This window comes from Agrobacterium sp. D14 (genome assembly GCF_001526505.1).
Taxonomy (GTDB): domain Bacteria; phylum Pseudomonadota; class Alphaproteobacteria; order Rhizobiales; family Rhizobiaceae; genus Agrobacterium; species Agrobacterium leguminum.
Window position 1 is genome coordinate 1 of sequence record NZ_ASXX01000021.1, and the last position, 57,671, is coordinate 57,671.

Annotated in this window: 44 protein-coding genes and 1 pseudogene (1 of these 45 running past the window's edge); 16 read left to right on the top strand and 29 right to left on the bottom strand. The window is 60.4% G+C overall.

What is annotated here, in order from left to right:
- Positions 1 to 28: 28 nt before the first annotated feature.
- Entirely contained in the window at positions 29 to 1,936 is a 1,908-nt protein-coding gene (locus tag L901_RS13905; protein WP_059757697.1) for a DUF882 domain-containing protein, read from the bottom strand.
- Between the two features lie 175 nt (positions 1,937 to 2,111).
- Positions 2,112 to 3,659 (bottom strand): sigma-54 dependent transcriptional regulator, encoded by a 1,548-nt coding sequence (locus tag L901_RS13910; protein ID WP_003520377.1) that lies wholly within the window; start codon positions 3,657 to 3,659, stop codon positions 2,112 to 2,114.
- A gap of 169 nt (positions 3,660 to 3,828) precedes the next feature.
- On the opposite strand from L901_RS13910, the gene L901_RS13915 reads away from it, so the two are divergent.
- Positions 3,829 to 5,679 (top strand): M3 family oligoendopeptidase, encoded by a 1,851-nt coding sequence (locus L901_RS13915; protein WP_059757700.1) that lies wholly within the window; start codon positions 3,829 to 3,831, stop codon positions 5,677 to 5,679.
- Positions 5,680 to 5,778: 99 nt separating this feature from the next.
- Positions 5,779 to 6,414, top strand: a complete 636-nt coding sequence (locus tag L901_RS13920; protein WP_059757703.1) for an aminotransferase class IV family protein — start codon at positions 5,779 to 5,781, stop codon at positions 6,412 to 6,414.
- Here the strand turns inward: L901_RS13920 and L901_RS13925 are convergent.
- Positions 6,411 to 7,319, bottom strand: coding sequence for a GGDEF domain-containing protein (locus tag L901_RS13925; RefSeq protein WP_059757706.1), 909 nt, complete (start codon positions 7,317 to 7,319; stop codon positions 6,411 to 6,413). The two genes, L901_RS13920 and L901_RS13925, sit on opposite strands and share 4 nt — an antisense overlap.
- Before the next feature lie 258 nt (positions 7,320 to 7,577).
- On the opposite strand from L901_RS13925, the gene L901_RS13930 reads away from it, so the two are divergent.
- The 6 genes from L901_RS13930 to L901_RS13955 all read left to right on the top strand — a co-directional run bounded on the left by L901_RS13930 (position 7,578) and on the right by L901_RS13955 (position 14,667).
- Positions 7,578 to 9,023, top strand: coding sequence for a homospermidine synthase (locus L901_RS13930; RefSeq protein ID WP_059757709.1), 1,446 nt, complete (start codon positions 7,578 to 7,580; stop codon positions 9,021 to 9,023).
- 149 nt (positions 9,024 to 9,172) lie between these two features.
- Positions 9,173 to 9,547: an outer membrane lipoprotein Omp10 gene (gene omp10 / locus L901_RS13935; protein WP_003497694.1), complete on the top strand. Its 375-nt coding sequence runs from the start codon at positions 9,173 to 9,175 to the stop codon at positions 9,545 to 9,547.
- Positions 9,548 to 9,763: 216 nt separating this feature from the next.
- On the top strand, positions 9,764 to 11,704 hold the full coding sequence (locus tag L901_RS13940; protein ID WP_059757712.1) for a 5'-nucleotidase C-terminal domain-containing protein: 1,941 nt from the start codon (positions 9,764 to 9,766) through the stop codon (positions 11,702 to 11,704).
- Between the two features lie 354 nt (positions 11,705 to 12,058).
- Positions 12,059 to 13,093 carry a ferrochelatase gene (gene hemH / locus L901_RS13945; protein ID WP_059757715.1) on the top strand — a complete coding sequence of 345 codons (1,035 nt, stop codon included), beginning with the start codon at positions 12,059 to 12,061 and terminating at the stop codon, positions 13,091 to 13,093.
- Between the two features lie 57 nt (positions 13,094 to 13,150).
- A complete protein-coding gene (locus tag L901_RS13950) occupies positions 13,151 to 14,200 on the top strand; it encodes an SPFH domain-containing protein (protein WP_059757718.1) in 1,050 nt (349 codons plus the stop codon).
- Positions 14,201 to 14,202: 2 nt separating this feature from the next.
- On the top strand, positions 14,203 to 14,667 hold the full coding sequence (locus L901_RS13955; RefSeq protein WP_059758119.1) for an NfeD family protein: 465 nt from the start codon (positions 14,203 to 14,205) through the stop codon (positions 14,665 to 14,667).
- A 38-nt stretch (positions 14,668 to 14,705) separates the two neighbouring features.
- Here L901_RS13955 and L901_RS13960 read toward each other — a convergent pair whose 3' ends face one another.
- Both L901_RS13960 and L901_RS13965 read right to left on the bottom strand, forming a co-directional pair.
- Positions 14,706 to 15,701 carry an SIS domain-containing protein gene (locus tag L901_RS13960; protein WP_059757721.1) on the bottom strand — a complete coding sequence of 332 codons (996 nt, stop codon included), beginning with the start codon at positions 15,699 to 15,701 and terminating at the stop codon, positions 14,706 to 14,708.
- Between the two features lie 112 nt (positions 15,702 to 15,813).
- Positions 15,814 to 16,179 carry a PAS domain-containing protein gene (locus L901_RS13965; RefSeq protein ID WP_020809352.1) on the bottom strand — a complete coding sequence of 122 codons (366 nt, stop codon included), beginning with the start codon at positions 16,177 to 16,179 and terminating at the stop codon, positions 15,814 to 15,816.
- 419 nt (positions 16,180 to 16,598) lie between these two features.
- Here L901_RS13965 and uppP point away from each other — a divergent pair, with 419 nt between their 5' ends.
- Positions 16,599 to 18,098, top strand: coding sequence for a polysaccharide biosynthesis protein UppP (gene uppP / locus L901_RS13970; protein ID WP_059757723.1), 1,500 nt, complete (start codon positions 16,599 to 16,601; stop codon positions 18,096 to 18,098).
- 59 nt (positions 18,099 to 18,157) lie between these two features.
- Here uppP and galU read toward each other — a convergent pair whose 3' ends face one another.
- Positions 18,158 to 19,045 (bottom strand): UTP--glucose-1-phosphate uridylyltransferase GalU, encoded by an 888-nt coding sequence (galU, locus tag L901_RS13975; RefSeq protein ID WP_003519549.1) that lies wholly within the window; start codon positions 19,043 to 19,045, stop codon positions 18,158 to 18,160.
- 195 nt (positions 19,046 to 19,240) lie between these two features.
- On the opposite strand from galU, the gene L901_RS13980 reads away from it, so the two are divergent.
- The 4 genes from L901_RS13980 (at position 19,241) to L901_RS13995 (ending at position 24,038) form a co-directional block, all read left to right on the top strand.
- Positions 19,241 to 20,464: a lytic murein transglycosylase gene (locus tag L901_RS13980; protein ID WP_003519550.1), complete on the top strand. Its 1,224-nt coding sequence runs from the start codon at positions 19,241 to 19,243 to the stop codon at positions 20,462 to 20,464.
- Between the two features lie 63 nt (positions 20,465 to 20,527).
- Complete coding sequence (locus L901_RS13985) at positions 20,528 to 21,763, top strand: SGNH family hydrolase (RefSeq protein ID WP_059758122.1); 1,236 nt, start codon at positions 20,528 to 20,530, stop codon at positions 21,761 to 21,763.
- A gap of 248 nt (positions 21,764 to 22,011) precedes the next feature.
- On the top strand, positions 22,012 to 22,686 hold the full coding sequence (locus L901_RS13990; protein ID WP_059757726.1) for a response regulator transcription factor: 675 nt from the start codon (positions 22,012 to 22,014) through the stop codon (positions 22,684 to 22,686).
- Positions 22,683 to 24,038, top strand: coding sequence for a HAMP domain-containing sensor histidine kinase (locus tag L901_RS13995; RefSeq protein ID WP_059757729.1), 1,356 nt, complete (start codon positions 22,683 to 22,685; stop codon positions 24,036 to 24,038). The genes L901_RS13990 and L901_RS13995 overlap by 4 nt, the downstream gene beginning before the upstream one ends.
- Before the next feature lie 84 nt (positions 24,039 to 24,122).
- Here the strand turns inward: L901_RS13995 and L901_RS14000 are convergent, their stop codons facing one another.
- The 3 genes from L901_RS14000 to gltB are packed head-to-tail and all read right to left on the bottom strand — an operon-like array spanning position 24,123 to position 30,505.
- Entirely contained in the window at positions 24,123 to 25,577 is a 1,455-nt protein-coding gene (locus tag L901_RS14000) for a glutamate synthase subunit beta (protein ID WP_003519554.1), read from the bottom strand.
- Positions 25,578 to 25,592: 15 nt separating this feature from the next.
- Positions 25,593 to 25,751: a hypothetical protein gene (locus L901_RS27085; RefSeq protein WP_003519555.1), complete on the bottom strand. Its 159-nt coding sequence runs from the start codon at positions 25,749 to 25,751 to the stop codon at positions 25,593 to 25,595.
- Positions 25,752 to 25,759: 8 nt separating this feature from the next.
- Complete coding sequence (gene gltB / locus L901_RS14005; protein ID WP_020809055.1) at positions 25,760 to 30,505, bottom strand: glutamate synthase large subunit; 4,746 nt, start codon at positions 30,503 to 30,505, stop codon at positions 25,760 to 25,762.
- A gap of 371 nt (positions 30,506 to 30,876) precedes the next feature.
- Here gltB and L901_RS14010 point away from each other — a divergent pair, with 371 nt between their 5' ends.
- Positions 30,877 to 31,929, top strand: coding sequence for a low specificity L-threonine aldolase (locus L901_RS14010; RefSeq protein ID WP_020809054.1), 1,053 nt, complete (start codon positions 30,877 to 30,879; stop codon positions 31,927 to 31,929).
- A 30-nt stretch (positions 31,930 to 31,959) separates the two neighbouring features.
- On the opposite strand, the gene L901_RS14015 is transcribed toward L901_RS14010, so the two are convergent.
- From L901_RS14015 to L901_RS14050, 9 genes and pseudogenes are all read right to left on the bottom strand, one after another.
- Positions 31,960 to 32,649, bottom strand: coding sequence for a response regulator transcription factor (locus L901_RS14015; protein ID WP_059757733.1), 690 nt, complete (start codon positions 32,647 to 32,649; stop codon positions 31,960 to 31,962).
- A gap of 48 nt (positions 32,650 to 32,697) precedes the next feature.
- Positions 32,698 to 35,399 (bottom strand): annotated as a pseudogene (locus L901_RS14020) (DUF4118 domain-containing protein).
- 54 nt (positions 35,400 to 35,453) lie between these two features.
- Positions 35,454 to 36,020: a potassium-transporting ATPase subunit KdpC gene (kdpC, locus tag L901_RS14025; protein ID WP_059757736.1), complete on the bottom strand. Its 567-nt coding sequence runs from the start codon at positions 36,018 to 36,020 to the stop codon at positions 35,454 to 35,456.
- A 12-nt stretch (positions 36,021 to 36,032) separates the two neighbouring features.
- Entirely contained in the window at positions 36,033 to 38,117 is a 2,085-nt protein-coding gene (gene kdpB / locus L901_RS14030) for a potassium-transporting ATPase subunit KdpB (RefSeq protein WP_059757739.1), read from the bottom strand.
- Between the two features lie 44 nt (positions 38,118 to 38,161).
- Positions 38,162 to 38,323, bottom strand: a complete 162-nt coding sequence (locus L901_RS27420) for a hypothetical protein (RefSeq protein ID WP_183044098.1) — start codon at positions 38,321 to 38,323, stop codon at positions 38,162 to 38,164.
- Positions 38,324 to 38,332: 9 nt separating this feature from the next.
- Positions 38,333 to 40,036, bottom strand: coding sequence for a potassium-transporting ATPase subunit KdpA (gene kdpA / locus L901_RS14035; protein WP_059757742.1), 1,704 nt, complete (start codon positions 40,034 to 40,036; stop codon positions 38,333 to 38,335).
- 33 nt (positions 40,037 to 40,069) lie between these two features.
- A complete protein-coding gene (gene kdpF, locus L901_RS14040; RefSeq protein WP_003506089.1) occupies positions 40,070 to 40,159 on the bottom strand; it encodes a K(+)-transporting ATPase subunit F in 90 nt (29 codons plus the stop codon).
- Positions 40,160 to 40,535: 376 nt separating this feature from the next.
- Positions 40,536 to 41,489 carry an asparaginase gene (locus L901_RS14045; RefSeq protein ID WP_059757745.1) on the bottom strand — a complete coding sequence of 318 codons (954 nt, stop codon included), beginning with the start codon at positions 41,487 to 41,489 and terminating at the stop codon, positions 40,536 to 40,538.
- Positions 41,486 to 42,937 (bottom strand): amino acid permease, encoded by a 1,452-nt coding sequence (locus tag L901_RS14050; protein ID WP_003519567.1) that lies wholly within the window; start codon positions 42,935 to 42,937, stop codon positions 41,486 to 41,488. The genes L901_RS14045 and L901_RS14050 overlap by 4 nt, the downstream gene beginning before the upstream one ends.
- 273 nt (positions 42,938 to 43,210) lie before the next feature.
- Here L901_RS14050 and L901_RS14055 point away from each other — a divergent pair, with 273 nt between their 5' ends.
- The gene (locus tag L901_RS14055) at positions 43,211 to 44,638 is read left to right on the top strand and encodes an aspartate ammonia-lyase (protein WP_245289649.1); all 1,428 of its coding nucleotides are present in this window, start codon (positions 43,211 to 43,213) and stop codon (positions 44,636 to 44,638) included.
- On the opposite strand, the gene L901_RS14060 is transcribed toward L901_RS14055, so the two are convergent.
- From L901_RS14060 to L901_RS14075, 4 genes are all read right to left on the bottom strand, one after another.
- Positions 44,607 to 45,323, bottom strand: coding sequence for a FadR/GntR family transcriptional regulator (locus L901_RS14060; RefSeq protein ID WP_059757752.1), 717 nt, complete (start codon positions 45,321 to 45,323; stop codon positions 44,607 to 44,609). The genes L901_RS14055 and L901_RS14060 overlap by 32 nt on opposite strands.
- Positions 45,324 to 45,520: 197 nt before the next feature.
- Entirely contained in the window at positions 45,521 to 48,592 is a 3,072-nt protein-coding gene (locus tag L901_RS14065) for an efflux RND transporter permease subunit (RefSeq protein WP_059757755.1), read from the bottom strand.
- Complete coding sequence (locus L901_RS14070; RefSeq protein WP_059757757.1) at positions 48,589 to 49,674, bottom strand: efflux RND transporter periplasmic adaptor subunit; 1,086 nt, start codon at positions 49,672 to 49,674, stop codon at positions 48,589 to 48,591. The genes L901_RS14065 and L901_RS14070 overlap by 4 nt, the downstream gene beginning before the upstream one ends.
- Complete coding sequence (locus L901_RS14075) at positions 49,674 to 50,750, bottom strand: efflux RND transporter periplasmic adaptor subunit (protein WP_059757760.1); 1,077 nt, start codon at positions 50,748 to 50,750, stop codon at positions 49,674 to 49,676. The genes L901_RS14070 and L901_RS14075 overlap by 1 nt, the downstream gene beginning before the upstream one ends.
- 304 nt (positions 50,751 to 51,054) lie before the next feature.
- Between L901_RS14075 and L901_RS14080 the strand changes: the two genes are divergently transcribed.
- A complete protein-coding gene (locus L901_RS14080; RefSeq protein WP_059757763.1) occupies positions 51,055 to 51,669 on the top strand; it encodes a TetR/AcrR family transcriptional regulator in 615 nt (204 codons plus the stop codon).
- A gap of 23 nt (positions 51,670 to 51,692) precedes the next feature.
- On the opposite strand, the gene L901_RS14085 is transcribed toward L901_RS14080, so the two are convergent.
- The 7 genes from L901_RS14085 to L901_RS14115 form a co-directional block, all read right to left on the bottom strand.
- Complete coding sequence (locus L901_RS14085) at positions 51,693 to 53,147, bottom strand: NAD-dependent succinate-semialdehyde dehydrogenase (protein ID WP_059757766.1); 1,455 nt, start codon at positions 53,145 to 53,147, stop codon at positions 51,693 to 51,695.
- A gap of 10 nt (positions 53,148 to 53,157) precedes the next feature.
- A complete protein-coding gene (locus L901_RS14090; RefSeq protein ID WP_059757769.1) occupies positions 53,158 to 54,240 on the bottom strand; it encodes an ABC transporter ATP-binding protein in 1,083 nt (360 codons plus the stop codon).
- Entirely contained in the window at positions 54,237 to 55,037 is an 801-nt protein-coding gene (locus L901_RS14095) for an ABC transporter permease (protein WP_059757772.1), read from the bottom strand. The genes L901_RS14090 and L901_RS14095 overlap by 4 nt, the downstream gene beginning before the upstream one ends.
- A gap of 1 nt (position 55,038) precedes the next feature.
- Positions 55,039 to 55,866: an ABC transporter permease gene (locus L901_RS14100; RefSeq protein WP_371259718.1), complete on the bottom strand. Its 828-nt coding sequence runs from the start codon at positions 55,864 to 55,866 to the stop codon at positions 55,039 to 55,041.
- 108 nt (positions 55,867 to 55,974) lie between these two features.
- The gene (locus L901_RS14105; RefSeq protein WP_059757777.1) at positions 55,975 to 56,985 is read right to left on the bottom strand and encodes an ABC transporter substrate-binding protein; all 1,011 of its coding nucleotides are present in this window, start codon (positions 56,983 to 56,985) and stop codon (positions 55,975 to 55,977) included.
- A gap of 57 nt (positions 56,986 to 57,042) precedes the next feature.
- The gene (locus L901_RS14110; protein ID WP_020813480.1) at positions 57,043 to 57,357 is read right to left on the bottom strand and encodes an NIPSNAP family protein; all 315 of its coding nucleotides are present in this window, start codon (positions 57,355 to 57,357) and stop codon (positions 57,043 to 57,045) included.
- Positions 57,358 to 57,361: 4 nt separating this feature from the next.
- A protein-coding gene (locus L901_RS14115) for an aldehyde dehydrogenase (RefSeq protein WP_059757779.1) crosses the window boundary here: on the bottom strand, positions 57,362 to 57,671 show its end. The gene runs 1,157 nt beyond the window's last position; only the last 310 of its 1,467 coding nucleotides appear in the window; the start codon falls outside the window, past its right edge; it ends in the stop codon at positions 57,362 to 57,364.

Sequence of the window (57,671 nt, forward strand, 5' to 3'; positions counted from 1 at the left end):
GCCTCTCGGCCGTCTTATGAAAACAGGCTCAGTGCATCTTCACCGGCGTGCTGAAGCGGCTGGATTCGATGGCCACTGCACCGGGCTTGAAGCTCGCCGAGGTGGCGGAAGCCGACATGTCGTTGCTGAGCATGCGGTTGGCGACAACACGCGGCGCCTTCACCGAGCGCCCGGTCGTACCCTTGTTCTGGTTGAGCGCCCAATCCGAAATAAGATCCTGCGTCAGGCGTCCACCGCCCACCATGGCCTGCTGGGAAACGGCGGCATCCTGCCTGCTCGGGCGCGAACCCTTGGTCGGCATGCCGGCGCTGAGACCGCCATTGATGGCAGGCTTCAGGTCGAAAGCATCACCGAAGCCAGCCTGCGGTTCCGTCTTGGCCGTTTCGGCGGGTGCGACGGTAACCTTGTGGTTGACGGCGGCCGGGAATGGCGCGGCTGTCGGCATGGCAGCCGACTGGACCTGCGACCGGGCGGCCTGACCGCTCTGTTCAAGAGCCGCAACCACCGTCGGCGAAAGCGTATCTTCCTGCGCCTCGGCGAGATCGTCCTCACCTTCGGGATCGGCATTGGCCGCCGCCAGCAGGGCTTCCGCCACGGCCGGACGATTTGCGGGAACCGGAACAGAAGCGAGTTCGCCGGTCGCAGCCGGTGTCGCACCATCTGCGGACGCCGTCAGGATCGATCCTTCCGCATCACCTCTCATGCTACGCGGCCCAAGAAGTGTGGGCACCGGCACGGATACCTCAGCCAGATCGGCAAATTGCTGGCGCTCGGCCGGCGCAGAAGCCGGAGTCGGCGTGGTCGCTGCCTGCAGCGCATCCTGTGCGGCATTGCGGGCCGGCGAATAAAGCGCGGTCGCAAGGCCTGTATTGGCCGGCGGCTGGTTACCGAAGGCAGGTCGGGCCGTCGGCAGCGGCGCATCGTTCACGCCAGGAAGCGCCTGTGCCGAAGCAACTGCAATGGTGGGTTCAGGCTCGGGAGCCGCCTGCTGCGGCGCCGCCGGACGGGCGACGGCCGGGCGTTCTGCGGGCTCCGGCGCTGCGATGCTATCGGGATCTTCATCCTCGTCGCCGCCACCGCCAAAGAGGGCCTGCAGCAACGTCTTGCGCTTGCCGCCGCCAGATGAGGCAGGGCCGGCACCGGCACTGGAAGCAACCTGAATGGAGGAGGAGCTGACGCGCTTCTTGTAATCGGCGAGCGCCTGCTCATAACCGGGAAGCGGCTTGCCGTCGGAAGGAAGATGCAGCGTATTGCCGTTCGGGAAGATGCGGACGAGTTCCTGGCGACTCATGCGCGGCCAGGCGCGAACGCCGCCGACATCCATGTGCACGAAGGGAGAGCCCGACGTCGGATAAAAACCGACGCCACCGATCTGCATCTGCATACCGATTTCACGAAGGCGGGCGAGCTTCACACCGGGGATATAAAAATCCATGGCCTTGCCGAGCATGTGCTGGCTTTTTTCCGCGACACCCTTGGTGCGTGTCCGCAGCAGACCGTTGGTCTCTGGCGAGCGGAAGGCCGAAACGACGTTGATATAGTCGGTCGCGCCGCTGCGGCGATAAACTTCCCAGACGAGATCGAAAAGGCGCGGGTCCATGCGTGTCGGCTGGTTGCGCCGCCAGTCGCGCAGGAACCGGTTCAGTTCCTGCAGACCTTTCTGGTCATATTTTCCATTGCGCTTGAAGGTGATGACCGCCTTCTCGCGTGTATGGATATAATACAGTTTGAGGCTGCGCGTCTCGGCGGCGGCTTCCGTCGCCGAAACACCTACGAAAGGCATTGCGGCGAGCATCAGGCAGGCAAAGGTGACAGCGCGCGCCGACAGCTTCGTGCATATATCCTTGATCAAGCCGCGCGCAATCTTTGTCGAAAGCGCGTTATTCCGATGCAGATATGGCAATTCGATCCCCGCCTGGAAGACAATTTCTGTCACATTGCCTCAAATGAACGTCAAATACGGTGACACGATGGCAAAATTGCCACACACATACAACCTTCCTCTACATAGTGAATCAGCCACTAACAAGAGGTTTATAGACGGTAAGCGGATATCCTTGCTCAGAAGTTAACGAATTTACGATCTGCCTTCGAATGCGGGGTTTGTGCGCTCAGGCTGCATCTCGAAGGGGATCGTCGGGATCGATGCCATAATCCTTCAGCTTTCGGTAAAGAGTCGAACGGCCGATGCCGAGCTTTCTGGCGACCTGGCTCATCTGCCCGCGATAGAAGCGCAGGGCGAAACGGATGAGCTCCTCCTCGATCTCGGCCAGTTTGCGGATATTGCCCGATTCATCCATGCTGGAGATCAGGTTTCCGCCCCGGTAGATGGTGGTGGAAATATCCGACGGCTCCTCAATCACAGCGTGGTTTTCAGCGGCCGGTGGCGGGGCCGGTGAATAGGCCGCAAGCTTCAGCGACGCTCCCGATGGTGTGCGGATGACATCGTCCGCATCGTCGCCGGTCGAAAATTCCGGCAGCTGAAGCGCGATCTGCGGAAAATCGGAATCCGACAGTTCCTCGCCCTGTGAGAGTACCACGGCGCGGAAGACGGCGTTTTCGAGCTGGCGGATATTGCCCGGCCAGTCATAGGCCGTCAGCAGCGCCAGCGCGCTGGCGTTGAGGCCGACGGGATTGGGCAATTTCTGTTCCGCCGAAAAGCGCTCGGCGAAAACCCGCGCCAGATGGGGAATATCTTCCTTGCGGCGGCGCAGCGCCGGAATGGTGATCGGGAAGACATTGAGGCGATAATAAAGGTCTTCGCGGAAGCGGCCTTCCTTCACCTCTTCGATGAGGTTCTTGTTGGTGGCGGAGATCAGCCGCACATTCACCTTCTGTACCCGTGCGGAGCCGACGGTTTCGATTTCGCCCTGCTGGACCGCGCGGAGCAGCTTCACCTGCACGTCCAGCGGCAGATCGCCGATTTCATCGAGGAACAGCGTGCCGCCATCCGCCTCCATGAATTTGCCGACATGTTTTTCCGTCGCGCCTGTGAAGGCTCCCTTTTCGTGGCCGAAGAGGATGCTTTCCACGAGATTATGGGGAATGGCGCCGCAATTGACGGTGATGAACGGCTTGCTCGCCCTGTCTCCGGCCGACTGGATGGCGCGGGCGACCATTTCCTTGCCCACACCGGATTCGCCTTCCAGCACCACGGGAATGCTGGACTGGGCGGCGCGCTGCGCGAGTTCAATGACCCTCAGCATTGCGGGGCTTGCGGAAACGATATCGGTAAAATTCACTGCATTGCTCCGTCCGCGCCGGCCCGTGCGGGCCTTTGCCTCTCTCCTGTCGAGCTTGAGCGCATTGGAGATGGCAGCGCCGATCCTTTCCGGCGAAACCGGCTTGACGACAAAATCGAAAGCGCCGGCGCGCATGGCCTGCACAACGGTATCGATGCCGCCCTGCCCCGTCTGGACAATGACGGGAACATCGGTGCCGAGTTCGCCGATAGCTTTGAGAAAGGTAAGCCCGTCCATTTCAGGCATCATGAGGTCGAGGACAATGACATTGATCTCGCCGCTATATTGCTTGAGCAGTTCCAGCCCCGCCTTGCCGTTTTCGGCGAGCAAGGCGAGATGCCCATAACGTTCCACCGCATTTTTGAGCAGGCGGCGCTGGACGGGATCATCGTCTATCACGAGAACATGCGCGGTCATTTTTAGCTCCGGTTTCCGGTTTATGGACCTGCTTCATGCGGTCCCTTATTCCGCACTCTGGCATGGGAGACTTGAACATCCAGTTTTGAGAATTGCTTGCATTTTATCCATTGCCGCGGGAAACAAGGTCCCCATATGCTTCGCACGCATAATCAGAAGGACACGTTCGATGACCCTCAACCGCCCTACCCCGCAACCCGTCTTCTCCCTTGCCGAAACCGCCGGTCCGGCGCTTGGCGACCTGCCCGGCTGGAAGCTCTCGGACCTCTATCCGTCGGGCGATTCGCCGGAATACAAGGGCGATCTCGAGAAGGCGGCGTCGATGGCGGCGGCTTTCGAGAAGAAATGGAAGGGCAAGCTTGAGGCTGCCGCGAAGGCCACCGGCGAAAAGGGCATCGGCGCTGCGCTCAAGGAATATGAAGCGCTGGACGATCTCATCGGCCGCATCGGCTCCTTTGCCGGGCTCACCTATTTTTCCGATACCTCGAACCCGGCAAACGGCAAGCTTTACGGCGATGCCCAGGCGAAGCTGACGGATATTTCCTCCCATCTCCTGTTCTTCACCCTTGAGCTCAACCGTATCGACGACGCCACGATGGACGCCTGCATGGCGAATGACGCCGTAGCAGGTCACTACCGCCCATGGCTGGTGGATTTGCGCAAGGACAAGCCGCACCAGCTCGACGACCAGCTGGAACAGCTTTTCCTCGAAAAATCGATGACCAGCGCGGCGGCCTTCAACCGCCTGTTCGACGAGACGATGGCCGATCTGCGTTTCGACATTGACGGCGCGAGCCTGCCGCTGGAAGTGACGCTCAACATGCTGCAGGAGCCGGAGCCGGAAACCCGAAAGAAAGCGGCTCAGGCGCTGAGCGCCACCTTCAAGGACAATCTGCGCGTCTTCACGCTCATCACCAACACGCTTGCCAAAGACAAGGATATTTCCGACCGCTGGCGCAAATTCGAGGATATTGCCGATAGCCGTCATCTCGCCAATCGCGTCGAGCGCGAGGTGGTCGATGCCTTGGCGGCGGCGGTCAAGAAGGCCTATCCGCGCCTCTCGCATCGTTATTACGCCATGAAGGCGAAATGGCTCGGCATGGAGCAGATGAATTATTGGGACCGCAACGCGCCGCTTCCCGATACGTCGAACACGATCATTCCCTGGGATGAGGCAAAGGACACCGTGCTTTCCGCCTATGGCAACTTCGCCCCCGAGATGGCCGATATTGCCCGCCGTTTCTTCGATGAAGAATGGATCGACGCTCCGGCCCGCCCCGGCAAGGCGCCGGGCGCCTTCGCGCATCCGACCGTGCCCTCGGCCCATCCCTATGTGCTGGTCAACTATCTCGGCAAACCGCGTGACGTGATGACGCTCGCCCACGAACTCGGCCATGGCGTTCATCAGGTTCTGGCCGGCGAACAGGGCGCCTTGATGTGCGCGACGCCGCTGACGCTTGCCGAGACCGCCTCCGTCTTCGGGGAAATGCTGACCTTCCGCAAGCTGCTCGACGACACCAGGGATGTCAGGGAGCGCAAGGCCATGCTCGCCCGCAAGGTCGAGGACATGATCAACACGGTCGTACGCCAGATCGCTTTTTATGAATTCGAGCGCAAACTGCACACCGCCCGCAAACAGGGCGAACTGACCTCCGAGCAGATCGGCGAATTGTGGCTGTCCGTTCAGGCCGAGAGCCTGGGCCCGGCAATCCGGATTTCCGAAGGCTACGAGACATGGTGGACCTACATCCCCCATTTCATTCACTCGCCCTTTTATGTTTATGCCTATGCCTTCGGCGACTGCCTGGTGAACTCGCTCTATGCGGTTTACCAGAAGGCCGAAACGGGCTTTCAGGAGAAATATTTCGAGCTCCTGAAGGCGGGCGGCACCAAGCATCATTCGGAGCTTCTGAAACCCTTCGGCCTTGATGCGACCGATCCCTCCTTCTGGGACAAGGGGCTTTCGATGATCGAGGGGCTGATCGACGAGCTAGAAGCGCTGGATAATAAACAGGCTTAATCTCTTCCTCCGGCAGGGCTATCCTATTTCGGACAAGCTTTGCCGGTTGATATTGCCGGCGGAAGACACCGGCAACAATTCAGGCGACGAGCACAGGCAATGAAACGCAAACCCGCCGATCTGACCTTGAGGGAAACCCTGCGCTGGGAGCCGCAGACCGGCTTTCAGCGCATCGACCAGCATATGCGCCGATTGCTGCGCTCCGCCGACGCGCTCGGTTTTCGCGCGCCGGTCAATGCGGTTCAGGTTCTGGAAAAGAAGGTGGGCGGCGAAAAGCCGCTCTGCGTCAGGCTGGTCATGAACTACAAGGGCGAACTCGACATCGAAACCGCTGACTTCCAGCCCTTGCGACAGGATGCCGTCTGGCGGGTTCGCATCGCCCGGCAGACCAGGCTCGATTCCTCCGATACCTTCTATCGCCACAAGTCCTCACGCCGCGAGCCCTATGATGCCGCCCGGGCCGAATTTTCAGCCGGGGAGGCCGATGAGGTGCTGCTGCTCAACGAGCGCGGCGAGTTGTGCGAGGGATCGTCGACCAGCATTTTCGTCGAAATGCCGGATGGGCAATTGCTGACGCCGCCGCTCGACAGCGGCATTCTGCCGGGTGTGCTGCGCGCCGATCTGATCCGCGAACGCAGGGCGCGCGGGCAGGCGCTGAAACCGGAAGACATTGCCGGCCGGAAGCTCTTCGTCGGCAATTCGTTGCATGGGTTGGTTGCGGCGGAACTCGTCTAAACAGTCACCGCCAGAAGCCGGTCTCGGCCTTTTTCCTTGGCCGCATAAAGAGCCTGATCGGCCCGCATGAAAACATCGTCGGTGCTTTCGGGCGTGCGATAGACCGTCAACCCGGCCGAGCAGCTATAGGAAAAATCCGGGAATTCGGAGAGGGGCCTCGAAAGGCGCACCTTCTGCAGCAGCCGTTCGACGATCTCCCGGCCCTCGGCCACCGTGCTGCGTGGCAGGATGAGCATGAATTCCTCGCCGCCGATCCTGCCGAAACAATCCACCCGCCGGATGACGGAATGGGCGATGCCGACGAAATCGCGAAGCACCGCATCCCCGCATTTATGACCGAAACGATCATTGATCTGCTTGAAGAAATCGATATCGAGCGTGCAGAGGCAAAAAGGCGTTTCCAGCCCCTCGGCAACCCGCTCCACCTGCAAAGCCAGCTTGGCGAAGACGAAACGGCGATTTGCCGTTCCCGTCAATTCATCCGTCTGCGAGGCGCGGACTGCCAGATCCCGATCCTGCCGCAGCGTTCTGTAACCCTGGCGCAATTCGGTGACGTCGCTTGCAACGCACAGCATCCAGCCATCCTGCTGCACCGTTTCCGTCATCCAGAACCAGCGGCCGTCATGCATATCCATCTCAAAGGCGCGGTAAGGCAGTTTGCCGCGCCGGGACTGCGCTGACAGCAGCCATCCCTCGAAATCATTGTTGCGGACGACGACACCGGTGCGCAGCCGGTGGTTCAGCCGCATGATATCCGCCCAGGTCGGGAAATCGCCGGCGGCGAGCTGAAAGCTTTCCCGAAACGACGGATTGGCATGGCGCAACCGGTCCTCGGAATCGTAAAGCGCAATAAGAACGGGGGTAGCACTCTGAAGCGCTGCGACACGCTCGATAAGATTATTCAACAGGCAACTCCCCCGTGATGGCGAAAATTCCCCCGTCGTCATCCGGCCAAAGCCCCCAAGCCTTTGGACATAGAGAGGAAAAGAAGAACTTAATTATAAACGCACTCTCTAAAATGCGAAGAGGCAGAATGCGGTGGAAAGGGCGCGCGCACCCGCCTTGCCGTCGCCATCGTCATATGTCCGTCATCCACCTGCCCTTTATTGTGGCACGCTTTTGTGATCTAGCTTACTTATTGGCTGAAAAAGGAAAATTGACGAATGACGGATAAAAACCACCCGATTTACGGCGATATTGACGGCCCCATCATCATGATCGGCTTCGGCTCCATCGGGCGCGGCACTCTTCCGTTGATCGAACGTCATTTCAATTTCGACAGGGCCCGGCTTGTCGTCATCGACCCTCGCGAAGACATCGCCGCCTTTCTGGCCGAGAGGAACATCCGCCATATCCAGACGCATCTGACCAAGGAAAATTACCGCGAGATTCTCAAGCCGCTCCTCAAGGGCGTTCAGGGCCAGGGCTTCTGCGTCAATCTTTCGGTCGATGCCGCCTCCGTCGATCTGATGCGGATCTGTCGCAAGCATGGCATGCTTTACATTGACACGGTCGTCGAACCCTGGCCCGGGTTTTATTTCGACGCCGATGCCGACAATGCGGCCCGAACCAACTATTCGCTGCGCGAGACCATGTTGAAGGAAAAGGCGCGCAAGCCGGGCGGCACGACGGCGGTTTCCACCTGCGGCGCCAATCCGGGCATGGTGTCCTGGTTCGTGAAACAGGCACTCGTCAACCTCGCCAAAGATACCGGTCTCGACATCGAGGAACCGCAGCCGCATGACCGCGATGGCTGGGCAAAGCTGATGAAGCGGCTTGGCGTGAAGGGCGTTCACGTGGCCGAACGCGACACCCAGCGGGCGAAGGAACCCAAGCCCTTCGGCGCTTTCTGGAACACATGGTCGGTCGAGGGTTTTATCGCGGAAGGTTTTCAGCCGGCCGAACTCGGCTGGGGAACGCATGAAAACTGGATGCCGAAAAACGCGAAAAAGCAGAAAAAGGGAAGCAAGGCGGCGATCTATCTCGATCAGCCCGGCGCCAATACGCGGGTGCGGACATGGTGTCCGGGCCTGGGACCGCAATATGGATTTCTCGTCACGCATAACGAAGCGATTTCGATTTCCGACTATTTCACCGTCCGCAACGAAGATGGCGACGTGACCTATCGGCCGACCTGCCATTATGCCTACCATCCCTGCAATGACGCCATTCTTTCCCTGCACGAGCTTTTCGGCAATGGCGGCACCCCTCAGCCGATCCAGCATGTGCTCGGCGAAGACGAGCTTGTCGACGGCGCCGATGAACTCGGCGTTCTTCTTTATGGCCATGACAGGGATGCCTATTGGTATGGCTCGCGGTTGAGCCTGCAGGAAGCACGCTCCCTCGCCCCCAACCAGAATGCGACCGGATTGCAGGTTAGCTCCGCTGTGCTCGCGGGCATGGTCTGGGCCATTGAAAATCCGCAGGCCGGCATCGTCGAGGCGGATGAAATGGATTACCGCCGTTGCCTTGAGGTGCAGCGCCCCTATCTCGGACCCGTCGAGGGACATTATACCGACTGGAAGCCGACCGATGGCCGCCCCGGCCTGTTTCCCGACAATATCGATACGTCCGATCCCTGGCAGTTTCGCAACATCCTCGTGCGCTGACGGGACGGAGTCTCATATTTGTCACGCCGGGGCTTTCCTGCACGACATCAGGAACCGGGGAGAGCGAACAACGTTGCCTTGAAATAAGCAACGCTTCGCGGCATGGTCGAAGCACAGAAGGTTTCATCGAATCGCAGGAGAACAGGCTCATGAACTTCAAGACAAGCGCTGCTTTGCTTTCAGCCGCCATCGCGGTGTCTTCATGCGTCGCGCCGGGTCCCTCCCAGCAGACCTCGATGGCGCCTTCGCTTGCCCGCGGCCCGGCCGTCGACGGCCGCTGGATCGACCGCAACGGCATCGTATCGACGTTCCAGAACGGCGCCTTCTCCACCCGTTCGACCGACACCAACACGCTTCTGGCCTCCGGCACCTATGTGACGATTTCGCCGACGCTTTACGAAATCAACATGACCTCACTGGTGCGCAACACGCAGTCGCGCGTCAACTGCGCCCTCGTCTCCCCGTCACAATTGAACTGCACGACGGACACGAACAGCCAGTTCTCGCTGACGCGTCAAGGCTGATAACGTCACCTTTTCAAAGAGATGATCTTCTGGAACGCACGCCTCAGGCGTGCGTTTTTGTTTATTGTGCGCCTGTCATAATTTCGCTTGCGGCGATTGCCGCTAAATGGAAACATCGCGCTTTGAAAGACTGACATGATTTCAGATTAGAAAATGAGCACGGCCGGAGGATGATCGACCGGCCCGGGCTTCCGCTTTGAACAGGAGAGAGGGACCATGAAGAAAATTTTGGGACTGGGCATGCTGAGCGTTTCAGCGATAACGCTTTCGGCTGGAGCGGCTCTGGCCGATTACGAGCTCAACATTCTTCACATCAACGATTTTCACTCTCGTATCGAATCGATCAACAAGTTCGACTCGACCTGCTCGGCGGAAGAAGAAGGCAAAAACGAATGCTTCGGCGGCGCCGCCCGTCTTCTGACCGCAATCAATCAGACCCGTGATGCCCTGAAGGCTCAAGGCAAGAATGTCCTCCTGCTCAATGCCGGCGACAATTTCCAGGGATCGCTGTTCTACACCACCTACAAGGGCACGGTGGAAGCGGAAGTGCTGAACGCCATGAAGTTCGACGCCATGACCGTCGGCAACCATGAGTTCGACGACAGCGAGGACGGACTTGCCGGCTTCCTCGACAAGGTGCAGTTCCCCGTCGTGACCGCCAATGTGGTGGCCACCGCCGCCTCGAAAATCGGCGACCGCGTCAAGCCGTCCATCGTGCTCGAAGTCGGCGGACAGAAAATCGGCATCGTCGGCGCGGTCGCGAACGACACGGCGGAACTGGCAACGCCCGGTCCCAATATCACCATCGCCGAAGATGTCGCGAAAATCAGCGAGCAGGTGCAGAAGCTGAAGCAGGACGGCGTCGACAAGATCATCGCGCTGACCCATGTCGGCTATCCGCGCGATCTCGAATTCATCGCCAAAATCCCTGACGTCGACGTCGTGGTCGGCGGCCACACACATACGCTGCTTTCCAACACCGACCAGAAGGCCGAAGGCCCCTATCCGACCCTCGTCGACAATCCTGGCGGCTACAAGGTTCCGGTCGTTCAGGCCGGGCAGTACAGCAAATATCTGGGCGACCTCAAAGTGGTCTTCGACGACAGTGGCGTGGTCAAGGAAAGCAAGGGCGATCCAATCCTGATCGACTCCTCCTTCAAGCCCGATGAAGCCACGCTGAAGCGCATCGATGAGCTGAAGGCGCCGATCGAGGCTCTGAAATCGAAGGTCGTCGGCTCTTCGGAAGGCCCGATCGAGGGAGACCGCAAGGTTTGCCGCGTGAAGGAATGCTCCATGGGCAATCTGGTGGCCGATGCGACGCTTGCGCGCGTCAAGGATCAGGGCGTGACCATCGCTTTCGCCAATAGCGGCGGCCTGCGCTCCTCCATCGATGCCGGCGATGTCTCCATGGGCGAAGTGCTGACGGTTCTGCCGTTCCAGAACACCGTCGCGACCTTCCAGCTGAAGGGCGAGGATATTCGCGCCGCTCTCGAAAACGGCGTCAGCCAGATCGACGACGGCGCGGGTCGTTTCATGCAGGTCTCCGGCCTGAAATATTCCTTCGACCGCTCGAAGCCGGCCGGCGGCCGTGTCGTTTCGGTCGAGGTCAAGGAAGGCGACGCCTTCGTGCCTCTCGATCCCGCCAAGACCTATATTGTCGCGGCCAATAATTACGTGCGTACCGGCGGCGACGGCTTCAAGGTCTTTGCGACCAAGGCCATCAACGCCTATGACTTCGGCCCCAACCTCGAGGAAGCCGTTGCGGCCTATATCACCGCCAACAGCCCCTATAAGCCCTACACGGATGGCCGCATCAGCGAAGTGACGCCTGCCGGGTATGTCGCTCCGGCAAAGCCCGCGGCACCTGCGCCGGCCGCGACCGCACCTGCTCCGGCCGCTACACCCGCTCCCGCAGCACCTGCCGCTACTGCACCTGCTGCCACAGCACCGGCCGCCACGGCTCCGGCCACGACGACGCCCGCCGCAGCCGCTGCTGCCGCCAGCAAATATGTCGTTGAAAAGGGCGACTCGCTCTGGAAGATCGCAGCGGAGAAATATGGCGACGGCGCTCTCTGGAGCAGGATTGCCAAGGCAAACACGCTGAAGCATCCGAACCACATCGAGATCGGCGAGGAGCTGGAACTGCCGGCTCAATAAGCCGGACGGGAACAGACAGGGCAATTTGCCGCAGACAGGAAGCCGGCCCTCGGAGATCGGGGCCGGCTTCTTATTTTTCTTTTAAAAACAAATCTTTACAGATCAAATTTTGGCAAAGGACATCCTGAAGCGCCCCCCGCCGCGGAAATAGCCTCCGCCGGTGGTTCAATCCTGAAAAATTTCGTCTAGAACACGTGAACAAATTGACGGCACGAGCGTATAGCTCGGGCATTGCCGGTCCAACCCCGTCGCGGTTTGCGTTCGGCACGCATAAACAGAAGATGGAGCGTTTCCGCCCTTGTCCGAAACGGAACCGCTCCTCACGCAACCAGTCCGAGTTTCAGGGTGTCATTCATGGCGACAGAACTATCCGCACTCCCCGCAAACCATCCCCGCACGGCATTTGGCAAGGTCGGCGTCCTGCTCGTCAACCTCGGCACGCCTGACGGTACGGACTATTGGCCGATGCGCCGTTATCTGGCGGAATTCCTGAGCGACAAGCGGGTAATCGAATGGTCGCGTCTCTACTGGTATCCGATCCTTTACGGCATTGTCCTCAACAAGCGCCCGCAGAAAGTCGGCAAGGCCTATGAGGAAATCTGGAACCACGAGCGCAATGAAAGCTATCTGCGCACCTATACTCGCAGCCAGGGCGAGCTGCTGGCGGAAGCGCTGAAGGACCTGCCCAATGTCGCGGTCGACTGGGGCATGCGTTACGGCCAACCCTCCATCGCCTCGAAGATCGATGCGCTGAAGGAACAGGGTTGCGAAAAAATCCTGCTTTTCCCGCTTTACCCGCAATATGCCGCATCGACCACGGCAACCGTGAACGACAAGGCTTTCGAGCATCTGATGAAGCTGCGCTGGCAGCCCGCCATCCGCACCGTACCGCCCTATCACGACGATCCGGCCTATATCGAAGCGCTCGCCACCTCCGTCAAAAACCATCTAGCGACGCTGGACTGGGAGCCGGAAATGCTGATCACCTCTTTCCACGGCATTCCGCAATCCTATTTCAAAAAGGGCGATCCCTATTATTGTCACTGCCAGAAAACCGCCCGGCTGCTGCGCGAGGCGCTGGGGCGGACAGAGAAAAATTTCATGATCACCTTCCAGTCGCGTTTCGGACCGGAAGAATGGTTGCAGCCCTATACCGACAAGACCGTGGAAAAGCTGGCCTCGGAAGGCATCAAGCGCATCGCCGTGATGAATCCCGGCTTCGTTTCGGATTGTCTTGAGACACTGGAAGAAATCGCCGGTGAAGCGGGCGAGATTTTCCTGCATAATGGCGGAGAGAAATTTACCCATATTCCCTGCCTGAACGACAGCGCCGAGGGCATGAATGTTCTCGAAAAGGTTGTGCGGCGGGAGTTGCAAGGATGGGTGTAATCTTGCCATAACGATGCCGGGGTAAAACCCGGACGGTTCTGATCAGGAGGAAAAGTGATGATTGCATTGGGCGGCTTCGACATCGTCGTCATGGCAGCGGTGGTTCTCGTTATTCTGGTGCTGTTTGCCGGCATCAAGACCGTGCCCCAGGGGCATCGCTATACGGTTGAACGGTTCGGGCGCTACACCCGCACGCTCGAGCCGGGCCTGAACCTCATTGTGCCGTTCTTCGAAACCATCGGTTCGAAAATGAACGTGATGGAGCAGGTCCTGCATATACCGACACAGGAAGTCATTACCCGCGACAATGCCAGCGTCTCCGCCGACGCCGTCACCTTCTATCAGGTCCTCAATGCCGCGCAGGCCGCTTACCAGATCGCCAATCTGGAAATGGCCATCGAAAACCTTACCATGACCAATATCCGTTCGGTGATGGGCTCGATGGACCTCGACGAATTGCTGTCGAACCGCGACGCCATCAACGATCGCCTGCTGCGCGTGGTGGACGAGGCGGTGGGACCATGGGGCATCAAGGTCACCCGTATCGAGATCAAGGACATTGCGCCGCCGAAGGATCTCGTCGATTCCATGGCGCGGCAGATGAAGGCCGAGCGCGAAAAACGCGCGCAGGTGCTGGAAGCCGAAGGCGCCCGTAATGCCCAGATTCTGCGCGCGGAAGGCGCGAAGCAATCCGCCATTCTGGAGGCGGAAGGCCAGCGCGAAGCGGCGTTCCGCGATGCCGAGGCGCGCGAGCGTCTGGCCGAGGCTGAAGCCAACGCCACCCGCATGGTCTCGGAAGCCATCGCCGCCGGCAATGTCCACGCCATCAACTATTTCGTCGCCCAGAAATATACCGAGGCTCTGGCAGAGATCGGCACGGCGAAGAATTCCAAGATCGTGCTGATGCCGATGGAGGCTTCGGCGCTGATCGGCTCACTCGGCGGTATCGGCACGATTGCGAAAGAAGTCTTCGGCGACAGGGGCGATGCGCCGACTGCGCCTGCCCCCTCCACATCGTCCCGCTCCGTGCCGCCGACGCGGCCTTCCGGCCAGAGCATCAACGTCACGATCCCCGGTAATCCCTTCGGCTCTTCATCGGAGAAGTGATGATGCTGCAACGGCTTGCCACTGAGCTGGGACCATGGAGCTGGTGGATCGTCGCCTTCGTGCTTCTGGCCGCCGAACTCATCGCTCCCGGCGTGTTCCTGATCTGGATCGGCCTCGCCGCGTTGGTTATCGGCGCGGTCTCGCTGCTTTTGTGGGATGCGGCATTCTGGGCCTGGCAATTGCAGCTGGTGCTGTTTGCCGTGCTCTCCGTCGTCTTCGCCCTGCTCGGCCGGAAATATTTCGGCAGGAACCGGGCGGCAAGCGACGAACCCTTCCTCAACCAGCGTGAGGCAAGCCTGGTCGGCCGCACCGCGACCCTTCAGGAACCGATTGTCGAAGGGCGTGGCCGCATCAGGCTGGACGATACCTGGTGGCCGGTCAACGGCGAGGACCTGCCGGCCGGCACCCGGGTGAGGATCGCTTCCGCACGCGGACGCACGCTGACAATCGAGCCGTTGGACCGATAGGTTTTCAGGATCAGTTTTTTTCAGGATCGGCGGTGGCTTCAAGCCACGCCAATTCTCAAGAGATCGTGGAAATGCACCAGCCCGATGGGCCGGTTGTCGTCATCGATGACAATCAGCGCGCCAATGTGGAATTTTTCCAGCGTCGCCAGCGCGCTGGTCGCCAGCACCGATTTTTTGACGGTCTTCGGCGTGCGGGTCATGATATCATCGACCGTCATTTCGGCGAGGTTGCGCGACAGGTTGCGCGCCATATCGCCCTCGGTGACGATGCCGCACAGGCGGCCATCCTCGTCCAGAATGCCGACGCAGCCGAAATGCTTGCGGGAGAGAACCCCGACCGCTTCCGGCATGGCCGTTCCCTTGTTGACCAGCGGCACACGATCGCCGGTATGCATGATATCGCTAACCAGCGTCAGGCTCGCCCCCAGCTTGCCGCCGGGATGAAACACCTTGAAATCGCCCGCGGTGAAATTGCGCGCCTCCAGCAGTGCAACGGCAAGGGCATCGCCCAGCGCAAGCTGCATCAACGTAGAGGTCGTAGGCGCAAGGCCGAGCGGGCAGGCTTCCTGCTCATTGGGAACCAGCAGCACGATATCGGAAGCCTGCGCCAGCGATGAATTTTCCGAACAGGTGAGCGCGATCAGCGGAATGGAGAACCGGCGAGAATAATTGATGATGCTGCGCAGTTCCGCGCTTTCGCCGCCCTTGGAAATGGCCAGCACCACATCATCGCCGCCGATCATGCCCAGATCGCCGTGATTGGCCTCCGCCGCATGCACAAAAAAGGCAGGCGTTCCAGTGGAGGCGAAGGTGGCGGCAAGCTTCGCGCCTATGTGGCCGCTTTTCCCAACCCCGGTAATGATGAGACGGCCATTCGACTGGCCGATGGTCTCGATCGCCTTGCAGAAGGGGTCGGAAAGACCGTTCCTCAGAGCATCCTCAAGGGCGGCAAGGCCAGCCCGCTCCACCGAAATCGTCCGCACGGCGGATTCGATGGCATTGTCTTCGACCAGTTTGACGGCGCGCGTAATCATGGCCGACTGTTACTCTTTCAGCCGGAATAAGTCCACTCTCCAGCCGGCCAGCGCCGGGTTTTAGTAGATGTCGTCCGAAAATGTTCAACGGTGTTGGTACAACGACATGTCATCAATGACGTCGATCCGGCGGAGAAATCTCCTCCATCGTTCCAAGCCGCTTGAAAGGGATGTTTTCCTCGTCGACCAGATATCGCCCGAGCGTCCTTACCCATGAGACCGAGCCGTCGCTGCGGCGCACGGCATATTCCTGATTATAAAAACTCGCGGCCTTCAGGGTGATCAATGCCGTTTCGATCACACGGTTTCGATGATCCAGGTCCACTTTTTCAAGCATCTGAAAAATGCTGATGCCCTGCATCGCCTGCCGCAGTGGAATCCCGAAGAGTTCAGCACATACTTCGTCTAGATAGAAACGGTCATTGGTAATATCCCAACAATAAAAACCGACCTGCTTGGTGTTCAAAACGGGATTCATGAAACGACGCTGTCACACAAAATAAAATTCAATACCACTTGCTGAGCAATAGAAGATCAGCCCCTATAAACTATAGGGCGATTCCGTGCCGAATTGAAACGTTTTAATCTTCTCATATTAGGAATATTTTGCATTCTTGACCATTTCCCTCCAGTCATGGTGACGAGTGAAATCGGCCCACCGGGTCCGATGATCGGCGCCGTTGGCTTTGCGCCCCTGCCATAACACTGAAATCCCGGCGATCTTTATCAACTGTTAACCATAAAAAACCTATTGTTAAAGCGATGTTAAAACTTGCGTCGCCTGTCTGGTCCCTGGTTTCTTCACGTCATTTCATCGGCCTGTCACTCATAGGGCCTGAGGGGATGTCTTGGTGGCCCTTCGATCCGGCATCGGCCAAACTCGCCGGGTGAAAAGGAATGAACGTGAAGGGCACCGCCACACGTCTGCCGACGTCGCGGAAAGCAGCAACCCTGCTGCTCGCCTGCACGATTTTTTACCCGCAGGGAAACACCTTCGCGCAGACTGCAACAACAGCCATACCAGTCTTGCCGGGCAGCGCTTCTGCCGTCGACGGAGCAGCTTCACCCACACCGGCGACGGACAATGGCGTGAGCACTGGCACTGTCCCTGCCACAGCTACACCCACGCCCGCACCGCAACTCTGGCGTCCGTCCAACAATCCCGGCGATCCGATTTACGAACAGCAGGACGAAGCGGGCCAACCCTATGCCGAGGCCGAAAACCCCTATGAGCCGACGGTGGACGGTGGCGAAAATCCACGGATAGCGACCGAACCCGGGCAGACGCCCGGCATCCGGCTCGGCACATTCCTGCTGCGACCTTCGATCAGCCAGACGATCAATACGGAAAAGCAGACGAATACCGGCGGTCCTTCCAGACGCAATTATCTGACGACAGGCATACGCGGTACGCTCACCAGCGACTGGTCCCGTCACGCCTTGACGGTGACCGGCGACGGCGCCTGGGAGAGAAATTTCGGCAGCGACAAGGACGGCGAAGAGCCCCGGGCAAGGATAGAGGCCGATCTGCGCCTTGATCTCGGCGAAGAAACGACGGCCAATCTCAAGGCCGGTTATGAATTCAGCCGCGAAGACACGACGGACCCCAATGCTCTCACCGGCGCTGCCGTGCAGGGCGGCGAACACCGCTTCACCACCAGCGCATCGATAGAGCGGGATTTCGGCAAGCTTCGCGGCCTGGCGGCGCTCGATCTCTCACGCACGGTCTATACGGATGCGAAAGGCGTCGACGGCCGGCCGATCAGCCTCAGTGACCGCGACCAGAACGGCGCGAACCTGCGCGGACGTATCGGCTATGAATTGTCGCCGGCGCTCATCCCCTTCCTAGAACTGAATGCCGGGACAACCAAATATGACAGGCGTCTCGACAATTCGGGCTATGCCCGCTCCTCCAATGCCTATGGGGCGAAGGTCGGCGCGGAAGTCGATCTTGGCGAGAAGACCCGTGGCGAGGCCGCCATCGGCTATCTGCGCAAGCAATATGACGACGATCGCCTCGCCTCGATCGGCGCATTGACGCTGGATGGCGAACTCAACTGGTCACCCCAGCGGGGCACGAATGTCAATCTCGGGCTGCGTACGACGATAGAGGACTTTGCCGGCGGACCGCAGGGTGGCTGGATTTCCTATCGGCTGGATGCCGGCCTGACCCACGAATTGCGCAGCAACCTCGTTGCCCGCCTGACGGGGCAGATCGTACATCGCACATTCCCCTCTTCCGACACGGAAAATGCCGTGGAATATACCGCAGACGCCGGCCTGACCTGGGGGCTCAACCGCTATCTCGACCTGACGGCGGATGTCAGTTACCAGTGGACGCCGGTTTACGACAGCAGTGAGCTGCGCGTCGGCGCAGGACTTGTCCTCAAGCGATAGGCTTCGGCCAAAAAGAAATCCCGGCGCTATGGCCGGGATCCCGTTTCTGTTCTGGTGGATTATTTCAACCCGTCGATCAGAGCCTTGATCGGCTCTTCGATCGCAGGGCGAATATCGCCACGCTCCAGCGCGAAGGCGACGTTGGCAAGAATGAAACCATCCTTGGCGCCGCAATCGAAGGTCTGGCCACGGAAATGATAGCCGGAGAATTCCTGCGACTTGGCAAGCGTCAGCATGCCGTCCGTCAGCTGGATTTCGTTGCCGGCGCCACGCTCCTGATTTTCGAGAATGTCGAAAATCTCGGGCTGAAGAATATAACGGCCGTTGATGTAGAAATTCGACGGCGCCGTACCCTTGGCAGGCTTTTCGACCATTTCAGTGATCTTGAAACCTTCGCCCACGGCATCGCCCACGCCGACGATACCGTATTTATGCGTCTGGTCGGGAGCGCATTCCTGCACCGCGATGACGTTGCCCTGGGTCTGGTCGTAAAGTTCGACCATGCCCTTGAGGCAGCTTTTCTGCGAATGCATGATCATATCGGGCAAGAGCACGGCGAAAGGCTCGTCACCAACGATATCACGGGCGCACCAGACCGCATGGCCAAGACCGAGCGGCACCTGCTGGCGCGTGAAGCTCGCGGTGCCCGCCTTGGGCAGAAGGCCGGCCAGCAATGTCAGCTCGGCATTCTTGTTGCGCTCGCGCAGCATCTGTTCAAGTTCAAATTGAATATCAAAATAATCTTCGATCACCGCCTTGCCGCGGCCGGTGACAAATACAAAATGCTCAATGCCCGCTTCCGCCGCCTCATCGACGACGTATTGAATGACCGGCTTGTCGACGACAGTGAGCATTTCTTTCGGAACCGCCTTGGTTGCGGGCAGGAAACGCGTGCCGAGACCTGCGACCGGAAATACGGCCTTCCGAATTTTCTTCTGTTCTACCACATATCCCTCCTGAGAGATAAAACTTGATCACAATCCCCGCACGCTGTTGTTATTTCAAAAATAACAACGTTTTGTAAAGGGTGACGCTACCATCTATTAATGGTAAAGAATTTGTTGACGTTCTTTTGTTATCCATGATGACGCCCGATGCGTTTTCGCAATCGAAATGACATTCGAGAGAACGAAAGACAGACGATGACAAAGATGATCCTTTCAGATGTCCGCAAATTCGGCTGCATGGTGGTTGCAGGCCTGGCAATCTCGCTGGCGCCCGTTTCGGCCCGCGCCGATCAGGGATTCCGTCAGTGGATCAACCAGTTCTATGCAACAGCCGCGAAAGAAGGCATTAGCAAGGCGACCTATCAGAAGGCCTTCGCCGGTGTCAGCGAGCCGGATCCCGACGCGCTGCGCAAGGCCACCTTCCAGCCGGAATTCACCACGCAGATCTGGGATTATCTCGATTCCCGCGTCAATCCGTACACGGTGCGGATCGGCCGCGAGATGAAGATGAAGCACGCGACGACCCTCAACTGGATCGAGCGTAACTTCAACGTCGACAAGCACATCATTCTCGCCATCTGGTCGATGGAATCGAATTACGGCGCGGTTCTCGAAAAACCCGAACGTCTGCACAACATCCCGCAGGCGCTGGCAACGCTCGCCTATTCCGATCCCAAACGCGCCAAATTCGCGCGCACGCAATTGATCGCCGCTCTGAAGATTCTCCAGGCGGGCGATGTCACGCCGAAACAGCTGACAGGCTCCTGGGCAGGCGCGATGGGTCACACCCAGTTCATTCCCACCAGCTACCTGCTTTATGCGGTGGATGCGGATGGCAACGGCAAGCGCGACATCTGGCACTCCGTTCCGGACGCGCTGGCAACCGCGGCCAATCTTCTTTCCAAGAACGGCTGGGAGCCCGGCCGGACCTGGGGTTATGAAACCGCCGTTCCGCGTGGCGGCGCCCGTTATGAAGGGCAGACGAAGACCATTGCGGAATGGACGAAGCTCGGCTTTGCCCGCCCGAACGGCAAGAACTTCACGCGCGGCTCCGATCGCGCCATGCTGAAATTGCAGGGCGGAGCAAACGGGCCCGGCTTCCTGATGATGAAGAACTTCTTCACCATCAAGAAATACAACGCATCCGACAGCTATGCGCTCGCCGTCGGCCTGCTTGCGGATGAGATCGCCGGTTATGGCGGCATGCAGCAGAAATGGCCGCGCCCCGATGGGACGCTGGACATTCGCGAAAAATTCGAGCTGCAGACCCGTATGAAGGAACTCGGCTATTATGACGGCGAGGTGGATGGAAACTTCGGCTCCGGGTCGAAAGCCGCCATCAGCGCCATCCAGTCGCGCATGGGTATGGAAACCGACGGCCAGCCGTCGCAGCGGTTGCTGAGAGCCCTGCGCAATTGATAATGTGCCGGTGAATTCGGCGGCGGCGTGAACGCCGCCGATGCATCCGGAAAGGTTGATGTCATGAGTAGGAAACCTGCGGTGAAGAACGGAAGAACCGGTTGGCGTTTCTGCGCCGTCCTTCTTTCCGCTGTCCTTGCCGTGCCGCTCGTTCCTTCCGAAAGCTTCGCCCAGGAGCAACGGCGCACCCTGTTTGAAATGCTCTTCGGCAGACCGGTGGGCCGCGATGGCGGATCCGGGCGCGAATACCAGCCCCGCAACCGCCGCGACTTTCCGTCTGCTCCGCGCGAAAGATCGGTCACCCGCCCGCAACCCGCCAGAAAAGCACCCTCGGTGGTGCAGATGCGGACCGCAAAGCCGGAGCCGGCCGCCAAGCTTGAAAATGCGCGACGCGTTCTGGTCATCGGCGATTTTCTCGCCGGCGGCATGGGTGAGGAACTGGTCAATGCCTTCGCCAGTTCGCCTGCAATCGCCGTCGATGTGCGTGCCAATGGTTCTTCCGGCCTCGTCCGTACCGATTATTACGACTGGTTTACCAACCTGCCGCAATTCATCAGCGAGACCAAACCGGCCACCATCGTCATCATGATGGGATCGAACGATCGCCAGCAGATGCAGATCGGCGATATCAGGGAAAAATTCGGTACGGAGGTCTGGTTCAAGGAATATGAGCGGCGGATCGACGAGCTTCTGGCCCTTGCCGGACGTCAGAAGGTGCCGCTCTTGTGGGTTGGCCTGCCCGCCTTCCAATCGCCGTCGCTTTCGGCCGATCTTGTCGGTTTCAACCGGCTTTATCGCAGCCATGTCGAAAAATATGGCGGCGAATTCGTCGACGTCTGGGACGGTTTCGTCGATGAGGCGGGAAAATTCGTCATTACCGGCTACGACATGAACGGCCAGCAGGCGCGCCTGCGCGAGGCTGATGGCATCGGCATGACCCAGGCCGGCAAACGCAAGCTTGCATTTTACGTCGAAAAATTCGTGCGCAGGCACCTCGATAGCGCGGGGCCGGACCTCGTGAAACTGGACGGCAGCAATCTGCCGGCGCTTACCTCCCTGCCTGCACTCGGCATTGATGCCGGGCAGGTGCGCACCCAGCCTATCAGCCTCACCGACCCCAATCTCGACGGCGGCGACAAGCTGCTGGGCGATGCCCCTTTGGCCGCCGGACCGACACGCGTATCCGTGGTGGAATCGCCGCGCGAAAGGCTGACCAAGCGGGGCGAGATGGCCGATGCACCGGCAGGCCGCATCGATGACTATCGTGTGGCGCCCGATACCACACAGGCAAAACAATAAGCGCTTTCGCAGCGGCCTGACCGCCCCGCAGCGGGCGTAATGTTTAGGCAATCCGCACATGACAGGATAGGTACAGCTTTGCAGGAATGCGGGGTTGGCCATCCACCATCCCCGATCCCCTTTTTGCATGGCGACATCTATTTGACGGCGACGCCTCGCTTGTTCGTAGCGTCAGCGGCGCCGTGGTTTTTTTGCCTTTCGCCGCGCCCCTTTCCAGAAGGTACGCCTGACAATACCGAGATGAATTCATGCGCCTGCTGCTTGTTGAAGACGAACGCGAAATGGCAGCAGCCCTGTCCGCCGCGCTCCACCGGTTCGATATTATCGTGGATACGGTCGGCACGCTCGATCTTGCCCGTCACGCCATCATGGACGGCGTCCACGACCTTGTTGTGCTCGACCGGCAATTGCCCGATGGTGACGGCATCCAGCTTATCGAAGATTTGCGGCTCCTGCCCGTCACCCCGCCCGTCATCGTGCTCACCGCGCAGGGCGCGCTTGTGGATCGGGTGAATGGTCTGAACCTCGGTGCGGACGATTATCTGGCCAAGCCATTCGCGGTCGAGGAACTGCTTGCACGCATTCGCGCCCTGATGCGCCGGCCGGCCGGCGCCGTGACGATGACGGCAAAACTGGGCAGGCTGGAATTCTGCTTCGAAACCCGCGAAGTGCGTATCAAGGGTGAATTCCTTCCGCTGACCAGACGCGAACTGCTGATCCTCGAGGCCCTGTTGCGGCGACAGGGCAGAACGGTGCTGCGCTCATTGCTGGAGGAAGCCGTTTATAATTTCGACGATGAGATCCAGTCCAATGCACTCGATTCCCATATTTCCCGCTTGCGCCGCAAATTGGCGGCCGCGGATGCGGGCCTTGAGGTCCACGGCATTCGCGGCGTCGGTTACCTGCTGAGGGCAATCTCGTGAAGCTGGCCAGAAGAAAATCGCTCAAGCGCCGGCTCACCATTCAACTGCTGCTTTTCCAGATCGGCAGCCTGTTCTTCGTCACCGCCGCCATTGTCACCTATATGTCGAGCGGCGGCGCAGGCAGCGCGCTGCTCAGCCCGGAGGCGGCCCAGATAACCGCCAATGCGATCATACGGAATGAGGACAATCGGCTGGTTCTCAAAGAAACGCCCGAATTCATCAATCTGCGCAGCAATACCTCCGATTTCTGGTTCGTCGCGGTCAGCGAAAAAGGTGAGATCGTGCAGGGCGGGCAGGTGCCCGAGGCATTCAGCAACATGGATCAGCAGCTGAGCGACATCAGGGTCTCCGACGTGCGCGACGCGGCGCTGTCCTATTCCTACCTCGCCGTGGTGCGCATCGCCGTCGTTCGCCGTGCTTCGGGACCGGCGGGAGAATTCGTCATGATCGGCAAAGGCGGGCCGTTCAGCATGACCTTCCCTGTTTTGTTGTTCTCGAACATATTGATCATGCCTGTCCTCATTCTCATGTCCATCGTGACGGTCGTGACCATCCCCTGGATCATCCGCAGGGAATTTCGCGCCCTTTCCACCATTGCCCGAACGGCGGAAACCATCGATATCGACAGACGCGGATACCGATTGCCGGATGGCGATATTCCACGGGAGGTGCAGCCGCTCGTGCATGCCGTCAACGGCGCATTGAAGCGGCTGGACGATGGCTACGAACGGCACAAGCGCTTCATTCTCGATGCCGCCCATGAATTGCGAACCCCCGTCGCCATTCTCCAGACCCGGGTGGAAACGCTGCTGGACGGCCCGGCTCGCAGCAGAATATTGGCGGATGCCAGCCGTATCGCGGTGCTGGCCGAACAATTGCTCGATTTGCAGCGCCTTGGCGGGCAGAAGGCCCCTCTGGTCCCCCTTGATCTTGTCACCCTGTGCAGATCGGTCGTCGCCGATATGGCCCCGCTCGCCATATCACAGGGATATGCGTTGTCCTTCGAACCGGAGGAAGAGCCTATCCTCGCCCTTGCCGACGACGCTTCGTTGCAGCGCGCCCTGATGAACATCGTGCAAAACGCCATAGAACATGGCGGCAATCGCGGCACGATCACGATAAGGGTCGCAGCAAACCGGGTGATCGAGATAGCCGACGAAGGCAATGGTATTCCCGAGGAGGACCGGGAACTGGTTTTCGATGCCTTCCACCGCCTGCGACCGAAAGATCGCGGCACCGGGCTCGGGCTCAACCTCGTGCAGGAAATCGTCCGTTATCACGGCGGGGAGATTACCATCAGCGATGCTTCCACCGGTGGCGCCTGCTTTCGTATCGCCCTTCCCTATTGTTGAAGAAGAAGCCGTCATTTTCGCGACCAAAAGAAAAGGCCTGTTGCGTCTGCAACAGGCCTTTCCGGTTCGTATTACCTTCGGTGCTTAGCGCGGAAGAACGGTCGCACCCATCAGCGCTTCATCGATCGCACGCGCCGCCTGGCGGCCTTCGCGGATCGCCCAGACCACAAGCGACTGGCCACGGCGCACGTCGCCCGCCGCCCACAGCTTGTCGACCGAGGTTTTGTAGTCCGTTTCGTTGGCAATCACATTGGTGGAACCGCGACGGTCGGTGTTGAGCGTCAGCTTGCCGTCCATTTCCTTCAGCACGCTGTCCGTGAAGGGACCGGAAAAGCCGATGGCGATGAAGGCGAGATCGGCCTTGATGATGAATTCCGTGCCGGCAATCGGCTTGCGGCGGTCATCCACCTGGCAGCACTTCACGCCGGTCAGCACGCCGTCTTCGCCGACGAATTCGAGCGTTGCCACCTGGAACTCGCGGATGGCGCCTTCGGCCTGCGAGGACGAGGTGCGCATCTTGGTCGCCCAGAAGGGCCAGACCGCCAGCTTGTCTTCCTTTTCCGGCGGCATCGGGCGGATGTCGAGCTGCGTGACCTTCACCGCACCCTGACGGAAAGCCGTACCGACGCAGTCGGATGCGGTATCGCCGCCGCCGACAACGACGACATGCTTGCCGCCGGCAAGAATCGGATCGGCCGGCCAGCCGACGCTGTCGATATTTTCGCGGCCGACGCGGCGGTTCTGCTGCACGAGATAGGGCATGGCATCGTAGACGCCATGCAGATCGGCGCCGCCGATACCGGCCGGGCGCGGGGTTTCCGAGCCGCCGCAATAAAGCACGGCATCGTGGTCGGCCAGAAGCGCCTCAACCGTTACATCGACGCCGACATTGACGCCGCAATGGAAGGTGACGCCTTCACCCTTGATCTGCTCGACACGGCGGTCGATGAAGTTCTTCTCCATCTTGAAGTCCGGGATGCCGTAACGCAGCAGGCCGCCGGGCTTGGATTCGCGCTCATAGACATGAACCTCGTGGCCGGCGCGGCCGAGCTGCTGCGCAGCCGCCATGCCCGAGGGACCGGAACCGATGATGGCAACCTTCTTGCCGGTGTGGATCGTCGCTGGCTTCGGCACGATGAAGCCCAGCTCGTAGGCCTTGTCGGCAATCGCCTGCTCGACGGTCTTGATGGCGACCGGCGCATCCTCAAGGTTCAGCGTGCACGCCTCCTCACAAGGCGCGGGACAGACGCGACCGGTAAATTCCGGGAAGTTGTTGGTGGAGTGGAGGTTGCGGATCGCCTCTTCCCAATTGTTGTTATAGACCAGATCGTTCCAGTCGGGGATCTGGTTATGCACGGGACAGCCCGTCGGGCCATGACAATAGGGAATGCCGCAATCCATGCAGCGCGCCGCCTGCTTCTGTACCTCGGCATCCGACATCGGAATGGTGAATTCGCGGAAATGGCGAATACGATCCGATGCGGGCTGATACTTGCCCACCTGCCGGTCGATCTCCAGAAAACCTGTAACCTTGCCCACGTTTATATCCTCACATCAAAGCGGAGCGCCTGTCGGGCCCCAGTACCAGTAAGCGAAACCAAAAGCCGCCCCCAGCACGATGAACTCAAATCCGGTCTCGCCGCTCGTCCAGGTGATCGCCGTGGGAACGGCGACCGCGATCATCAGCGAGACCAGTTGGTGTAGTATCCTCACGCGGCGGATTACTCCGCCGCCACGCCCATGCGCATGCGCTCCATTTCCTCAAGCGCACGGCGGTATTCGACCGGCATGACCTTGCGGAATTTCGGACGGAACTCGCTCCAGCGGTCGAGTATATCCTTGGCGCGCGACGAGTTCGTGTAATGGAAGTGGTTCGAGATCAGCTGATAGAGACGCTCCTCGTCGTGACGCGTCATGTCCTCGGAAACGTCCACGCGTCCCTTGTGCATGAGGTCGCCGCCGTGATGGTGGAGCTTCTCCAGCATGTCGTCTTCTTCCGGAACCGGCTCCAACTCGACCATGGCCATGTTGCAGCGGGTGGCGAAATCACCCTTCTCGTCGAGAACATAAGCCACGCCGCCGGACATGCCGGCCGCGAAGTTGCGGCCCGTTTCACCGAGAACAACGACGATGCCGCCGGTCATATATTCGCAACCGTGGTCGCCGACACCTTCGACAACCGCGACCGCGCCGGAGTTGCGCACCGCGAAACGCTCGCCGGCCACGCCACGGAAATAACACTCGCCGGTGATCGCGCCGTAAAGAACGGTATTACCAACGATGATCGAGTTTTCCGCGACGATACGGGTGTTTTCCGGCGGGCGCACGATGATGCGGCCACCCGAAAGGCCCTTGCCGACATAGTCGTTGCCGTCACCCACCAGATCGAAGGTGATGCCACGGGCGAGGAAAGCGCCGAAGGACTGGCCCGCCGTCCCCTTGAGGGTGACGTGGATCGTGTCGTCCTTCAGGCCCTTGTGACCCCAGCGCTTGGCAAGCGCACCCGACAGCATGGCGCCGGCGGAACGGTCGACGTTCTTGATCGGCACTTCGAACACGACAGGTTCGCGGTTTTCGAGCGACGGCAGGGACTTCTCGATCAGCTTGCGGTCGAGAATGTCATCGATCGGATGCTTCTGGCGCTCGGTCCAGAAGGTCGCTTCCTTCGGAGCCTCGACCTTGTGGAAGATGCGGCTGAAATCCAACCCCTTGGCCTTCCAGTGCGCCAGCATCTCATCCTTCTCGAGCAGTTCGGAAGCGCCGATGATCTCGTCCAGCCTGGTAACGCCAAGCGAAGCGAGGATTTCGCGCACTTCTTCGGCCACGAAAAAGAAGTAGTTGATGACGTGTTCCGGCGTGCCCTTGAAGCGCTTGCGCAGAACCGGGTCCTGCGTCGCGACGCCGACCGGGCAGGTGTTGAGATGGCACTTGCGCATCATGATGCAGCCGGCTGCGATCAGCGGCGCGGTGGCGAAGCCGAATTCATCCGCACCGAGCAGCGCGCCGATGATGACGTCGCGGCCAGTCTTCAAACCGCCATCCACCTGCAGGGCAACGCGCGAGCGGAGACCGTTCAGCACCAGCGTCTGCTGGGTTTCGGCAAGACCGATTTCCCATGGGGAACCGGCATGCTTCAGTGAGGTGAGCGGCGAAGCGCCCGTGCCGCCATCGAAACCGGCAACGGTGATATGGTCGGCGCGCGCCTTGGCGACACCGGCCGCAACCGTGCCGACGCCGACTTCCGACACCAGCTTCACCGAAACATCGGCTTCCGGGTTGACGTTCTTCAGGTCGTAGATCAGCTGCGCCAGATCTTCGATCGAGTAGATATCGTGATGCGGCGGCGGCGAAATGAGGCCGACGCCCGGGGTGGAGTGACGGGTCTTGGCAACCGTCGCATCCACCTTGTGGCCGGGCAGCTGGCCGCCTTCGCCGGGCTTGGCACCCTGCGCCACCTTGATCTGCAGCATATCGGCATTGACGAGATATTCGGTCGTTACACCGAAGCGTCCCGAAGCGATCTGCTTGATGGCCGAGCGTTCCGGGTTCGGCTTGCCGTTCAACAGCGGCATGTAACGGTCGGATTCTTCGCCGCCCTCACCCGTGTTGGACTTGCCGCCGATACGGTTCATGGCAATCGCAAGCGTGGTATGCGCCTCGCGGCTGATCGAGCCGAAGGACATGGCGCCAGTCGAGAACCGCTTGACGATATCAGCCGCCGGCTCGACATCGTCGATGGAAACCGGCTTGCGGCCGAGCGCTTCCGCCGACTTGACCTTGAACAGGCCGCGAATGGTGTTCATGCGCAGCGCCGTCTCATTCACCATGCCGGCGAATTCGCGGTAGCGATCCTGGCTGTTGCCACGCACGGCGTGTTGCAGCGAGGCGACGGCATCCGGCGTCCAGGCGTGGCTTTCGCCGCGCATGCGATAGGCGTATTCGCCGCCGATATCGAGCGTGTTGGCAAGGATCGGATCCTTGCCGAAGGCAGCCGTGTGGCGCGTTACGGTTTCTTCGGCAATCTCCGTCAAGCCGACGCCTTCGATGGAGGTGGCGGTACCGAAGAAATACTTCTCGACGAATTCCGAAGAAAGGCCGATGGCGTCGAAGATCTGCGCGCCGCAATAGGACTGGTAGGTGGAAATGCCCATCTTGGACATGACCTTGAGGATGCCCTTACCCACAGCCTTGATGTAGCGATAGACCACTTCATCGTCGGAGACTTCCTTCGGGAAGGCGCCGTGCTTGTGCATGTCAAGCAGCGTGTCGAAGGCGAGATAGGGGTTGATCGCTTCGGCACCATAACCGGCCAGCAGACAGAAATGGTGGATTTCGCGCGGCTCACCGGTTTCGACGACGAGACCGACGGAGGTGCGCAGCCCCTTGCGGATCAAGTGATGGTGCACGGCGGCGGTCGCCAGAAGGGCGGGGATCGCAATACGGTCCGGGCCGAGCTGGCGGTCGGAGAGAACGATGATGTTGTAACCGCCGCGAACGGCCGATTCCGCGCGCTCGCACAGGCGGTCGAGCATTTCAGGCATGCCTTCGGCGCCGCGCTCCACATCATAGGTGAAGTCGAGCGTCTTGGTGTCGAAACGGTCTTCCGTGTGGCCGATGGAGCGGATCTTTTCCAGATCGCCATTGGTCAGGATCGGCTGGCGCACTTCCAGACGCTTGGCGCGGGCGGCACCTTCATGATCAAGAATGTTCGGGCGGGGACCGATGAAGGACACGAGGCTCATGACAAGCTCTTCGCGGATCGGATCGATCGGCGGGTTGGTGACCTGCGCGAAGTTCTGCTTGAAATAGGTGTAAAGCAGCTTCGACTTTTCCGACATGGCCGAGATCGGCGTATCGGTGCCCATGGAGCCGATGGCTTCCTGACCGGTGGTCGCCATCGGCGACATCAGGAGCTTGGTATCTTCGCTGGTGTAGCCGAAGGCCTGCTGACGGTCGAGCAGCGACACGTCACGGCGCAGCGCGCGCGGTTCTACCGGCTTCAGCTCTTCGAGGATGAGCTGCGTGCGGTCGAGCCAGGTGCGATAGGGGTGCTTGGCGGCAAGCTCGTGCTTCACTTCCTCGTCGGAAACGATGGAGCCCTTTTCCATGTCGATCAGCAGCATCTTGCCGGGCTGCAAGCGCCACTTCTTGACGATGCGCTCTTCCGGCACGGGCAGCGTGCCGGCTTCCGACGCCATGATGATGCGGTCGTCATCGGTGACGAGGTAACGCGCCGGACGCAGGCCATTGCGGTCGAGCGTCGCGCCGATCTGCTTGCCGTCAGTGAAGGCGACGGCGGCCGGGCCGTCCCACGGCTCCATCAGCGCTGCGTGATATTCGTAGAATGCCTTGCGTTCAGCAGACATGGACTGGTTGCCGGCCCAGGCTTCCGGGATCAGCATCATCACGGCATGGGCCATGGAGTAGCCGCCGCGCACGAGGAATTCGAGCGCGTTGTCGAAGCAGGCCGTATCCGACTGGCCTTCATAGGAGATCGGCCAGAGCTTGGAGATATCGTCGCCGAACAGCACGGAGGAAACCGACGCCTGACGCGCCGCCATCCAGTTGACGTTGCCACGCAGTGTGTTGATTTCGCCGTTATGGGCGACCATGCGGTAGGGGTGCGCCAGCTTCCAGGACGGGAAGGTGTTGGTCGAAAAACGCTGATGCACGAGGGCGACGGCGGATTCGAAACGCGGATCGGCCAGATCCTTGTAATAGGCGCCCACCTGATAGGCGAGGAACATGCCCTTGTAGACGATGGTCGAGGAGGAGAGTGAAACGGGATAGAAATCCTGCGTTTCCTTGCCGCCGCCCTCGTCATAGATACGGTTGGACAGTACCTTGCGGATCAGGAACAGCTTGCGCTCGAAATCGGCATTGCTTGCGGCATCGCGGCCGGCACCGATGAAGACCTGCACGTGGTGCGGTTCGGTCGCTGCGATATCCGGCGCCTTGGAGAGCGAGGAATTATCGACCGGCACATCGCGGAAGCCGAGGAACTGCTGCCCCTCTTCGCCGATGACGTCGACGATGACCTTCTTGTAATGCTCGATGCGGGAAGGATCGCGCGGCATGAAGATGTGGCCGACGGCATATTCACCGGCCTTCGGCAGGGTGACGCCCTGCGCCGCCATTTCCTCGCGGAAGAAGCGGTCGGGGATCTGCACGAGAATGCCCGCACCATCGCCCATCAGGGGATCGGCGCCGACGGCACCGCGATGCGTCAGGTTTTCGAGGATGAACAGGCCGTCCTTGACGATCTGGTGCGACTTGGCACCCTTCATATGGGCAACGAAGCCAACACCACAGGCATCATGTTCATTGGCCGGATCGTAAAGACCCTGCCTTTCCGGCAAACCGCCCGCGAAACGCGCTTTCGCAGAAACGGGTGCGGCCGCAGCCGCGGTGGGACAGTCTGTGGTCAGGGTGGCGGCGGCGATTTCCGCCTGCGGCTTGTTCGTCATTTTTGTCCCTCCTGCAAAATTACTTGCATGGTTTCATGCGAAGATCCGGCTCGACACGAATTTTCGCTTCCCGCAAAATCCGCATTCAATCCGGCTCGACCAAATTTAGGACAGCAAAGCTGTCTCAATTCACGAGGATTTTGGCAGAAACAGGCGAATTTAGCAAGGGCGTGAATCCAATTAGTGAAAGCCCCTTTTGCAGCGAAGTTTCGATACTGACCTATTGGGCGAAACTTTCTTATCGCAAAACCCGCAGAGCCATTGCTTTCATTGCCGGATTTGCCAATCGCAATCTTAGGTCATAGAACTTTGCCGTTCATCGCGCCACGCATTCCCAAACCAGAACCCCAGCCATCGGAAAGCCTTCAGAGATGTTTTTTGCTTCAGACAATTGGGCCGGCGCCCACCCTGCCGTCAACGAACGGCTTTCGCGGGAATCCACGCGCTTTGCCGCCGCCTACGGCACCAGCGAACTCGATCTCTCCATCGAAAAGCGCTTCAACGAGATTTTCGAGCGCGAGGTCGCGGTGTTTTTCGTCGCCACCGGCACGGCGGCCAATTCGCTTTCGCTGGCCAGCATCGCCCGCGCCGGCGGCCTGACCTTCTGTCACTCCGAAGCGCATGTGATCGAGGACGAATGCGGCGCGCCGGATTTCTTTTCCGGCATGCGCATGGTCGCCGTCGAGGGACCGAACGGCAAGATGTTGCCGGAGAATCTCATCGAGCGCATTGCGCGTTATCCGCAGGATGCCGTGCATCACGGCCGCGCCGCAGCCATCACCATGACGCAGGCGACCGAAGCCGGCACGGTCTACACGCTCGATGAAATCGACGCCATCGCCAAAATCGCAAAAGACAACGGCCTGCCACTGCATATGGATGGCGCACGTTTCGCCAATGCGCTGGCCGCCCTCGGCACCACGCCCGCCGAAATGACCTGGAAACGCGGCGTCGACGTCCTGTCTTTCGGCGGCACGAAAAATGGCTGCTGGTGCGCAGAAGCCATCGTCTTCTTCGATCCCTCACTCGCCCGGGATTTTTCCTTCCTGCGCAAGCGCACCGCCCAGCTTTTTTCCAAGTCGCGCTTCATCGCCGCGCAATTCGAGGCCTATCTGCAGGACGATCTGTGGCTTGGGCTCGCCAGCCACGCCAATGCCATGGCTAATCGCCTGCGCGCCGGTTTCGCTTCGCTGAACAGCGCCCGCCTTGCCTGGCCGACCCAGGCCAATGAAGTTTTCGCCATTCTGCCAAAGGCCGCCGCAGAAGCCGCCACGGCAAAGGGTGCGAAGTTCTACGACTGGCTGGAGCCGCGCGACATGCCGGAAAAGGTCGGCAAGGACGAAGTGCTGATCCGTATGGTCACCAGCTTCGCGACGACCGAGGCCGATGTCGACGAGTTCCTGTCGATCTGCGCCGCCGTTTGACAAACATCAGGGCGTCGCATCGCGACGCCCTCACACCTCCTGCAGCCGGTAACCCACACCGGTTTCCGTCAGGATATAGCGCGGCTGATCCGGGATTTTTTCGATCTTCTGGCGAAGCTGGCGCACATAGACCCGCAAATATTGCACGTCGGTCAGTTCGTCCCATACATGCTCCAGCAGGAAACGGTGCGTCAGCACCTTGCCCGCATGCTGCACCAGAACCCGCAGGATGTCATACTCCTTGGGCGAGAGCTTCACCTCCCGGTCCTCCACCTTGACGATGCGCCGGACCAGATCGACGGAAAGATCTCCGGTCTGGAACACCGGCCTCTCCCCCTGGCTTTGCAGACGATGGCGCAGGGCGACGCGGATGCGGGCGACGAGTTCGTTCATGCCGAAAGGCTTGGTGATATAGTCATCTGCCCCCAGTTCCAGCGCCTTCACGATACCCGCCTCATCCGTGCGGCTGGAGAGAATGATGACCGGCAGCGCCAGCCCTTCGCCGCGCCATTTTGCCAGAAGATCATGCCCCGACATATCCGGCAGGCCGAGATCGAGAACGACGAGATCTGGCTTGTCCTGACTGACCAGCTCCATGGCCACCTTCGCATTCATCGCCTCGCTCACCGCATATTCTTGGGTCGACAGCCCTACGCGCAAAAGCTTGCGGATCGGTGGTTCGTCGTCGACAATCAGAATACGAACGGCGGAATTGGTCATTCCCGATCTCCTTCAGCGGCATAGCTGCTTGTCGCCGGCAATCGCGCCTTAATCATGGTCTATCACCGGCGCATCGGCGGGAACCGGCAGACTGACGGTAAATTGCGCACGGTACGACCCGACCTGTTTTCCGCGCGGATCGAACCGCCCATGGCCTCGATGAACCCCTTGCAGATCGACAGCCCCAGGCCCGTTCCGGCCTGCACATGGTCCGCCTTGCGCACCCGGTAGAAACTGTCAAAGACCCGTTCCGTATCGTCGGGCGGAATACCCGGCCCCGCATCGGCCACGGAGAGGAAGATATTCTTGCCCTGCCGCCACCCACGAATCTCGATGGCTGTATGTTCGGGAGCGTATTTGGCGGCATTGTCGATGAGATTGAACAGGACCTGTTCGAAAAGCACGGGATCGACCTTCAGCATCGGCAGGTCGGAGGGAATATCCAGAACGATCTCGTGCCTGACGACGATTTTCGCGGCGCGCGAAAGCGCGGTTCCGACCATGTCGCCGACGAAATGCAGACCGTAATTCGGTTCCATCGCGCCTGAACCTATCCGCGTCATATCAAGAAGATTGGAGATGAAGCGGTTCAGCCGCTCGGATTCCTCGACGATCGTCGAAAGCAGTTCGGCGCGCGCATCTGGCGGGATGTCCTCGGCGAAATCCTTCAGCGTTCCCGCCGAACCCAGAATGGCCGCAAGCGGCGTTTTAAGGTCGTGGGAGATGGATGTCAGGAGCGCGGTGCGCAGCCGGTCGGTTTCCGCCGCGAGCCTTGCCCGGTCGACATCCGAGACGAGCTGAATCCGCTCGATGGCGAGCGCCGCCTGATCGGCCAGGGCATCGAACAGCCGCTGCTGTTCCGGCGTCAGAAGCGGGCCGAGCCGGTCATCGTCCAGCCCCACCACGCCGACGGCGCCGCTGCCGGTGCGCAGGGGCAGATAAAGACGTTTGGCGCCGGGCAGCGTATCCGCACCCCTGCCGGCAGCCTTGTTATGTTCCCAGGCCCATTGCGCGGCGGCAATATCGGCATCCACCAGCGTATCGTCCGGCGGATACCCCGCCTTGACCGTGATCGTATTGTTTTCTGGCAACAGCAGAACGATCCGAACCTTCAGCATCGAGGCCATCTGGAAAGCGGCTGCCCACAACACATCGTCCAGCGTTCCCGTCACCGAAAGCTTCTTGGAGAACAGATATAAATCTTCCGTCGTTCGCGCCCTTGCCCGCGCGGCGGCGGCCTGCCGTTGCACGGCCGCCGTGAGATTGGAGGCGACAAGCGCCACGCCGAAATAAAACAGCAGCGCCACGACACTTTCCGGATCGCGAACGGTCAGGGTGTAACGCGGCTCAAGGAAGAAAAAATTGAATGCAAAAGCGCCGAGCAGGGAAGCATAAAGCGCTGGCCCCAGCCCGCCGCGCACGGCGGCGGCCAGAACCGCCATCAGGAACACCAGCGCCAGATTTCTGACATCGAGCGTCTGATCGAGCACGATGCCGGCCACGATCGCCAGGCCGACGAACAGGGTGCTGTTAAGATAAGGCCTTATGGAACGATGCGATTGCGCCGAGGCCGGCTTTGCGGCCTGGCCCAGCTTCTCGTCTTTTTTATCGCCGGAAATGACGTGAACGCTGATATCGCCCGCATGGTCGATCAGATCATGCGTCAGCGAACGCTGAAAAATCCGCTGCCACCACGATTTTCGAGGGCGGCCGATGATGATGTGGGTGAAATTATTGGCGTTGGCGTAGGAGATGATCTCCCGCGTCAGATCGAGCGCCGGCAGGGTCACCGTTTCGCCACCGAGCTGCTGGGCAAGCCGCATCGTGCCGGCCAGCCGGTCCTTCTCCGCCTCCGACAATTGTTGCGAACGCGGCGTATCGAGATGCAGCGCCGTCCATGGTGCGCGCAGGCGATCCGCCTGCCGGCGGGCATAACGCACCAGCCCCGGACCGTTGCCACCATGATCGAGGCAGACCAGAACCCTGTCTCCTGCCGCCCATGGGCCGGAAATGGCATGCGACTGCATGTGGTTGAGCAATTGCTCGTCCACCCGTTGCGCGGTGCGCCGCAGCGCAAGTTCGCGTAGCGCGGTCAGATTGCCACGCGAAAAATAATTCTCGATGGCGCGCCGGGCGGTGCGGGGCAGGTAAACCTTGCCATCCTGCAGACGCTTGATCAGATCGTCTGGCGTAATATCGATGATTTCGACATCGTCGGCCCGGTCGATGATGCTGTCGGGCACCGTTTCGCGAACGCGGATGCGGGTGATCTGCGCAACGACATCGTTCAGGCTTTCGACATGCTGTATGTTCAGCGTCGTATAGACATCGATACCCTGCGCGAGGATTTCCTGAACATCCATGTAGCGCTTGGGGTGGCGGCTGCCGGCGGCATTGGTGTGGGCCAGTTCATCGACCAGAACCAGGGCGGGACGACGGGCGAGAATGGCATCGAGATCCATCTCTTCCAACACCTGACCGCGATAATCGATACGCCGGCGCGCGATGATCTCGAAACCCTGCACCAGCGTTTCGGTTTCCCGGCGGCCATGGGTTTCCACAACGCCGATGACGGCATCCACCCCATCGGCCAGCTTCGCACGGCCGGACATCAGCATTTCATAGGTCTTGCCGACGCCGGGCGCTGCCCCCAAAAAAATCTTCAGCCGGCCCCGCGCCTCGCGCCGGGCGTTTTCCAGCAGCGCATCGGGCGATGGTCGGCTCGGCATATCGCGATTGTCGTCAGGCATTTAACCCACCAGTGTCGAGGCTATGGCTTGCGAACAAGCCATAGCCATTTCAGTTCATGAGCCGGCTGCGTCAAGAGCCATGTTGAGCGCCAGCACATTCACGACCGGCTCTCCCATGAATCCGAGTTCCGGTCCTTCGACATGGCGCTCGACGATGGCGCGCAGGGATGCCTCATCCATGCCCCTTGCTTTGGCGACGCGCGGCACCTGAAAATAAGCGGCCTCCGGCGAAACATGCGGATCAAGGCCGCTGCCCGAGGCCGTCACCAGATCGGCCGGAACCTCGGCCGTCGGATTTTCGACTTTTGCGGCCTCGTAATCCTGTTTCACCCGGTCGATGAGCTTGGCGCTCGTCGGGCCGAGATTGGAGCCGGACGACGAAGCGGCATTGTAACCGTCACCGGCAGCCGATGGCCTGCCGTGGAAATATTTTTCGCCGGCGAAGGCCTGGCCGATCAATTGCGACCCGACCACGGCGCCATTTTTCTCGACCAGGCTGCCATTCGCCTGGAAGGGAAAGATCGCCTGCGCCAAACCCGTCATGCCCAAGGGATAGGCAAGGCCGGTGATGGCGGTGGTGGCGAGGATGAGCACCAGTGCGGGACGAAGCTGTCTAAACATTGTCTTTACTCCTCAGGCGAGACCAAGCGCCGTAATAGCGAGGTCGATGGCCTTGATGCCGATGAAGGGAACGATGATGCCGCCGAGGCCATAGATGACCAGATTGCGCGACAGCAGCGCACCCGCGCCGATCGGACGATATTTGACGCCCTTCAGCGAGAGCGGGATCAGCGCGATGATGATGAGCGCGTTGAAGATGATGGCCGACAGGATGGCGCTCTGCGGTGTCGAAAGCCCCATCACGTTCAGAACGCCAAGCTGCGGATAGAGCGCCAGGAACATCGCCGGGATGATGGCGAAATATTTGGCGATGTCGTTGGCAATGGAGAACGTCGTCAGCGCCCCGCGCGTCATCAGCAACTGCTTGCCGATTTCGACGATCTCGATGAGCTTGGTCGGATCGCTGTCGAGATCGACCATGTTGCCGGCCTCACGGGCCGCAACCGTGCCGGTGTTCATGGCAACCCCGACATCGGCCTGCGCCAGCGCGGGAGCGTCATTGGTGCCGTCGCCGCACATGGCGACAAGCTTGCCCTTTGCCTGCTCCTCGCGGATCAGATCCAGCTTGTTTTCCGGTGTCGCCTGGGCGAGGAAATCATCGACACCTGCTTCCGCCGCTATTGCCGCAGCCGTCATGGGATTGTCGCCGGTGATCATCACCGTGCGGATGCCCATACGGCGAAGCTCCGCAAAACGCTCGCGAATGCCACCCTTGACGATGTCCTTCAGCTGCACAACGCCGAGCAATTTTCCATCGCGCACGACAGCGAGCGGCGTGCCGCCGGTCTTGGCGATCTCTTCCGCAATTGCCCGGATGCCGCGCGTGGCGTCCGTTTCGGTTTTGACGGCAAGCGCCACATTGCCCTGTTGCGGAGCGCCGCCATCAACATAGGCAAGAACGGCATCGACTGCGCCCTTGCGAATGGAGGAACCTTCGAAATCGACACCGCTCATTCGGGTCTGGGCGGTGAAAGGTACGAAATTCGCATGGAGTTTCTGCATGTCACGGGCGCGGATGCCGTATTTTTCCTTGGCCAGAACCACGATCGAGCGGCCTTCCGGCGTTTCGTCGGCAAGGGAGGCAAGCTGCGCCGCATCGGCCAGTTCCTGCTCGGAAACGCCGGCAACGGGACGAAACTCGGTCGCCTGACGGTTGCCAAGGGTGATGGTGCCGGTCTTGTCGAGCAGCAGCGTATCCACATCGCCGGCAGCCTCGACGGCGCGGCCGGACATGGCCAGCACATTGAAACGCACCAGCCTGTCCATGCCGGCGATGCCGATGGCGGACAGAAGCGCACCGATGGTGGTCGGGATGAGCGTCACGAACAGTGCCACCAGCACGATAATCGGGATCGAACCTCCGGCATAGGCCGCGAAACTCGGAATGGTGGCTGTGGCCAGAACGAAGATCAGCGTCATGCCGGCCAGCAGAATATTGAGCGCGATCTCGTTCGGCGTCTTCTGGCGTTCCGCGCCTTCGACGAGCGAAATCATCCGGTCGAGAAAGGTGGAACCGGCAGCGGCAGTGATGCGAACCCTGATCCAGTCCGACAGCACCTGCGTGCCGCCGGTAACCGCCGAGCGGTCGCCACCGGATTCGCGGATGACGGGGGCGGATTCACCAGTGATGGCCGCCTCGTTGACGGAGGCGACACCTTCGATGACCTCGCCGTCGGAGGGGATGATATCGCCCGCCTCGACGAGAACGACATCGTTGACCTTCAGGCTGGTGCCCGCCACCATCTTATACTGGTTGCGGTCATCGCCGGTGAGCAGTTTCGCCTGGGTTTCGGTGCGGGTCCGGCGCAGCGAATCCGCCTGCGCCTTGCCGCGCCCTTCGGCGACAGCTTCCGCGAAATTGGCGAACAATACGGTAAACCAGAGCCAGAGATTGATCTGGAAGGAAAAGCCGAGATTGGCGCCGCCCATGATGAGATCGCGGATGAACAGCACTGTTGTCAGCACCGACACCGTCGCGACCACGAACATGACCGGATTACGCGCCAGCGTGCGTGGGTTGAGCTTTTTGAATGCGGCGGCAATCGCCGGCACGAGAATGCGAGAATCGAGGATGCTCGCTTGTTTGGACTGGCTCATGAAGAGGCTCCAGCGTTTGAAACAGGGCGACCGATAAAGGTCGATCAGCCCGTGATAACTTCGAGAGCGACAACGGCGGCGACGAGAGCCGCCATCATCGCGAGAATGACATTGGAAGCGCACCAGCCGCCGGGCGTGGCGCTCCCTTTGACGGGAGCGCCTTTGCGGGCGGAGACGATGCGGTTACTTCGGGACTTGTCGTACATGGCGTCACCTCAGAAGAGCTGGCCTGCCGCCATCACCAGATGTTCGGCAACGGGGCCGAGCGCCAGTGCAGGCAGGAAGGTAAGGCCGCCGACAATCAGGATCGTGCCGACAAGCAGGCCGACGAAAAGCGGGCCATCCGTCGGGAAGGTGCCAGCCGAGGCCGGAACGGTCTTCTTGGTGACCAGCGAACCGGCAATAGCCAGTGCCGGAATGATGACCAGAAAACGTCCCATCAGCATGCCGAGACCAAGCGTGATGTTGTACCAGGTGGTGTTGCCTGTGAGGCCGCCGAAGGCCGAGCCGTTATTGGCGGCCGCCGAGGTATAGGCATAGAGAATTTCGGAGAAGCCGTGCGGCCCCGCCGTGCCGATTGACGCGACCGCCGAGGGCAGGACGGTGGCCGTTGCCGTGAAGACCAGCATGGCGAGCGGCAGGCAGAGAATGGCCAGAACCGCCATCTTCATTTCCTTGGCCTCGATCTTCTTTCCGAGATATTCCGGCGTGCGCCCGACCATCAGACCCGCCACGAAGATGGCGATGACGATGAAGAGCAGAATGCCGTAGAAACCCGCGCCGACACCGCCGACGATCACCTCGCCCAGTTGCATGTTGATAAGCGGGATAAGACCGCCCAGCGCCGTGAAGCTGCCGTGCATGGCGTTGACCGCGCCGCAGGAGGCGGCGGTGGTGATGACCGCGAAGAGCGACGAGAGCGCCACGCCGAAGCGGACCTCCTTGCCCTCCATATTGCCGCCGGCAAGACCGAAGCCGTGCATCAGCGGGTTTCCGGCCGCTTCCGCCCAATAGGTGACGGCGACACCGGCGATGAACAGCACGCCCATGGCGGATAGGATCGCCCAGCCCTGGCGCTGGTTGCCGACCATGCGGCCGAAGACGTTGGTAAAGGCTGCGCCGATGGCGAAGATCGACACCATCTGGATCATATTGGAAATGGCGTCCGGGTTTTCGAACGGGTGTGCGGAATTCGCGTTGAAGAAGCCGCCGCCGTTAGTGCCCAGCATCTTGATCGCCAGCTGCGACGCCACGGGACCAACCGCAATCGTCTGCTGCACCCCTTCCAGCGTCTGGGCATTCACATAGGCGCCCAGCGTCTGCGGCACGCCAAGCCAGACATAAACAAAGGTCAGCAGGATGCAGAGGGGTAAAAGCACGTAGAGGGTCGAGCGGACCATATCCACCCAGAAATTGCCGATCGCCTTGCCGGAAGCGCGGGAAAACGCGCGGATCAGGCCCATGGCGATGGCCATGCCTGTTGCGGCGGAAACGAAGTTCTGCACGGTGAGACCCGCCATCTGGGTCAGATAGGACAGGGTACTTTCGCCGCCATAATTCTGCCAGTTGGTGTTGGTGACGAAGCTGATCGCCGTATTGAAGGACAATTCCGGCCCCACGGCCGCCATTCCCTGCGGATTATAGGGCAGCACCGCCTGAAAGCGCATCAGGGCATAAAGCAGGGCAAAACCGAGCAGGTTGAAGAGAAGCATGGAGAAAGCATAGGTCGTCCAGTGCTGTTCCTCACGCTCGCTTGTCCCGGCAAGGGCATAAAGGCCGCGCTCGACGGGTGCGAGAACCGGCGACAGCAGGGTGCGCTCGCCATTAAAGACACGCGCCATATAGAAGCCGAGCGGCTTCACCAGCACAAAAATGATCCCGCAAAACAGCAGAATCTGAAACCATCCATTGAGGGTCATGGTATTGAACTTTCAATAGCCGCCGCTTCCCGATCAGAAACGTTCGGGGCGAATGAGAGCATAGGTGAGATAGGCGGCGATAAAGACCGTGACGGCACCGCTCAAGATATAGTCGAATGTCATCGCAGCCTCCCGTCTAAAGCCGGTCGCAGGCGCGCGTATAGGCAAAGCAGAGGGCGAAAAACAGCGTGGCTGCGCCGATCAGAACAACATCCATCATCGATGGGACTCCTTTTTATTCGAGGAGCCGGACAGGAAGAAAAGCGCCGTCATGTGGGACGTCGCTTTTCATTCTTTCTGGCTGAGAAGGGAACACCATCCCTTCACGCACAGAAGAATGCACCCGAACCGCATAAAGGTTCGAGACGGCCACAGAGACAATAAAATAGGAATCCTATAGGAATTTCGATGCCCGCCGGTCGCGGGCATCGCTGCCGCTACTTAGAGTTTTGACGCATTTCCGGACGGAAAACCGGGGTCCACTTTTCCTGGAAATGCTCTAAGCGAGCGGGCTGTCACCGAAAGCGGAAACGATGGTTTCCGCCGGACTTTTACCGGCCAGCAGCGCGGCCAGCAAAATGCGGGCCTGGCCCGGGCGAAGCGTGGATGAATGCACGGCGCCGGCCGCGACAAGATCATGCCCGCCGCCGCCGCCGCCATAAGTCGCCACCAGCAGCCCTTCCGGCACGCGGCTGGAAACGATGACGGGAACGCCGCGTTCGGCGCAGCGCTTCACGGCTTCAGCGATACGCGGATTGGCGTTGCCCGAACCGAGTGCGGCAAGCACGATGCCTTTCGCGCCCGCCTGCAGGCTTGCATCGATATGGGTCGCGTCACAGCCGGGATGAATGGCGACGATATCGACGCGTTGATCGGTTACCGGGGCGGAAAGCCGCAGCGTTGCGCCAGCAGCCAGCGGCCGGGCGGAGCGGAAGGCGTCCGCCTCGTCCGCGCTCAGCTTATAAAGCCCCCAGGCCGGCAGACAGCGGCCGCCGAAGGAGAGGAGCACGCCTTTTGCGGCATTCGCCTGATCGAGCGCTGTCTCTATGGCCCGGGCCAGATTGGCCGGCCCGTCCGCGTCCTTATGGTCTGCGGTAAACTGTGCGCCGGTGAAGACCACCGGCTTTGTGATGGCCCGCTGCAAATGCACGAGCAGCGAGGATTCTTCCATGGCGTCGGTGCCATGCAGAACCACGATGCCGGCAATAGCGGGATCATCGAGCTCGGCGCCCACCGCATCGCTGATGCGCTGCATGTCTGCCAGTGTCAGGCTGGAGGAATCCTTCGCCATCAGATCGACCGGCTTCAGCCGGGCGTTGATCTGCGGAACCAGCACCAGCAGATCCTCGCCCGAAAGGCTGGGCGTGCTGACGCCATCGGCACCACGCCGGCTGGCGATGGTGCCGCCGGTGGCGATGACCGCCACCAGAGGCGTTGCGTCGTGCCCGCTCACTGCGATGCTCCCGCACGCTCGTCCGCAAGGCGGTAGATGCGGTCACGCAAGAGATACCAGCCGATGACGAGCGCCGGGATGATGATCAGCAGCGAGGCGATGGTCCAGGAGCCGACGGGATAATCGAAGGCCATCAGCACCAGCACGCCGAACAGGAAGATGAGCGTGAGAATGCCGGTATAGGGCGCGCCGAACATGCGGAAATCCGGACGCACGAGTTCACCGCGCTCAGAAAGCTGCCAGAGCTTCAACTGGCAGAGCACGATGACGGCCCATGCGCAGATAATGCCGAGCGCCGAAAGGTTGAGCGCGATCTCGAAGGCCGAAGCGGGAACGACAGCGTTCAGCGCCACACCAAGAACAGTGACGACGGCGGTCACCGCGATGCCGCCATAGGGCACGCCGTTCTTGTTCATCTTCGCAAGTGCTGCCGGCGCCGAACCGGAAACCGCCATCGAATGCAGGATGCGACCGGTAGAATAAAGCCCGGCATTGAGCGAGGACAGCACGGCGGTCAGAACCACGAGGTTCATGATCACGTCGGCGCCCTGCACGCCGATGGAACCGAAGAACGTGACGAAGGGGCTCTCGCCGGCCTTATAGGCGGTATAGGGCAGAAGCAGCGCGAACAGCAGCACCGAACCGACATAAAAGACCACGAGACGCAGGACCACGGCGCGGATGGCGCGGGGCATAACCTTGCGCGGGTCTTCCGTCTCGCCTGCCGCCGTGCCGATCAGTTCGATGGATGCATAAGCGAAGACGACGCCCTGTATGATCACGAAGGCTGGCAAAATACCGTTCGGGAAAAAGCCGCCATTATCGGTGATGATGCTGAAGCCGGTGACGTGGCCTTCGATGGGGGTGCCGAAGATGACGAAATAAATGCCGACCACGAGGAAGATCGCAAGCGCCAGCACCTTGATGAGGCTGAACCAGAATTCAAGCTCGCCGAAGACTTTCACCGACAGCATGTTCATCGCCAGCACGACCAGAAGTGCCGTCATCGCGAAGACCCACTGGTCGATACCAGCGAGCCACGGAACATATTGCTTGAAGAAATTCATGTAGAGGGCGACGGCGGTCACATCCGCCACAGAAGTCATGGCCCAGTTCAGCCAATACATCCAGCCGGCCGCAAAGGCCATCTTCTCGCCGTAGAACTCACGGGCATAGGACACGAAGGAGCCGGAGCTCGGGCGATGCATGATCAGTTCGCCAAGTGCGCGCAGCACCAGAAACGCGAAGAAGCCGCAAAGTGCATAAACGAAGACCAGCGCCGGGCCGGCCTGCGCCAGACGCCCGCCCGCACCGAGGAAAAGCCCGGTGCCGATGGCGCCGCCAATGGCGATCATCTGGATCTGACGCGGCTTGAGGGCCTTGTGGTAACCGAGATCTTCTTCGACGAAGACCTCACGGTCGGCAGACGCCGTTTTCCCAGAATGCATGGATATTTATCCTCCCGATAAAGTGCTTGCAGTCGGCGATAAGCCGGAAATGAAAATGAAACTGGCACAGTCCGCGCTGGAATATGGCCAGCATGCATGCTCATGCGCGCTGTAAAGCTGCATGACAGATTTTCGCCCCTCATAATGGCAGATAATGCCGTTCGTCAAGCGTATTCGATATGATTGACCTTCTCCTCCACCCCAATTAAGGTCAAAAAATCTGTAAGACAGCTTTACAGATATAGCAACGCTTAAAAGCCAGTGGAGGAAAAAGTGAGCGTGACGCGCAAGGAGCATGATTTGCTCGGGACGAAGGAAATTCCGGCGGATGTCTATTGGGGCGTGCACACGGCGCGCGCCGTGGAAAACTTCAAGATCACCGGGGTGACCATCGGCCACAACCCCTATCTCGTCCGGGGACTGGCCTATGTGAAGGAGGCGGCGGCACGCGCAAACCACGAGCTTGGCCTTCTCGACGCCGAACGAACGGAAGCCATCGCCGCGGCCTGCCGCGAAATCCGCGCCGGCGCGCTGCATGAGCAGTTCGTGGTGGATGAAATTCAGGGCGGAGCCGGCACCTCCACCAACATGAACGCCAATGAGGTCATCGCCAACCGTGCACTCGAACTGCTCGGTCACGAAAAAGGCGATTATGCCCGCCTTCACCCGAACGATCATGTCAATCTCAGCCAGTCGACCAACGACGCCTATCCGACTGCAATCAATGTCGGGCTGATCGAGGCCATCGACGATCTGGCGGCTTCCATGGGCGTGCTGAAGGATGCCTTCGACCGCAAGGCGCAGGAATTCGCCGGCTTCATCAAGATTGGCCGCACGCAATTGCAGGACGCCGTGCCGATGACGCTCGGCCAGGAATTCCGCACCTTCGTGGTGATGCTGGGAGAAGATCAGGCGCGCCTCATCGAATCCGCAGCACTTCTGCACGAGATCAATCTCGGCGCCACCGCCATCGGTACCGGGCTCAATGCACCGCGCGGTTATGCCGAGCTTGCCTGCCAGCACCTGGCGGAGCTGACCGGACGGCCGCTGGTGACGGCGGCAGACCTCATCGAAGCCACGCAGGACCCCGGCGCTTTCGTGCATCTCTCCGGCGTGCTGAAACGCGTCGCCGTGAAGCTGTCGAAAACCTGCAACGACCTTCGCCTGCTCTCTTCCGGCCCGCGCGCCGGCATCGGCGAGATCACCCTGCCCTCCGTTCAGGCGGGTTCCAGCATCATGCCGGGCAAGATCAATCCGGTCATTCCCGAAGTGGTCAATCAGGTGGCCTATGCGGTGATCGGCAATGACATCACCATCACCATGGCCGCCGAAGCCGGGCAATTGCAGTTGAACGCCTTCGAGCCGATCATCGTGCGCGCACTTTCACAGAGCATCAGTCAGCTCAGCGCGGCCTGCCGCACGCTGGCGGAACGCTGCGTCGAGGGTATCGTCGCCAATCCGGCGATCATGGCGCAGCGCGTGGAAGAATCCATTGGTCTCGCCACCGCGCTCAACCCGCTGATCGGTTATTATGCGGCGACGGAAGTGGCGAAGGAAGCGCTTGCCAGCGGCCGCACGGTGCCGCAGGTGGTTCTGGAACGCGGTTATCTCACCGATGCGCAATTGCAGCAGGCGCTGAGCCCTCGGCACCTTGCCAACCTGCCCGCCGTCACGGCTGGCGAAGCCGATCTTCGCCAATAATCGTCGTCACCACCTGCTTCACCTGCCCAAGGTGAAGCTCCATCGCCTCCCGCGCCTCGGGCGCTGAACCCCGCCGGATCGCCTCGACGATCCGGCGGTGCTCGAAATTCGAGGCGACGCGGCGACCGGCCATCAGGTTCACCATCTCGGATTGCTGGGATACGGCCTCGCGGGCATCCGCCACCACCTTGGCGAACAGTCCATTGGCCGAAGCTTCCGCAATGGCGCAATGGAATTGCCCATCCAGCAGCACCCAGGGATGCGGCCTTTCCTCGGATTCCATCCGATCGCAAAGGTCCAGCAAGACCTCCAGCTGCGCATCGGTGCGCCTCAACGCCGCCCAACCGGCCGCAGGAACCTCGATGAAAGGCCGCGCTTCGATCAGGTCGCGGGCAGAATATGTCCCGTAGTTCAATTCGGAAGGCGGCGTCGGCGTCATCACATAGGTGCCGCTTCCGGTGCGGGTCTGCGTCAGCCCCAGGGTCTGGAGCGACCGCAAAGCCTCGCGAATGATCGGCCGGCTGACGCCATATCGGGCGGCCAGATGGGCTTCGGAAGGCAGCCGGGTGCCGACCGCAAGCTGCCCCGAGGTGATGGCGGAACGGATATCATCGAACACCGCTTCTGCGGCATTCTTGCGATTGATCGGCTGCGCATCCGACAGCCAATCCGACAACCCGCCCATCTTCAAACCCTCCGCACTCTCAATATGTTCGCAATGTCACCGCAAAACCAGACAGCCGCCCAAACGCAAAGGACGGCCGCCGCTCTCGCGGCCAAGCCGACCTTCCTAACATTATCCTGCCCGCCGGAACAACGACGGCGGATATTTTTGTTGGAGCGAGGATGCAGCATCGCCGCACCCTCGCTCCGCGTCAGATATTACGCCTTGATTTCCGCTGCCTCCGGCTTGTCATCCTCACGCGGAATGCGGAACCACGCGACATAGAGCGCTGGCAGGAAAAGCAGGGTAAGCGCCGTGCCAACCACAATGCCGCCCATCATCGCATAGGCCATCGGGCCCCAGAAGATTTCCCGAGAGATGGGGATGAGGGCAAGGGTGGCCGCCGCCGCCGTCAGCATGATCGGCCGCATGCGATGCTCGGTCGCCTCGATGACGGCACGCCATGCCGAGACCCCTTCGCTTCTCAAATGCTCGATCTGCACGACGAGGATGACCGAGTTGCGGATCAGGATACCGATCAGCGCCAACACGCCGAGAATGGCGACAAACCCCATCGGTGCATTGGAGAAGAGCAGCGCCACCACGACGCCGATCAGGGCAGTCGGCGCTACGGCAAAGACCAGGAACAGCCGGCTGAAGCTCTGCAACTGGATCATTAGGATCGTCGCCATTGCAAACAGCATCATGGGCACGACAGCGACAATCGGCGCTTGCGAATCCGCGCTGGATTCCACCGAGCCGCCCGTCTCCAACGTATAGCCGACGGGAAGCACCTTCTGGAACGCCTCGATCTTCGGCTTCAGCTGCTCCACAATCGTCGCCGGCTGCGTCGGACCGATAATGGCAGCCTTGACGGTGACCGTCGGAATCCGGTCGCGACGCCAGATGGTCGGCTGCTCCAGCTCATAGCGGAAATTGGCGATTGCCGAGAGCGGCACGGCCTTGCCGTTGGTTGCCGGCAATTGCAGGTTTTGCAAGGTCTCGATGGAGCCGCGCTCCGAAAGCTGCGCCCGCGCCACCACGTTGACGAGGTAGATATCGTCCCTCACCTGCGTGACGGTGGAGCCTTCGACAATGCTGTTCATGGCATTGGCGATGTCTTCCGAGGAGACGCCGAGCTGGCGGGCCTTGTCCTGCAGAACATCGACCTTGACGACGCGCGTCGGCTCATTCCAGTCCATCACCATGTTGGACAGCAGCCGGTGTTCGCCGACGATCCCCGACAATTGCTGCCCGAGCTCGCGCACCTTCTGGATATCAGGACCGCTCAGGCGATATTGCACCGGCTTTCCGACCGGCGGACCGATATCGAGCAGTTTCACGAAAGCGTCGGTGCCGATAAAAGTCTTGTTCAGATAGTCCTGCAACTCGGCACGGACCTTGTCACGCACATCCAGCCCCTTGGTGACGATGACCGTCTGGCCGAAGGTGACATCAGGCGTCTGCACGTCGAAGGACAGGATGAAACGCGGCGCGCCTTCGCCGACATAGGTTGTCCAATGGTCGATATCCGGATTCTTGGCCAACATTTCCTGCTCGAACTGCGCCATCTGCCGGTTGGTCTCGGCAATGGAACTGTTCTGCGGCAGGTTCCAGTCAACGATCAGTTCCACGCGGTCGGATGACGGGAAGAACTGCTGCTGCACAAGGCCCATGCCGCCGACGGAAAGGCCGAACAGCGCGATGGTGAGGATAATCGTCACCCAGCGCCAGCGCAACGCCCGGCCGAGAAGCCAGGAAAAGGCGGAGGCAAAGCGGCCCTTTTTCTCATGGTGCGATTTCATCGTCTTTGGCAGGATCGTCACGCCGAGCAGCGGCGTGAACAGGACCGCGACGATCCATGACACGATCAGCGAAACGGCGATCACCACAAAAAGCGTGAAGGTGAATTCACCCGCCGCGCTGTTATTGAGACCGACCGGAATGAAACCGGCAACGGTGACCAGCGTACCGGTCAGCATCGGGAAAGCGGTCGAGGTGTAAACATAGGTCGCCGCTTTCCTGAGATCGTCTCCGACCTCAAGCCGCGCGACCATCATCTCGACGGCGATCATCGCATCGTCGACGAGAAGCCCGAGCGCGATGATGAGGGCGCCTAGAGAGATACGCTGCAGGGAAATGCCGGTATATTCCATGTAGACGAAAGTGATCGCCAGCACGAGCGGAATGGAAACGGCAACCACCATGCCGGCCCTGAGGCCAAGGCTGATAAAGCTGATGACGAGAACGATGGCGATGGCCTCGAACAGCGCCGAGGTGAAGCCCGAGACCGCCTCATCGACCACGGCCGGCTGATCGGACACGCGATGCACATCGACGCCAACAGGCAGATCAGCCACCACCCGCTTCATCTCAGCATCCAGCGCCTCACCGAAATGCAGCAGGTTCGCGCCGGTTTTCATGCCGATAGCAAGGCCGATGGCCGGCTGGCCGTTAAAGCGGAACAGCGATGACGGCGGATCGACATAACCGCGCCGGATCGTCGCCACTTCCGTCAGCGGGAAGAACCGGTTGTTGACCCGCAGGTTGATGGACCGCAGGCTGTCTTCCGAGGTGAACTGGCCGCTGACGCGCAGCGCCACGCGCTCAGGCCCGGCATTGACGAAGCCGGATTGCGTGACGGCGTTCTGGGCTTGCAGCGTCTTGATGATCGACTGCTGGTCGATGCCGAGCGCCGCGATCTGCCGCGTGGAAAACTCCAGATAGATCGTCTCGTCCTGTGCGCCGATGACATCGACCTTGCCGATATTGTCGACGGTCAGCACCTTCGCACGGGCATCTTCCACCAGATCGCGCAATTGCCGCTGGCTGAGACCGTCGCTGGTGAAGGCGTAGATATTGCCATAGACATCGCCAAAGCGGTCATTGAAGAAGGGACCGACGACGCCCGAGGGGAAATCGCCCTTGATGTCGCCGATCATGTTGCGCACCCGCACCCAGGTCGGCTCGACGTTGCGCGCCTTGGTTTCCGGCACCAGCTCCACGAAGATCGTCGTGCGGCCGGCCACCGTCTGGCTGCGCAGATGATCGAGATTGTCGAGTTCCTCGAGCTTTTTCTCGATCCTGTCGGTCACCTGCCGCGCCACTTCCTCTGCGGAAGCGCCGGGCCATTGCGCGCTGATCACCATGGTCTTGATGGTGAAGTTCGGATCTTCCTCGCGGCCGAGGTTGAGATAGGAGAAAACGCCGGCAAGAACGAAAACCAGCATGAAGTACCAGACGAGCGAACGGTGTTCGAGCGCCCAGTCGGAGAGATTGAATTTCTTCACTGACGGACCTCCTGATCGATCCTGATGGCCTGTCCATCCTTGAGCTTGTGAACGCCGGCGCTGGCAACACGTTCGCCGGGCTTGACGCCGCCGGTGATGCGCACGCTGCCGCCTTCGGCAGGCTCGCCCTCTATCGTGACCGGACGGAGCGTTACCGTTGCCGTATCGGCATTGACGATCCAGACGCCCCATCCATTGTCGGTTTTCAGCAGGGCAGATGACGGAAGCATGATCTGCGGTTCGGATGCGGCAAGCACCGAGGCCGTGACGACGGAGCCGAGCCGGAATGCCGGCGGCGCATCCTGTAGGCTGATCTTCGTGCGGCGCGTGCGCGTCGCCGTTTCGGCTTCCGGAGCGATCTCGCGCACCACACCGGTGGTGCGGATTTTCGGATCGAGCTGCAGGGCGATCTCGAAGGCGGAGCCGATCTCCAGACGCTGTGCCGCAAATTGCGGAACGTCGACCACCACATCGCGCACTTCCGGGCGGGCAATCGTCACGACCGTTTGCCCGGCCGAGACGACCTGCCCAATTTCGCCCGAGGTTGCCGTCACCACGCCGTCAAATTCCGCATGCAGCTGCGCATAACCCAGCTGTTCCTCGGCCTTGTCGAGATTGGCGCGCGCCTTGGCGACGGACGCATTGGCGGTGCGGGTGGCCTGCTCGGCCTCTTCCAGTGCCGCTTCCGTGCCGCTGCGGGCTTCCGCCAGCACACGCTGGCGCTGCTCGGTCGTCACTGCATTGGCCAGCTGCGCTTCCGCGTTGGAAAGGTCGGATTGCGCGCTCTTCACCGCAAGCTCGAGCGCCAGCGGATCAATCGACGCAACCACGTCACCCTTCTTCACCAGATCGGCGACATCGACATTGCGGGCGATAATGCGCCCGAGCACGCGAAAGCCGAGATCGGTCTGAATGCGCGATTCCACCGTGCCGGTTAGCCGCAGGGCATCGGCCGGCTTCTCTTCCACGACAACGGAAAGCACCGGGCGCGGCGCCTCGGCGGCGGCTTCCTGCTTGTCCTCGCAGGAGGAAACCGCAATCGCCACAGCCACCAAAAACAAGCTTTTGTATATACTGGACATTATTGTGCCTGCCCCTTTTCATAGGCGACCTTTTCACCGGCGCGGAGAAATTTGGTGCCGACGGTGACGACGAGATCGCCGGGATTAAGCCCCTGCGTGATGACGAATTGACCCGTCTCGTAATCGGCGACCTCGATGCGCCGCATGGCGATTTCCGAAGATTGCGTATCGACCACCCACACGGCGGGGAAGCCGTCCTGCGACGTCATCGCCGACCACGGAAGCTCAATCGCATCGACCTGTTTGAAGCGGAAATGGCCGGATACGGGCGCGCCGAGCGGCATGGTCATATCGCCGTTAAGACCCACCTTGACCCTGATCGTTCCATTGTCCGGGTCTATCGTCGGAGAAATTTCCCGCACCGGCGCCGCAACGCTGCGGGCGGGGTCCGACAGGAGGCTGACATTGACAAGATTGTCGATATCGCGCTCAAGGAAGAGGGATTCGTAGACATCGAAGACCGCATCGCGCGGCCCGTCATGCGCCAGCGTGAAGACGAGCTGGGCGGCCTGCGCCACCTGGCCGACTTCGACATTGCGCGCCGTGATAACGCCATCCGCATCCGCCCTAAGTTCGGTATAGGACAGGGCATCCCGCGCCGTATCGAGCTGCGCCTGCGCCGATCTCACTGCGCCCTGCGTCGTGAGCAGGGTTTCCTGGGCCTTGTCGACCGCCGAACGCGAGGTCACCTGCGTCTTGAAAAGGCTTTGCTGACGGTCGAACGTCAATTGCGCCTGCGTCTGCTGCGCTTCCGCTGATTGCAGGTTAGCCAGGGCGACATCGAGATCGGCCTTTTGCTCTTCGGGATCCATGCGGGCAAGCAATTGCCCGGTCTTCACCCGTGCGCCCACATCCACCAGCCGCTCGGTGATCTTGCCGCTGACGCGGAAGGACAGATCCGTCTGGACCCGTGCCTTTACTTCGCCCGTGATGACGCTACCGCGATCAACGGGCTTTTTCTCAGCCGCGACCACATCGACGGTGCGGAGCGGCTTTTCGGCGGGCGGCTCTTCATTGCTGCAGGACGACAGGGCGAAAATACCGCCAAGCGCCGCCGCGATAAGAATGGTTCTCATGGTGACCTCTTGATCTTCGCCTCATCCTATAATATTTGACTGACTGAATAGTCAATGAAATTCTTGTGCCGCTGATCGGGGAGCTGTCCGGAGTATTGGTACAGGTTCCCGAATGATCGTTCCCTTCTCGTCCGGCACATACCCGCGGGCGCATTGGTAATGTTCCGGCATATTGAAGCATGCGCGCGCCTTCACAAAAATCATTCCGGTTTTTGCGCCGGTGCTATAGGCAAACCCATCTCTCATTTCCGCCAATCGCGACGGACAGAAGGGCACGCGTCAAAAAATAGAAGGATCCGGGGCCATGGCGAAAGCAAAACTGACACGTGCTGAACAGAAGATACAACGTCCGTTGCAAATTCTCGATGCCGCATTCGAGGAATTCACCAAAAGGGGATTTACCGCGACGCGGGTGGAAGACATCGCGGAACGGGTGGGGGTGACGAAAGGGACGGTCTACGTCTATTTCGAAACCAAGGAGGCGCTCTTCGAAGCGATGGTCAAGCATGCCTCCCTGCCGTTCCAGGAGGCGTTCAAGGCCTATACGCATACATCCGACGACCCCGTCGAGGAGCTTCGCCTGCTGCTGGAATTCCTGTTCGATGCACTCGTCGACAACAAGAAGATGCGGGAACTGTTCCGGTTGATCCTTGCGGAAGGCGCAAAATTTCCCGATCTCATCGACCAGCACCATGACACGTTGATGGCGCCGGTCTTTGCGCGCATCGATACGATCCTCGAGGAAGGCGTCGCGAAAAAAAGGTTCAGGGCCAACCCTCCCGAACTCGCAAAAGTGGTGATGTCACCCATGGTCGGAACATTGGTGTTCCGGCTGATTTTCAACGACCGGCGCATTCTGGACAGACAGGCCGTCCTGAAAATACATCTCGAGCTGATCATGCGTGGGCTGCTGGCATAGGCATCATTCTTCGCGGCCCGGCCTTAGCCGACGCCACCGATGCAGACATATTTGAGCTCGGTATATTCCTCGATGCCGTGCCGTGAGCCTTCCCGGCCGAGACCCGACATCTTGACACCGCCGAAAGGCGCCTCGGCGGTGGAAATAGCTCCCGTATTGACACCGACCATGCCATATTCGAGCGCCTCGGCAACCCGGAAGACCCGCGAGAGATCGCGCGCATAAAAATAGGATGCGAGGCCGAAATCGGTATCGTTCGACTGCGCGATCACATCCGCCTCATCCTCGAAGCGGAAGAGCGGCGCAAGCGGTCCGAAGGTTTCCTCATGCGCCACCTGCATGCCGGCATCGACATTGCGCAGGATCGTCGGCTCAAAGAAATTGCCGCCCAGTGCATGCCTCTTGCCGCCGATGGCAATCTCGGCGCCTTTCGAAAGCGCATCGGCAATATGCGCCTCCACTTTGGCGACCGCGTTTGCATCGATAAGAGGCCCGAGAATGCTTGCCCCTTCCAACCCGTTACCGACCTTCAATTGCGCGACGGCCTCTGCGAATTTTTCAGCGAAAGCATCATAGACGCCGCTCTGCACATAAAGACGGTTGGCGCAAACGCAGGTCTGACCATTGTTGCGGAATTTGGCGAGGATCGCGCCCTCGACAGCGGCATCCAGATCGGCGTCATCGAAGACGATGAAGGGCGCATTGCCGCCGAGTTCCAGCCCCAGTTTCTTGATCGTCGGCGCACATTGCCGGTAAAGATGTTCGCCCGTACGCGTCGAGCCGGTAAAGGTCAGAAGGCGGATATCCGGGCTTGCCGTCATTTCCCCGCCTATCTCGGCCGCTGGCCCCGTCAAAATGCTGAAAAGCGCAAGCGGCAGGCCGGCGCGCTCGGCAAGGATGGCAAGGGCGATGGCCGAAAACGGCGTTTGCGGCGCCGGTTTCAGCACCACCGCACAGCCGGCGGCCAGCGCCGGGCCGGCCTTGCGGGTGATCATGGCATTGGGGAAATTCCATGGCGTGATGGCCGCAACCACGCCCACGGGCTGGCGAAGAACCAGAATGCGTTTATCCGGCTGGTGGCCGGGCACTGTCTCGCCATTGATCCGCCGCGCCTCTTCTGCAAACCATTCGATGAAGCTCGCGCCATAGGCGATCTCACCCTTTGCTTCCGCGAGCGGCTTGCCCTGTTCCAGCGTCAATATCATGCCGAGATCGTCACGGTTTTCCATGACGAGCCGGAACCATTCCTTCAGGATATTTGCACGCTCGCCGGCGGTGCGGCGGGCCCATTCCTTCTGGGCGATCACGGCGGCAGCGATCGCTTCTCTCGTTTCCTTCGCGCCGAGTTCTGGAACCCGCCCGACGATCTCTCCGGTCGCGGGATTGCGGATCGCCGCCGTTTCACGGCCATCGCAACCGATCCAGCGGCCGGCCACGGGCACTTTCTCGCCGAAGAGTATGGGATCATTCAGATGCATGGCCCATCCCTCAACAGAAGACCTGCGCCGAGGCCGGATCGAAGGCGAGATGCACGAGGTCGCCACGGCTGAGGCCGGAAATCGCCTCATGGCCGAAAGGCAGGCGCACCGCAAGCGGCTCACCCGAGCCGGTATGGGCCACCACATGGACATTGTTGCCGAGGAAAGTGATGTCGCTGACCGTGGCCTGGAAACCGGCGGCGGCGACCGGCCGGTTGCGGCTGAGCTGCAGCCGCTCCGGGCGCAGCATCAGCGCCGCCTTCTTTCCCGGCGTGGCTTCGCCATGCATCGGAATATGATCGAAGACGATATCCCGACCGAGCGACACCGTCGCCTTGCCGCCCGAGGCGGCGAGGAGATCGCAGGCGATGAAGTCGCTGTCGCCGATGAATTCAGCCACGAAACGGGTCGCCGGGTGAGCGTAAAGCTCCGGTCCCGTGCCGATCTGGTCGATAACCCCCTTGGAAAACACCGCGATCCGGTCGGAAAGACGCAAGGCCTCTTCCTGATCGTGGGTAACATAGAGGATCGTCACTTCCGTCTGCTGGTGAATACGGCGGATTTCGAACTGGATTTCTTCGCGCAGCTTCTTGTCGAGCGCCGACAGCGGCTCATCCATCAGCAGAACCGGCGGGTCATAGGCAAGCGCACGGGCCAGCGCCACGCGTTGCTGCTGGCCGCCCGACATCTGCGCCGGTTTTCTGTCCTCGAAACCTTCGAGACGGACAAGCCGCAGCATTTCCTTCACCTTCGCATCGATTTCCGCCTTGCTCTTGCGGCGGACCTTCAGCGGAAAGGCGATGTTCTCGCCGACCGACAGATGCGGAAACAGGGTGTAGCGCTGAAAGACCATGCCGATATTGCGCTTGTGCGACGGCGTCGACAGCAGGCTTTCGCCGTTCAGCAGAATATCGCCCGATGTCGGCTGCTCGAAACCGGCAAGGATATAAAGCGTCGTGCTCTTGCCCGAACCGGACGGTCCGAGAAATGTCATGAACTCACCCGGCTGCACGTCGAGATTGACGTCCTGAACGGCGACGACCGGTCCGTATTGCTTGCGGATGCCGCGAATCTGCAGGAGCGGTTTGGTCATGTTTTCAGTCCTTTTCGCACAGCCGCGACAAGCAGCATGAGAATGATGGTCACCGCGATGAGAAGCGTGGAGGCGGCCGCAATAACCGGCGTTAAATCCTGACGCAGCGTTGCCCAGATTTTCACCGGCAGCGTCTGCAATGTCGGGCTTGCCATGAAGATCGCCAGCACCACCTCATCCCACGAGGTGAGGAAGGAGAAGATCGCCGCCGAGAACAGGCCGTGGCTGATCGCAGGAAGCGTGATGCGGATTTTCGCCTGCAACGGGCTTGCGCCGCACAGCACCGCCGCATCCTCAATCGATTTGTCGAAACCCTCGAGCGCGCCGGTCAACGCCAGAATGGAAAAAGGCAACGCCACGACGAGATGGGCAATGACGAAACCGGCAGTGGTGCCGGCAAGGCCAAGTTTCAGAAAAAAGGCGTAAAGCGCCACCGCCAGCACCACGACAGGCAGGATCATCGGCGTCATGAACAGCGCGCGAAGCGTGTTACGCCCAATGAAACGGCCGCGCACCAGCCCGAAGGAGGCGACAAGACCGATCAGCACGGACAGCACCGTGACCATGAGGGCGATGCGCAGGCTGGTCCAGGCGGCCTCCAGCCATCGCGGATCGGCGAAGAAATCGGCATACCATTTCAATGTCCAGCCGGGCGGCGGAAAGATCAGCCATTGCGACGAGCCGAAGGACAGCGCTGCGATGAAAACGATGGGCAGAACGAGAAATGCCGTCGTCAGCACCGTGATCAGGAGGAGCAGCCATTTCCAGACGCCGAGGCTGTTATAGTTCAAAAGCATGTCAGCGCCCCCCTGACCCGGCCGCGCCGAAAAATTTGAGCTGGATGGCGTAAAGCGTCAGCGTCACCACCAGCAGCACCAGTGCGGCCGCCCCGCCCATGCCCCAATTGACCAGCGACTGGACGAATTGCGCAATGAGTTCGGCCAGCATCATGTTCGCCGTGCCGCCGAGGAGCGCGGGGGTGACGAAATAACCGAGCGACATGACGAAGACCATCAGCGCGCCGGAAATCATACCGGGTGCTGCCAGCGGAATGAGAATTCGCGTTAGCGCCTGAAAGCGTGTCGCCCCGCACAAGGCCGCCGCCTGAAGGATGGCCGGATCGATCTTGCGGATGACGCCATAGAGCGGAATGATGATGAAGGGCAGCATGATATAGGTCATGCCTATCGTTACCCCGGTAAGATTGTTGACCAGCGCCAGAGGCTGATCGATGATGCCCAGCCCCAGCAGCGTCTTGTTCACCACGCCCGTGCGCTGCAACAGCACCATCCACGCATAGGTGCGCGCCAGAAGATTGGTCCACATCGACAGGAGCAATATGGCAAAGACAATGGAAGCGAGCCGCGCCGGCATGATGGCGAGCGCCCAGGCGACGGGAAAGCCGATCGCCAGCGACACGACCGTGACCAACGCCGACACCGCGAAGGTATTGAAGAAGATCTTCAGATAGGTGGAGCTTCCCAGCAGGGCGGCATAGTTGCCCAATCCGAAAACGGGTTCGGTGACGCTGCGCGACAGCAGGATCAGAACCGGAACGACGAAAAACAGGACAAGCAGGACAAGCGCCGGCAGGGTAGCCGTAAAGTTGCCGGGCCGGAAAGGCATCCGCACCTTCGCTTTCGGGCTGACTGTTTCATCGGTAAGCGAGACCATGCCCAAACCTCCCGGACGTGGAAAATCGCGCGGGCGCCTGTCGCGGCCCGCGCCGTTATCTTACTTCGCCTGCCAGGCGTACCAGCGTTCGCCGATCTCGTCGCGATGCTGCGCCCAGTAGTTCATATCGGCATTGACCTGGCTTGCCGTCTGCTGGTCCGGCAGGGTCTTGGCGGTTTCCGGATCCATCAGCTTGGCGGATTCGATATTGACCGGCGCATAACCCGTCGCGGTCGCCATATCCGCCTGCGCCTGCGCAGAGGTGGCGAGCGCGATGAACTTCATCGCCGCATCCTTGTTCTTCGTTCCCTTGGGAACGACAAGGGAATCCGCCGCGGTGATGTTCTGCTGCCAGGAGGTTTCCACCTTCACGCCGCTTTTTTCAAGCGCCGTCATGCGGCCGTTCCAGACGCTGCCGAAGGGCGCTTCCGCAGATGCAATCAACTGCTGCGACTGCGCGCCGCCGGACCACCAGATGATATCGGATTTGATCGTATCGAGCTTCTTGAAAGCGCGGTCGAGATCGAGAGGATAAAGCTTGTCGGCGGCCACACCATCGGCCAGAAGGGCGGCTTCGATCACACCCGGCGCAGACCATTTATAGAAGGTGCGTTTTCCCGGAAATTTCGCGGTGTCGAACAGATCCGCCCAGCTCTTCGGGCAGGCGGCCACGGCATCGACATTGCAGCCGATGACGAAGGAATAATAAAAGCTGCCGACGGAGTAGTCCGTCACGAAGCGCGGATCGAGCTTGGTCTTGTCGATGACGGCAAAATCGAGTTTTTCCAACAGGCCCTTCGGGCCGGCCTGCGCGGCATAATCGCCCTCGACATCGACCACATCCCAGGTCACGCCGTTCGCCTCGACCATGGCCTTCAATTTGCCGTAGTCCGTCGGACCGTCCTGCACCACGTTAATGCCGGTCGACACCATGAATTTTTCAGCCCAGGCCGCCTTCTGGGCGTCCTGCGTGGTTCCTCCCCAGCTGGAGAAAACCAGATCATTCGCCTCAGCAGATGCACCAAGGGCAAAAAGAGCGGCGCATGCCGTCAATACCAGTTTCAATTTCATGTTCCCTTACTCCGTTTTAGAGCTTCTTGTTGGTATGCACGTCGCGACCGGCGCATTTCACCCGAGCGGTGAAAACCGCGCCGGTTTCATGATCTTGTTTTCGGCGACTTCGATGAGGTCGCGGATTTTCGGAAGGAAGGACAACCAGCGCGGATCGGCCATCAGCCGTGCGCGCCGTTCCTCGCGGTCATCCAGGCTCGAAAAGGCCCAGATATGGACGATCTCATTGATCGGGCCGATCTCGGAGAAAAAGTAACCCACCAGCTCGCCGAGATGGCTCTTCTGGATTTCGATACCCTCCTCCTCGACCACCTTGAGGTAGGCGGGAATGGCGCCGTTTTTCAGCCGGTAGGTGCGGATTTCGTAAAACATGGGCTCACCGCATCACGAAGGGATCGGGGATCGGGTCATCGGAGGTGCGCAGCCATATGGTCTTGGTGCGCGTGTAATCGAGCGCCGCCGCAAGCCCGCCCTCGCGTCCGTCGCCCGACAGGCCGAATCCGCCGAAAGGCGCAATCGGCGAAACCGCACGGTAGGTATTCACCCAGACGATGCCGGCCCGGATCGCCTTCATCAGACGGTGGGCGCGCGTCAGGTTCTGCGTGAAGACACCGGAGGCAAGCCCATAGACCGTGTCATTGGCCAGCGCGATGGCTTCCGCTTCGGTTTCAAACGAAACGACCGAG

What these genes read in the sequence shown, in the direction of transcription:
- L901_RS14095 (WP_059757772.1), bottom strand. Translation starts at nt 55,037, where the DNA reads ATGCTTTTGAACTATAACAGCCTCGGCGTCTGGAAATGGCTGCTCCTC.
- L901_RS14010 (WP_020809054.1), top strand. Translation starts at nt 30,877, where the DNA reads ATGTTTTTTGCTTCAGACAATTGGGCCGGCGCCCACCCTGCCGTCAAC.
- L901_RS14100 (WP_371259718.1), bottom strand. Translation starts at nt 55,866, where the DNA reads ATGCCTTTCCGGCCCGGCAACTTTACGGCTACCCTGCCGGCGCTTGTC.
- L901_RS14050 (WP_003519567.1), bottom strand. Translation starts at nt 42,937, where the DNA reads ATGCATTCTGGGAAAACGGCGTCTGCCGACCGTGAGGTCTTCGTCGAA.
- L901_RS13990 (WP_059757726.1), top strand. Translation starts at nt 22,012, where the DNA reads ATGCGCCTGCTGCTTGTTGAAGACGAACGCGAAATGGCAGCAGCCCTG.
- L901_RS13940 (WP_059757712.1), top strand. Translation starts at nt 9,764, where the DNA reads ATGAAGAAAATTTTGGGACTGGGCATGCTGAGCGTTTCAGCGATAACG.
- L901_RS13955 (WP_059758119.1), top strand. Translation starts at nt 14,203, where the DNA reads ATGCTGCAACGGCTTGCCACTGAGCTGGGACCATGGAGCTGGTGGATC.
- L901_RS14070 (WP_059757757.1), bottom strand. Translation starts at nt 49,674, where the DNA reads ATGTCCAGTATATACAAAAGCTTGTTTTTGGTGGCTGTGGCGATTGCG.
- L901_RS14085 (WP_059757766.1), bottom strand. Translation starts at nt 53,147, where the DNA reads ATGCATCTGAATGATCCCATACTCTTCGGCGAGAAAGTGCCCGTGGCC.
- uppP (WP_059757723.1), top strand. Translation starts at nt 16,599, where the DNA reads ATGAACGTGAAGGGCACCGCCACACGTCTGCCGACGTCGCGGAAAGCA.
- kdpC (WP_059757736.1), bottom strand. Translation starts at nt 36,020, where the DNA reads ATGTTTAGACAGCTTCGTCCCGCACTGGTGCTCATCCTCGCCACCACC.
- L901_RS13980 (WP_003519550.1), top strand. Translation starts at nt 19,241, where the DNA reads ATGACAAAGATGATCCTTTCAGATGTCCGCAAATTCGGCTGCATGGTG.
- gltB (WP_020809055.1), bottom strand. Translation starts at nt 30,505, where the DNA reads ATGACGAACAAGCCGCAGGCGGAAATCGCCGCCGCCACCCTGACCACA.
- L901_RS14105 (WP_059757777.1), bottom strand. Translation starts at nt 56,985, where the DNA reads ATGAAATTGAAACTGGTATTGACGGCATGCGCCGCTCTTTTTGCCCTT.
- kdpF (WP_003506089.1), bottom strand. Translation starts at nt 40,159, where the DNA reads ATGACATTCGACTATATCTTGAGCGGTGCCGTCACGGTCTTTATCGCC.
- L901_RS13985 (WP_059758122.1), top strand. Translation starts at nt 20,528, where the DNA reads ATGAGTAGGAAACCTGCGGTGAAGAACGGAAGAACCGGTTGGCGTTTC.
- L901_RS14015 (WP_059757733.1), bottom strand. Translation starts at nt 32,649, where the DNA reads ATGACCAATTCCGCCGTTCGTATTCTGATTGTCGACGACGAACCACCG.
- L901_RS14110 (WP_020813480.1), bottom strand. Translation starts at nt 57,357, where the DNA reads ATGTTTTACGAAATCCGCACCTACCGGCTGAAAAACGGCGCCATTCCC.
- kdpB (WP_059757739.1), bottom strand. Translation starts at nt 38,117, where the DNA reads ATGAGCCAGTCCAAACAAGCGAGCATCCTCGATTCTCGCATTCTCGTG.
- kdpA (WP_059757742.1), bottom strand. Translation starts at nt 40,036, where the DNA reads ATGACCCTCAATGGATGGTTTCAGATTCTGCTGTTTTGCGGGATCATT.
- L901_RS14075 (WP_059757760.1), bottom strand. Translation starts at nt 50,750, where the DNA reads ATGAGAACCATTCTTATCGCGGCGGCGCTTGGCGGTATTTTCGCCCTG.
- L901_RS13930 (WP_059757709.1), top strand. Translation starts at nt 7,578, where the DNA reads ATGACGGATAAAAACCACCCGATTTACGGCGATATTGACGGCCCCATC.
- L901_RS27420 (WP_183044098.1), bottom strand. Translation starts at nt 38,323, where the DNA reads ATGTACGACAAGTCCCGAAGTAACCGCATCGTCTCCGCCCGCAAAGGC.
- L901_RS13910 (WP_003520377.1), bottom strand. Translation starts at nt 3,659, where the DNA reads ATGACCGCGCATGTTCTCGTGATAGACGATGATCCCGTCCAGCGCCGC.
- L901_RS13965 (WP_020809352.1), bottom strand. Translation starts at nt 16,179, where the DNA reads ATGAATCCCGTTTTGAACACCAAGCAGGTCGGTTTTTATTGTTGGGAT.
- L901_RS13920 (WP_059757703.1), top strand. Translation starts at nt 5,779, where the DNA reads ATGAAACGCAAACCCGCCGATCTGACCTTGAGGGAAACCCTGCGCTGG.
- omp10 (WP_003497694.1), top strand. Translation starts at nt 9,173, where the DNA reads ATGAACTTCAAGACAAGCGCTGCTTTGCTTTCAGCCGCCATCGCGGTG.
- hemH (WP_059757715.1), top strand. Translation starts at nt 12,059, where the DNA reads ATGGCGACAGAACTATCCGCACTCCCCGCAAACCATCCCCGCACGGCA.
- L901_RS14090 (WP_059757769.1), bottom strand. Translation starts at nt 54,240, where the DNA reads ATGACCAAACCGCTCCTGCAGATTCGCGGCATCCGCAAGCAATACGGA.
- L901_RS13960 (WP_059757721.1), bottom strand. Translation starts at nt 15,701, where the DNA reads ATGATTACGCGCGCCGTCAAACTGGTCGAAGACAATGCCATCGAATCC.
- L901_RS13915 (WP_059757700.1), top strand. Translation starts at nt 3,829, where the DNA reads ATGACCCTCAACCGCCCTACCCCGCAACCCGTCTTCTCCCTTGCCGAA.
- L901_RS13950 (WP_059757718.1), top strand. Translation starts at nt 13,151, where the DNA reads ATGATTGCATTGGGCGGCTTCGACATCGTCGTCATGGCAGCGGTGGTT.
- L901_RS14060 (WP_059757752.1), bottom strand. Translation starts at nt 45,323, where the DNA reads ATGGGCGGGTTGTCGGATTGGCTGTCGGATGCGCAGCCGATCAATCGC.
- L901_RS14080 (WP_059757763.1), top strand. Translation starts at nt 51,055, where the DNA reads ATGGCGAAAGCAAAACTGACACGTGCTGAACAGAAGATACAACGTCCG.